This is a genomic window from Providencia rustigianii DSM 4541, assembly GCF_000156395.1.
Classification (GTDB): domain Bacteria; phylum Pseudomonadota; class Gammaproteobacteria; order Enterobacterales; family Enterobacteriaceae; genus Providencia; species Providencia rustigianii.
The window spans coordinates 661,108-718,778 of record NZ_GG703817.1; the positions used below are offsets into that span (position 1 = coordinate 661,108).

The 57,671-nt window shown below is 40.2% G+C and carries 55 protein-coding genes, 3 tRNA genes, 1 other RNA gene and 1 other annotated feature (2 of these 60 only partly in view); of the genes, 22 read left to right on the forward strand and 37 right to left on the reverse strand.

Translation table 11 applies throughout. The features are described 5' to 3' along the window. Both PROVRUST_RS03175 and PROVRUST_RS03180 read left to right on the forward strand, forming a co-directional pair. A protein-coding gene (locus tag PROVRUST_RS03175) for a helix-turn-helix domain-containing protein (RefSeq protein ID WP_006813253.1) crosses the window boundary here: on the forward strand, nt 1-345 show its final stretch. 411 nt of this gene lie to the left of the window's left edge; 345 of the gene's 756 nt are visible here — the last part of the coding sequence; its start codon lies off the left edge, out of view; its stop codon occupies nt 343-345. A gap of 24 nt (nt 346-369) precedes the next feature. After that, on the forward strand, nt 370-645 hold the full coding sequence (locus PROVRUST_RS03180) for a putative quinol monooxygenase (protein WP_006813254.1): 276 nt from the start codon (nt 370-372) through the stop codon (nt 643-645). Between the two features lie 85 nt (nt 646-730). On the opposite strand, the gene PROVRUST_RS03185 is transcribed toward PROVRUST_RS03180, so the two are convergent. Next, nucleotides 731-1,396, reverse strand: coding sequence for a riboflavin synthase (locus tag PROVRUST_RS03185; protein ID WP_006813256.1), 666 nt, complete (start codon nt 1,394-1,396; stop codon nt 731-733). Between the two features lie 277 nt (nt 1,397-1,673). Here PROVRUST_RS03185 and PROVRUST_RS03190 point away from each other — a divergent pair, with 277 nt between their 5' ends. The 6 genes from PROVRUST_RS03190 to PROVRUST_RS03215 all read left to right on the forward strand — a co-directional run bounded on the left by PROVRUST_RS03190 (nt 1,674) and on the right by PROVRUST_RS03215 (nt 6,021). After that, nucleotides 1,674-3,047 (forward strand): MATE family efflux transporter, encoded by a 1,374-nt coding sequence (locus PROVRUST_RS03190; protein WP_006813257.1) that lies wholly within the window; start codon nt 1,674-1,676, stop codon nt 3,045-3,047. Nucleotides 3,048-3,206: 159 nt separating this feature from the next. Further along, nucleotides 3,207-3,283: transfer RNA gene (locus PROVRUST_RS03195), tRNA-Val, on the forward strand. A gap of 42 nt (nt 3,284-3,325) precedes the next feature. Then, nucleotides 3,326-3,402: transfer RNA gene (locus PROVRUST_RS03200), tRNA-Val, on the forward strand. 42 nt (nt 3,403-3,444) lie between these two features. Further along, a tRNA-Val gene (locus PROVRUST_RS03205) sits at nt 3,445-3,521 on the forward strand. Between the two features lie 412 nt (nt 3,522-3,933). After that, on the forward strand, nt 3,934-5,346 hold the full coding sequence (pykF, locus tag PROVRUST_RS03210; RefSeq protein WP_006813258.1) for a pyruvate kinase PykF: 1,413 nt from the start codon (nt 3,934-3,936) through the stop codon (nt 5,344-5,346). Nucleotides 5,347-5,784: 438 nt separating this feature from the next. After that, nucleotides 5,785-6,021: a major outer membrane lipoprotein gene (locus PROVRUST_RS03215; RefSeq protein WP_004263789.1), complete on the forward strand. Its 237-nt coding sequence runs from the start codon at nt 5,785-5,787 to the stop codon at nt 6,019-6,021. Between the two features lie 113 nt (nt 6,022-6,134). Here PROVRUST_RS03215 and PROVRUST_RS03220 read toward each other — a convergent pair whose 3' ends face one another. The 9 genes from PROVRUST_RS03220 to ydiJ all read right to left on the reverse strand — a co-directional run bounded on the left by PROVRUST_RS03220 (nt 6,135) and on the right by ydiJ (nt 16,924). After that, a complete protein-coding gene (locus PROVRUST_RS03220; RefSeq protein ID WP_006813259.1) occupies nt 6,135-7,184 on the reverse strand; it encodes a L,D-transpeptidase family protein in 1,050 nt (349 codons plus the stop codon). 239 nt (nt 7,185-7,423) lie between these two features. After that, complete coding sequence (gene sufE / locus PROVRUST_RS03225) at nt 7,424-7,840, reverse strand: cysteine desulfuration protein SufE (RefSeq protein WP_006813260.1); 417 nt, start codon at nt 7,838-7,840, stop codon at nt 7,424-7,426. A gap of 33 nt (nt 7,841-7,873) precedes the next feature. Further along, on the reverse strand, nt 7,874-9,112 hold the full coding sequence (sufS, locus tag PROVRUST_RS03230; protein ID WP_006813261.1) for a cysteine desulfurase SufS: 1,239 nt from the start codon (nt 9,110-9,112) through the stop codon (nt 7,874-7,876). 4 nt (nt 9,113-9,116) lie between these two features. Beyond that, nucleotides 9,117-10,424: a Fe-S cluster assembly protein SufD gene (gene sufD, locus PROVRUST_RS03235; RefSeq protein WP_006813262.1), complete on the reverse strand. Its 1,308-nt coding sequence runs from the start codon at nt 10,422-10,424 to the stop codon at nt 9,117-9,119. Then, nucleotides 10,399-11,145, reverse strand: a complete 747-nt coding sequence (gene sufC, locus PROVRUST_RS03240) for a Fe-S cluster assembly ATPase SufC (protein ID WP_006813263.1) — start codon at nt 11,143-11,145, stop codon at nt 10,399-10,401. Before sufC ends, sufD begins: the two co-directional genes overlap by 26 nt. A gap of 44 nt (nt 11,146-11,189) precedes the next feature. Further along, nucleotides 11,190-12,689 (reverse strand): Fe-S cluster assembly protein SufB, encoded by a 1,500-nt coding sequence (gene sufB / locus PROVRUST_RS03245; RefSeq protein ID WP_006813264.1) that lies wholly within the window; start codon nt 12,687-12,689, stop codon nt 11,190-11,192. A 16-nt stretch (nt 12,690-12,705) separates the two neighbouring features. Further along, nucleotides 12,706-13,074 (reverse strand): Fe-S cluster assembly scaffold SufA, encoded by a 369-nt coding sequence (gene sufA / locus PROVRUST_RS03250; protein WP_039854407.1) that lies wholly within the window; start codon nt 13,072-13,074, stop codon nt 12,706-12,708. Between the two features lie 380 nt (nt 13,075-13,454). Continuing rightward, nucleotides 13,455-13,871, reverse strand: a complete 417-nt coding sequence (gene menI, locus PROVRUST_RS03255) for a 1,4-dihydroxy-2-naphthoyl-CoA hydrolase (protein ID WP_006813266.1) — start codon at nt 13,869-13,871, stop codon at nt 13,455-13,457. Continuing rightward, nucleotides 13,868-16,924: a D-2-hydroxyglutarate dehydrogenase YdiJ gene (gene ydiJ / locus PROVRUST_RS03260; protein ID WP_006813267.1), complete on the reverse strand. Its 3,057-nt coding sequence runs from the start codon at nt 16,922-16,924 to the stop codon at nt 13,868-13,870. Before ydiJ ends, menI begins: the two co-directional genes overlap by 4 nt. 254 nt (nt 16,925-17,178) lie before the next feature. Between ydiJ and ydiK the strand changes: the two genes are divergently transcribed. Next, nucleotides 17,179-18,294, forward strand: coding sequence for an AI-2E family transporter YdiK (ydiK, locus tag PROVRUST_RS03265; protein ID WP_006813268.1), 1,116 nt, complete (start codon nt 17,179-17,181; stop codon nt 18,292-18,294). Nucleotides 18,295-18,537: 243 nt separating this feature from the next. Beyond that, an RNA gene (gene rprA / locus PROVRUST_RS19115) (antisense sRNA RprA) lies at nt 18,538-18,638 on the forward strand. A 317-nt stretch (nt 18,639-18,955) separates the two neighbouring features. Here rprA and ppsA read toward each other — a convergent pair. Then, the gene (ppsA, locus tag PROVRUST_RS03270; RefSeq protein ID WP_006813269.1) at nt 18,956-21,334 is read right to left on the reverse strand and encodes a phosphoenolpyruvate synthase; all 2,379 of its coding nucleotides are present in this window, start codon (nt 21,332-21,334) and stop codon (nt 18,956-18,958) included. 281 nt (nt 21,335-21,615) lie between these two features. On the opposite strand from ppsA, the gene ppsR reads away from it, so the two are divergent. The 4 genes from ppsR to PROVRUST_RS03290 all read left to right on the forward strand — a co-directional run bounded on the left by ppsR (nt 21,616) and on the right by PROVRUST_RS03290 (nt 26,946). Further along, a complete protein-coding gene (gene ppsR / locus PROVRUST_RS03275; protein ID WP_172459986.1) occupies nt 21,616-22,458 on the forward strand; it encodes a posphoenolpyruvate synthetase regulatory kinase/phosphorylase PpsR in 843 nt (280 codons plus the stop codon). 121 nt (nt 22,459-22,579) lie between these two features. Next, the gene (locus PROVRUST_RS03280) at nt 22,580-23,629 is read left to right on the forward strand and encodes a 3-deoxy-7-phosphoheptulonate synthase (RefSeq protein ID WP_039854409.1); all 1,050 of its coding nucleotides are present in this window, start codon (nt 22,580-22,582) and stop codon (nt 23,627-23,629) included. Nucleotides 23,630-23,896: 267 nt separating this feature from the next. Further along, the gene (locus tag PROVRUST_RS03285; RefSeq protein ID WP_039854174.1) at nt 23,897-26,038 is read left to right on the forward strand and encodes a TonB-dependent receptor domain-containing protein; all 2,142 of its coding nucleotides are present in this window, start codon (nt 23,897-23,899) and stop codon (nt 26,036-26,038) included. A 536-nt stretch (nt 26,039-26,574) separates the two neighbouring features. After that, nucleotides 26,575-26,946, forward strand: a complete 372-nt coding sequence (locus PROVRUST_RS03290) for a helix-turn-helix domain-containing protein (RefSeq protein ID WP_006813273.1) — start codon at nt 26,575-26,577, stop codon at nt 26,944-26,946. An 83-nt stretch (nt 26,947-27,029) separates the two neighbouring features. Here the strand turns inward: PROVRUST_RS03290 and PROVRUST_RS03295 are convergent, their stop codons facing one another. The 11 genes from PROVRUST_RS03295 to btuC form a co-directional block, all read right to left on the reverse strand. Further along, nucleotides 27,030-28,046, reverse strand: coding sequence for a lipoate--protein ligase (locus PROVRUST_RS03295; RefSeq protein WP_006813274.1), 1,017 nt, complete (start codon nt 28,044-28,046; stop codon nt 27,030-27,032). Nucleotides 28,047-28,120: 74 nt separating this feature from the next. Further along, nucleotides 28,121-28,606, reverse strand: a complete 486-nt coding sequence (locus tag PROVRUST_RS03300) for a C40 family peptidase (RefSeq protein WP_039854176.1) — start codon at nt 28,604-28,606, stop codon at nt 28,121-28,123. A gap of 111 nt (nt 28,607-28,717) precedes the next feature. Beyond that, complete coding sequence (gene arnF, locus PROVRUST_RS03305; protein ID WP_006813276.1) at nt 28,718-29,125, reverse strand: 4-amino-4-deoxy-L-arabinose-phosphoundecaprenol flippase subunit ArnF; 408 nt, start codon at nt 29,123-29,125, stop codon at nt 28,718-28,720. Then, nucleotides 29,122-29,469, reverse strand: coding sequence for a 4-amino-4-deoxy-L-arabinose-phosphoundecaprenol flippase subunit ArnE (gene arnE / locus PROVRUST_RS03310; RefSeq protein ID WP_006813277.1), 348 nt, complete (start codon nt 29,467-29,469; stop codon nt 29,122-29,124). The genes arnF and arnE overlap by 4 nt, the downstream gene beginning before the upstream one ends. Beyond that, nucleotides 29,466-31,124, reverse strand: coding sequence for a lipid IV(A) 4-amino-4-deoxy-L-arabinosyltransferase (arnT, locus tag PROVRUST_RS03315; RefSeq protein ID WP_006813278.1), 1,659 nt, complete (start codon nt 31,122-31,124; stop codon nt 29,466-29,468). Before arnT ends, arnE begins: the two co-directional genes overlap by 4 nt. A 7-nt stretch (nt 31,125-31,131) precedes the next feature. After that, a complete protein-coding gene (gene arnD, locus PROVRUST_RS03320; protein WP_006813279.1) occupies nt 31,132-32,025 on the reverse strand; it encodes a 4-deoxy-4-formamido-L-arabinose-phosphoundecaprenol deformylase in 894 nt (297 codons plus the stop codon). Beyond that, nucleotides 32,025-34,010 (reverse strand): bifunctional UDP-4-amino-4-deoxy-L-arabinose formyltransferase/UDP-glucuronic acid oxidase ArnA, encoded by a 1,986-nt coding sequence (gene arnA / locus PROVRUST_RS03325; protein WP_006813280.1) that lies wholly within the window; start codon nt 34,008-34,010, stop codon nt 32,025-32,027. Before arnA ends, arnD begins: the two co-directional genes overlap by 1 nt. Further along, the gene (arnC, locus tag PROVRUST_RS03330) at nt 34,010-35,002 is read right to left on the reverse strand and encodes an undecaprenyl-phosphate 4-deoxy-4-formamido-L-arabinose transferase (protein WP_006813281.1); all 993 of its coding nucleotides are present in this window, start codon (nt 35,000-35,002) and stop codon (nt 34,010-34,012) included. The genes arnA and arnC overlap by 1 nt, the downstream gene beginning before the upstream one ends. Then, nucleotides 35,002-36,147 (reverse strand): UDP-4-amino-4-deoxy-L-arabinose aminotransferase, encoded by a 1,146-nt coding sequence (arnB, locus tag PROVRUST_RS03335; RefSeq protein ID WP_006813282.1) that lies wholly within the window; start codon nt 36,145-36,147, stop codon nt 35,002-35,004. Before arnB ends, arnC begins: the two co-directional genes overlap by 1 nt. Before the next feature lie 125 nt (nt 36,148-36,272). Beyond that, on the reverse strand, nt 36,273-37,040 hold the full coding sequence (locus PROVRUST_RS03340; RefSeq protein ID WP_006813283.1) for a vitamin B12 ABC transporter ATP-binding protein BtuD: 768 nt from the start codon (nt 37,038-37,040) through the stop codon (nt 36,273-36,275). Nucleotides 37,041-37,044: 4 nt separating this feature from the next. Beyond that, entirely contained in the window at nt 37,045-38,046 is a 1,002-nt protein-coding gene (btuC, locus tag PROVRUST_RS03345) for a vitamin B12 ABC transporter permease BtuC (protein WP_006813284.1), read from the reverse strand. Nucleotides 38,047-38,169: 123 nt separating this feature from the next. On the opposite strand from btuC, the gene PROVRUST_RS03350 reads away from it, so the two are divergent. Further along, nucleotides 38,170-39,051 carry a Rho GTPase-activating protein gene (locus tag PROVRUST_RS03350; RefSeq protein ID WP_006813285.1) on the forward strand — a complete coding sequence of 294 codons (882 nt, stop codon included), beginning with the start codon at nt 38,170-38,172 and terminating at the stop codon, nt 39,049-39,051. Nucleotides 39,052-39,128: 77 nt separating this feature from the next. Here the strand turns inward: PROVRUST_RS03350 and ihfA are convergent, their stop codons facing one another. From ihfA to PROVRUST_RS03410, 13 genes are all read right to left on the reverse strand, one after another. Continuing rightward, on the reverse strand, nt 39,129-39,425 hold the full coding sequence (gene ihfA / locus PROVRUST_RS03355) for an integration host factor subunit alpha (RefSeq protein ID WP_006813286.1): 297 nt from the start codon (nt 39,423-39,425) through the stop codon (nt 39,129-39,131). A 4-nt stretch (nt 39,426-39,429) separates the two neighbouring features. Continuing rightward, the gene (gene pheT, locus PROVRUST_RS03360) at nt 39,430-41,817 is read right to left on the reverse strand and encodes a phenylalanine--tRNA ligase subunit beta (RefSeq protein ID WP_006813287.1); all 2,388 of its coding nucleotides are present in this window, start codon (nt 41,815-41,817) and stop codon (nt 39,430-39,432) included. Nucleotides 41,818-41,831: 14 nt separating this feature from the next. Beyond that, a complete protein-coding gene (gene pheS, locus PROVRUST_RS03365) occupies nt 41,832-42,815 on the reverse strand; it encodes a phenylalanine--tRNA ligase subunit alpha (protein WP_006813288.1) in 984 nt (327 codons plus the stop codon). 123 nt (nt 42,816-42,938) lie between these two features. Then, nucleotides 42,939-43,069, reverse strand: a sequence feature (Phe leader region). Beyond that, entirely contained in the window at nt 43,019-43,063 is a 45-nt protein-coding gene (gene pheM / locus PROVRUST_RS20480) for a pheST operon leader peptide PheM (protein ID WP_126437459.1), read from the reverse strand. It overlaps the preceding feature by 45 nt. A 103-nt stretch (nt 43,070-43,172) precedes the next feature. Then, nucleotides 43,173-43,529, reverse strand: coding sequence for a 50S ribosomal protein L20 (gene rplT, locus PROVRUST_RS03370; RefSeq protein ID WP_006813290.1), 357 nt, complete (start codon nt 43,527-43,529; stop codon nt 43,173-43,175). 46 nt (nt 43,530-43,575) lie between these two features. After that, the gene (gene rpmI / locus PROVRUST_RS03375) at nt 43,576-43,773 is read right to left on the reverse strand and encodes a 50S ribosomal protein L35 (protein ID WP_005968897.1); all 198 of its coding nucleotides are present in this window, start codon (nt 43,771-43,773) and stop codon (nt 43,576-43,578) included. 93 nt (nt 43,774-43,866) lie between these two features. Beyond that, complete coding sequence (gene infC / locus PROVRUST_RS03380) at nt 43,867-44,406, reverse strand: translation initiation factor IF-3 (RefSeq protein ID WP_039854410.1); 540 nt, start codon at nt 44,404-44,406, stop codon at nt 43,867-43,869. A 364-nt stretch (nt 44,407-44,770) separates the two neighbouring features. Continuing rightward, nucleotides 44,771-45,313 (reverse strand): translation initiation factor IF-3, encoded by a 543-nt coding sequence (gene infC, locus PROVRUST_RS03385; protein ID WP_071599530.1) that lies wholly within the window; start codon nt 45,311-45,313, stop codon nt 44,771-44,773. Between the two features lie 3 nt (nt 45,314-45,316). Beyond that, a complete protein-coding gene (thrS, locus tag PROVRUST_RS03390; protein ID WP_039854184.1) occupies nt 45,317-47,245 on the reverse strand; it encodes a threonine--tRNA ligase in 1,929 nt (642 codons plus the stop codon). Nucleotides 47,246-47,553: 308 nt separating this feature from the next. Beyond that, entirely contained in the window at nt 47,554-47,907 is a 354-nt protein-coding gene (locus PROVRUST_RS03395) for a hypothetical protein (protein ID WP_039854186.1), read from the reverse strand. 191 nt (nt 47,908-48,098) lie between these two features. Further along, nucleotides 48,099-48,446: a vWA domain-containing protein gene (locus PROVRUST_RS03400; RefSeq protein WP_039854412.1), complete on the reverse strand. Its 348-nt coding sequence runs from the start codon at nt 48,444-48,446 to the stop codon at nt 48,099-48,101. Between the two features lie 184 nt (nt 48,447-48,630). Then, a complete protein-coding gene (locus PROVRUST_RS03405) occupies nt 48,631-49,080 on the reverse strand; it encodes a methyltransferase family protein (RefSeq protein ID WP_006813297.1) in 450 nt (149 codons plus the stop codon). Between the two features lie 91 nt (nt 49,081-49,171). Beyond that, the gene (locus tag PROVRUST_RS03410; protein ID WP_006813298.1) at nt 49,172-49,570 is read right to left on the reverse strand and encodes a hypothetical protein; all 399 of its coding nucleotides are present in this window, start codon (nt 49,568-49,570) and stop codon (nt 49,172-49,174) included. A gap of 544 nt (nt 49,571-50,114) precedes the next feature. On the opposite strand from PROVRUST_RS03410, the gene PROVRUST_RS03415 reads away from it, so the two are divergent. Further along, nucleotides 50,115-50,819, forward strand: a complete 705-nt coding sequence (locus tag PROVRUST_RS03415; RefSeq protein WP_006813299.1) for a MarC family NAAT transporter — start codon at nt 50,115-50,117, stop codon at nt 50,817-50,819. A 1-nt stretch (nt 50,820) separates the two neighbouring features. Here PROVRUST_RS03415 and PROVRUST_RS03420 read toward each other — a convergent pair whose 3' ends face one another. Beyond that, a complete protein-coding gene (locus PROVRUST_RS03420; RefSeq protein WP_006813300.1) occupies nt 50,821-51,471 on the reverse strand; it encodes a transglycosylase SLT domain-containing protein in 651 nt (216 codons plus the stop codon). Nucleotides 51,472-51,776: 305 nt separating this feature from the next. Here PROVRUST_RS03420 and PROVRUST_RS03425 point away from each other — a divergent pair, with 305 nt between their 5' ends. The 5 genes from PROVRUST_RS03425 (at nt 51,777) to PROVRUST_RS03445 (ending at nt 56,398) form a co-directional block, all read left to right on the forward strand. Continuing rightward, nucleotides 51,777-52,688 (forward strand): metal ABC transporter substrate-binding protein, encoded by a 912-nt coding sequence (locus tag PROVRUST_RS03425; RefSeq protein WP_006813302.1) that lies wholly within the window; start codon nt 51,777-51,779, stop codon nt 52,686-52,688. After that, entirely contained in the window at nt 52,689-53,576 is an 888-nt protein-coding gene (locus PROVRUST_RS03430; protein WP_006813303.1) for a manganese/iron ABC transporter ATP-binding protein, read from the forward strand. Then, the gene (locus PROVRUST_RS03435; RefSeq protein WP_006813304.1) at nt 53,576-54,466 is read left to right on the forward strand and encodes a metal ABC transporter permease; all 891 of its coding nucleotides are present in this window, start codon (nt 53,576-53,578) and stop codon (nt 54,464-54,466) included. Before PROVRUST_RS03430 ends, PROVRUST_RS03435 begins: the two co-directional genes overlap by 1 nt. Further along, complete coding sequence (locus PROVRUST_RS03440) at nt 54,459-55,325, forward strand: metal ABC transporter permease (RefSeq protein WP_006813305.1); 867 nt, start codon at nt 54,459-54,461, stop codon at nt 55,323-55,325. The genes PROVRUST_RS03435 and PROVRUST_RS03440 overlap by 8 nt, the downstream gene beginning before the upstream one ends. Before the next feature lie 203 nt (nt 55,326-55,528). After that, on the forward strand, nt 55,529-56,398 hold the full coding sequence (locus PROVRUST_RS03445) for a fructosamine kinase family protein (protein ID WP_039854188.1): 870 nt from the start codon (nt 55,529-55,531) through the stop codon (nt 56,396-56,398). 65 nt (nt 56,399-56,463) lie between these two features. On the opposite strand, the gene PROVRUST_RS03450 is transcribed toward PROVRUST_RS03445, so the two are convergent. Further along, complete coding sequence (locus PROVRUST_RS03450; protein ID WP_006813307.1) at nt 56,464-57,003, reverse strand: YniB family protein; 540 nt, start codon at nt 57,001-57,003, stop codon at nt 56,464-56,466. Between the two features lie 308 nt (nt 57,004-57,311). On the opposite strand from PROVRUST_RS03450, the gene hxpB reads away from it, so the two are divergent. Continuing rightward, a protein-coding gene (gene hxpB, locus PROVRUST_RS03455) for a hexitol phosphatase HxpB (protein ID WP_006813308.1) crosses the window boundary here: on the forward strand, nt 57,312-57,671 show its 5' portion. The gene runs 306 nt beyond the window's last position; the window shows 360 of its 666 coding nt (coding positions 1-360); its start codon is at nt 57,312-57,314; the stop codon falls past the right edge of the window.

Below are 57,671 nucleotides of genomic sequence, written 5' to 3' on the forward strand. Positions count from 1 at the left end.
ACTCACTTTATTGATCAGGTTCTCAATACGCTATACCGTAATCCAGAGAAAAAAATAACGGAAATAGCAAATGACACTGGCTATAGTGCTCGTTTGATACAAAAAGAGTTTCTAAAAGAATTTGGTATCACACCAAAACGTTACCAGATCAATTGCCGTCTTGAACATGTATTAAAAACCATGGTAAAAGAACAAGATACCTATCGCTGGTTTGAAACAGGCTATTATGATCAATCCCACTTTTATCGCGATTTTAAACGATACTTTACTATGACGCCGACGGCGTTTTTGAAATCAAACTATTCGCTTTTTTACAATACAAAAACAAAGTCTCCATTAAGATAGTTCTTAATACAAAAGGAGAACGGTATGAGTATTGTTGTATATGCCCAAATTACTACAGAAAAAACAGATGGGTATCTGACTAAAAAGATCGTTCGGGATATAGCGAAGCATAGCCGTCGGGAAAAAGGATGTTTGCAATATGACCTTATGGCAAAAGAAAATGGCTATATTGTTTTTGAAGAGTGGGAAAGCCGGCAAGACTTAGAAATGTACCAAAACAGCGTTCACTTTAAACGACTCGTCGATGCAATTGAACGCGACAACGCAATATTTTCGGTTAATTTCAGTGAGAAATTATAGCTCACAACTTTCAATAATTGATGATTTTATAGGCTATGGCTTAAACTTAAGCTATAGCCTCACCAATGACTTAAATCCTAAATCGCTATTCCTGTTGAGCCGATAGTTCCTGTGTTTGTTCTTGTTGCAACAATTTATCTTGTTCTTTTTGATGTAATACACGCTCTACCGTATCAACGATTGCCTGAGTTTGTGGGTCAATCTCAATATTGACTTTATCACCCAAACGCTTTTTACCTAATGTTGTTCTTGCTAATGTCTCAGGGATCAAATGAACACAAAAACGGTTATTAATCACGTCACCTACCGTTAAACTAATCCCATCGATTGCCACAAAGCCTTTGTGCAAAATATATTTCATGAGGGACTTATCATAGATAGATAGCCAAATTTGATGGTTATCTTCAGAGGTGAAAATCTTACTGATTTCTGCGGTGGTGACAATATGCCCAGAAACAACATGCCCACCTATTTCATCACCATATTTAGCAGCGCGCTCAATATTAACAACATCCCCTTCCTTTAACTCACCTAAATTGGTTAGGCGTAATGTTTCTTTGATTAAATCAAAGCTAACTTTTTCACCTTCAATTTTAGTGACAGTTAAACAACAACCGTTATGAGCCACCGAAGCGCCTGTTTCTAAACCGACTAATAATTCAGGCGTGAGTTTCATAACATGAGTGCGAAAGTTTGCTCTTTCTGTGACTTCAATAATTGGGGCGGTACCCTGAACAATGCCTGTAAACATAATAACTCTCAGTGCAGTGGATTTATGGACTCAGTTTACCTAAGAATTTTCAGAGATCTATCTTATTTGAGTGGTACTATTTATGCTGTATATACAAAACAATTAAACAATCTGTACACGAATGTGCTGTTTTATTCTTATTGGCAAGAACTTTATTGGATTGATTACCTAAAAGAGATAGAATAAGAGGTTAGCATTAACTATCTGATTTTTAGTCAAACATAAGTTTTATTCCTCCTTTTTGTTTCATCATTCATTTTATTGTAAAGGTGTATGCGTGCAGAAATACATTACAGAAGCGCGTAGCTTATTAGCTCTCGGAATTCCTATCTTTTTTGCCCAATTTTCACAAACCGCAATGGGTTTTGTGGACACAATTATGGCAGGAAGTGTTAGTGAAATAGAGATGTCTGCTGTAGCGGTTGGTTTTTCTATTTGGTTGCCTGCAATATTGCTTGGGCAAGGGATTTTAATGGCCTTAACCCCAATCATTGCTCAAATGAATGGTTCTGGTCGCAGAAATTTAATTGGAGACCAAGTTCAACAAGGTCTTTGGCTCGCATTTATTTTAAGCATCGGAATCATGCTATTACTTTATAATAGCAAGCTGATCATCGGTAATATGCAGCATATTGATGCAGAATTAGCAGAAAAATCAGTACGCTTTCTTCACGCGATTATGTGGGGCGCTCCCGGTTATCTTTTCTATCAGGTTTATCGTAGCCAATGTGAAGGATTGTCTAAAACTAAACCGGGAATGGTCATTGGTTTCTTGGGGTTGATGGTCAATATTCCTGTTAACTATATCTTTATCTATGGCCATTTTGGTGCCCCTGCATTGGGTGGCGTAGGCTGTGGTGTTGCTACAGCTACCGTCTATTGGGCAATGTGCATAATGATGAGATGGTATGTGAAAAGAGCGCATAATCAACGTGATATCCGCCCAACACAGACATTTTCATCACCAAATCCAAATATTTTAAAGCGGATTATTGTCCTCGGAACCCCAATTGGTTTAGCACTCTTTTTTGAAGTTACCCTATTTGCCGTGGTTGCGCTATTAGTCGCCCCACTAGGTGTGGTTGCTGTTGCAGGGCATCAGGTTGCATTAAACTTTAGCTCTGTGATGTTTATGTTCCCACTTTCTTTAGGGATCGCAGCGACTATACGTGTGGGTTATAACTTAGGTCGCCAATCAACGGAAGCCGCTAAAGTCTCATCTTATACCGCGCTGGCAGTAGGTCTAACATTAGCGTGTTTAACCGCCATTGTGACAACCATTTTCCGCGAACCCATCGCGATGATGTATAACAAGAACCCAGAAGTCGTTGTCTTGGCATCAAGCTTAATGCTCTATGCGGCGATTTATCAACTATCAGATTCTGTGCAAGTTATTGGTACTGGTGTATTACGTGGATATAAAGATACCCGTTCGATCTTCTTTATTACCTTTACGGCTTATTGGATTTTAGGCCTACCATCTGGCTATATCTTGGCTTTAACAGACTTAATTACTGAGCCTATGGGACCGAAAGGCTTTTGGATTGGCTTTATTATTGGGTTAACGGCATCAGCTATTGGTATGGCAACTCGAATATTGTGGATCCATCGTCAACAAGATAGCGTTATATTGCTCAAGTCAACTCGCTAATTGGCGTAAATTTAATCATTTATTGGCAAGGTGAGATGTGTTTTGGCTCAGATAGTTTTAAATACGAGCAAACTATCGCAAAATTACATTTTCCCCTTGCCAGATTGATGGCAGAACGTTAATATTCGTCCCCGTTGTTAGAGCAGTATTTACTGATATGCGTCCGTAGCTCAGTTGGTTAGAGCACCACCTTGACATGGTGGGGGTCGGTAGTTCGAGTCTACTCGGACGCACCATTTAAATCAGTAATTAACTGTAAACACGTAATCATTTTCAGTGCGTCCGTAGCTCAGTTGGTTAGAGCACCACCTTGACATGGTGGGGGTCGGTAGTTCGAGTCTACTCGGACGCACCATTCAAATCGATAATTAGCTGTAAACGCGTCATTATCGCCAGTGCGTCCGTAGCTCAGTTGGTTAGAGCACCACCTTGACATGGTGGGGGTCGGTAGTTCGAGTCTACTCGGACGCACCATTTAACTTCATCTTAATCTTGTTTCTTCAATTATCATATTTGACTTGATTGTCCTTTAAAATTGCCTTATTTTGTTGCGCAACAATCTTTCATTTATAAAATCTCACGGTTATTTGATCTTAATTACTTCTGCATTAAATTTTGAAAAATTTGATTTGTCTCACAGTTTGATGTTGTCTATAATACTCGTAAAGGCTGAAAGGTTTCACCAGCCGTAAATCAGTAAGTTAGCTTTATCATAAAATGTCATCTACACTATAATCAGAGTCAAAAAGAGACGTTTTAAGTGTAATTGGATTTTTAACACTAGACTGTCGCCTATTCTTATAAATGAGTTGCGCAACATACTAATTTTGCGCATTAAGCATCGGCGGCAATACCGATTTCCTTTATAACCATTAGATAGACTGCCATGAAAAAAACCAAAATTGTTTGTACCATCGGCCCAAAAACCGAATCCGAAGAGAAATTAACTCAATTACTGGATGCTGGCATGAACGTCATGCGTCTGAACTTCTCCCACGGTGATTATGAAGAACATGGTCAACGTATCAAAAACCTTCGTTCTGTATGTGCAAAAACAGGTAAACAAGCAGCTATCCTGCTGGATACAAAAGGTCCTGAAATCCGTACGATGAAACTGGAAGGCGGTAATGACGTTTCTCTAGTCGCAGGACAAACCTTTGCCTTTACAACAGATACTTCAGTCATTGGTAACAAAGATAGAGTCGCAGTAACCTACCCTGGTTTAACCAAAGATTTGAAAGTAGGCGACACCGTATTAGTTGATGACGGTTTAATTGGTATGAAAGTAACCAATGTCACCGCGACAGAAGTGATCTGTGAAGTCCTCAACAATGGTGACCTCGGTGAGAAAAAAGGTGTTAACTTACCAGGTGTTTCTATTGGCTTACCCGCTCTTGCAGAAAAAGATAAAGAAGACTTAGTATTCGGTTGTCAGCAAGGTGTTGACTTTGTTGCAGCATCTTTCATCCGTAAACGTTCTGATGTTGAAGAAATTCGCGCTCATCTGAAAAAACATGGTGGCGAAAACATCCAAATCATCTCTAAAATTGAAAACCAAGAAGGTTTAAATAACTTCGACGAAATCCTTGAAGCCTCTGACGGTATCATGGTTGCTCGTGGTGACTTAGGTGTAGAAATTCCAGTCGAAGAAGTTATCTTCGCGCAAAAAATGATGATTGAGAAATGTGTTCAAGCACGTAAAGTTGTTATTACTGCAACCCAAATGCTGGATTCTATGATCAAAAACCCACGCCCTACTCGCGCTGAAGCAGGTGACGTTGCTAACGCCATTTTAGATGGTACTGATGCGGTTATGCTGTCTGGTGAAAGTGCCAAAGGTAAATACCCTATCGAAGCAGTTACTATTATGGCCACTATCTGCGAACGTACTGATCGCGTTATGCCTACTCGCATCGAAACTCAAAAGCCGACTCAACGCTTACGTGTTACTGAAGCTGTTTGCCGTGGTGCTGTTGAGATGTCAGAAAAACTGGATGTACCATTAATTGTAGTGGCAACCTATGGTGGTAAATCAGCAAAATCTGTACGTAAATACTTTCCAACTGCACCGATTTTAGCCTTAACAACTAATGAAGAAACTGCGCGTCAGTTACTATTAGTAAAAGGTGTTATTCCAATGATTGTCGGACCATTTGAATCAACGGATGATTTCTATCGCGAAGGTAAACGTGCAGCACTTGAAAGTGGTTTAGCTGCTGCTGGTGATGCCGTTGTCATGGTCTCTGGTGCATTAGTACAAAGTGGAACCACTAATACCTCTTCTGTACACGTCCTGTAAGCGCTTAACTTAATAACGTTATTCTATTAGCCCTATTGCTAAATTAGCAGTAGGGCTTTTTTATTTCCTTAATTTTGTTATCCCTACAAATTTAACATTTTATGCTATTGTAAAATAATTTTTATTTTATTAAAAAAGCCTTAACGACTATTTTTAGATTATTTAAAAAGACAATCACAAAAGGATAATTCAATGCTCAAATATCAACCCAAACAATCCCTAATTTAAATTTTTTTGCCTTTTATCACAGCTAAATACAAAGTATTTCTAGCAAATTTCTGAATTAAGTACTAGCATAAGACTTAGTGAGTACCATACCCTAATTTACATTAGGTTGTTTTAAAGGGATAGAGGTAGCTTTAAGATAATACTCTTAAGTCTATTTTTTGGTTGCTTGCTTTTATATTTTCAAGATAAATCAATCTAGAGGGTAAAATAATGATTCGTACTAAAATTGTACTGGGCTCTATCGTATTAGCTTCAGCATTACTGGCGGGTTGTTCTAACAGCACTGAAGTGCAGAAACTCTCTTCAGACGTGCAAACTCTGAACGGTAAAGTTGATCAACTGAGCAACGATGTTCAGTCTCTGCGTTCTGACGTACAGACTGCACAAGAAGAAGCAGCTCGTGCGAACCAACGTCTGGACAACCAAGTCCGTACTTACAAAAAATAAGTTCGATTTGATTGTTATCTAGAAAAGCTTTTTAAGCTGAATTAGTATTTTATGAGGGCCTATTTTTATAGGCCCTCATTTATTTAGTAGCTATCTATGTTTATTGTTCGTTACTAGCCTTGAGATGACTGATATTTTGCAGGGATTGATGATTTTACCGCCCCTTCAAATACTGGCTGTGGCTGGGTAATTTTAAATGGTTCAATTGGTTTTAACTTCGGATATTGACGATTTGAGTCAATATTCTGGTCACGGTTAACCCGTACAGGTATCCCTGAACGTCTCGCTAGCTCTTGCTCCACCAGCGCTTTATCAATGCCTTCATTTGCTAGGAATGCTTTTAAATCATCCGGTAGCTTAATAGGCATCGTTTGAGGGTCATCCGTTTCTTTACGTGATAATGGCTGATGGACTTCAATATAGTAACTACCATCGGCTTCTTTTGAGTATTTAACCGGCTGGTCAATTACCTGCACTCGTGTTCCTTTCGGTACTGATTTAAATAATGCTTCGATATCATGTGGACGTAAACGAATGCAACCCGAACTAACTCGCATGCCAATCCCGAAATCTGCGTTAGTTCCATGGATCAAATACTCCCCTTTACCATAGGAAAGGCGTAAAGCATACAGCCCCATTGGGTTTTCAGGGCCAGCTGGAACTACCGCCGGTAAAGTGATCCCTTGTTTAGCATAATGTTTACGTATATTTGTGGTTGGTGTCCATGTTGGATCTTTAATCAGCTGGCTAATTGACGTGACCATTTCTGGAGTATCACGACCTAACTGACCAATCCCTATAGGATAAACAATGACTTTCTTACTGTTTGCTGGGAAATAATACAAACGCAATTCGGCTAAATTAATAACAACCCCAGTTCTTGGTGTAGATGGTAATAACATTTGTGAAGGGATAATCAGTTCTTTGCCCGCCTCAGGCAAATAAGGGTCAGTACCTGGATTCGCTTCTAGCATCGCAAGTAAACCAATTTCATGCTCACTCGCTATTGCTTCTAAAGGGCGACCATCATTAGGCACTACGTATGTGGCATTCTCCCCAATTAAGCGCGTATTATTATCTGGCAATAAATATTCTTTGGACTGTGCAGGTGTCAGCACTGCGCTCATGACAAACAAACTCACCGCCGTCAAAACTTTTTTCATACCTACTCCAAGGAAAATAAGGTTATTACAAATATTCAAACAATATCGCTCATAATAGCAACTATCTTGATAGTCTTTAATACTTAATAAATATTTAAATAAATTAATAGCTCATTATTTAATAATCACATAAAGATTTAAATTTAATTTATCTAATAAATACAGTGCGTTAGTTTTTAAAAATCAAGAATGGAAATATATGAAAAGTGTGGGAAATTCATATAATTTCCCACATTTAATTAGAGAAGTTCGTTGGCTCTAGCTAAAATTGACTTGATCATCCCGTTGAGACCTTGGGTACGAGATGGAGTAAGATGTTGCTCCAATTCTAATTTTTGGAAAAAGCCTTTTACATCAATTGCAAGAATTTGCTCAGGCGTCTTTCCTTGAAATAAAATGATAACGATCGCTACTAGCCCCTTAACAATTGCAGCATCGCTGTCACCCGCTAGCAAAATTTGGCCATCGTCCTGTTTTTGCATATCAATCCAGACTTGACTCTGGCAACCTGCAATTAAGTTAGCATCAACTCTTTGGTCGAGTGATAACTCCGGTAATCGACCACCTAGTTCAATCATATATAAGTAGCGTTCTTCCCAATCCTGACAGCGTTCAAAATTGCGTAAAAGTTTCGCTTCATCGGGTAATGCTGACATACATCTTCCTTTGAAATACCGTAAATTAAATCGTTAACCTAATAATTTTTTTATACGTAATAGCGCATTATACAATGCTTCGATATCATGCTTTTGTGTATAAACCCCCACCGATGCACGACACATAGCAGGGACATTATAGCGTTCCATAAGCGGCATAGCACAATGATGTCCGGTACGAATAGCGATGCCATATCTGTCTAAAAATGCGCCAATATCATAAGCATGATGTTCACCCAAATTGAACGCTATCACGCCCTCACGCTGATTATTTCCATATAAACGTAGTGAAGGAACCTGTTGAAGCAATTCGGATGCATACTCAATAATCTGTTTTTCATGGGCAAATGCATTGGCAAGGCCAAGCTGATTAAGGTAATCGAACGCAGCACCTAACCCAATAATACCACTAATATTCGGTGTTCCAGCCTCGAATCTCCATGGGATATCCGCAAACGTAATACCGGTAGTGAAACTGACCTGCCGGATCATTGCTCCGCCCCCTTCCCACGGTGGCATTTTTTCTAGTCGTGATTTTTTACCATATAAGATACCAATTCCCGTCGGGCCATACAGTTTGTGCCCCGAAAACACATAAAAATCACAGTCCAAAGCTTGTACATCGACTATTTGGTGCATAGCACCTTGAGCGCCATCCACTAAAATAGCTAAATCACCCTCTTTCTCTATGGCAATACTGCGTGCTTGTTGGATGATTTTTTTTACTGGATTTACCGTTCCTAGCACATTAGAAATGTGGGTAAAACTGAGTAATTTAGTGCGCTGGTCAATCAATGTATCTAATTGAGAAAGATCTAAGCTCCCATCATCCAAGATAGGTAACACTCGGATTTCACAACCAATCTCTTCTGCCAACATGAACCATGGAACAATATTGGCATGGTGCTCCATTTCGGTAATAACAATGTTATCACCGTCATTAATAAACTGTCGTCCAAAGCTATTAGCAACTAAGTTGATGCCTTCCGTAGTCCCTTTGACGAAAATAATTTCATCTTGAGACTTTGCATGAAGAAAATCCGCTGCTTTTTGGCGAACCTCTTCCATCAAGGTCGTCGCATTCGCACTAAGAGTATGAACGCCACGATGCACGGCAGCATAGTGATGGAGTGTAAATTGGCTTTCACATTCAACCACTAGTTGTGGCTTCTGAACACTTGCAGCACTATCCAAATATACTAATGGATGCCCGTTCACCGATTGTGCTAAGGCAGGAAAATCCTGCCTTACTGTTTCAACATCAAAAGCCATCGATTTACCCCCCCGCTAAACGTTGGTGAATGTTCGCCATTACGGCCGATTTTAGCCCTGCAATATCAATAGACTCGGTTAGTTCTGCAGCGAAGGCATTGATGATCATTTGCTTTGCTGCTTGGTGACTAATTCCCCTCGAACGCAAATAGAATAACTGCTCATCATCCATTCGTCCGACCGTTGCACCATGTCCACATTTCACGTCATCCGCGTAAATTTCCAATTGTGGCTTGGTATCTATCTCCGCTTTTTCACCCAATAACAATGTATTGTTTGTCATCTGCCCATCAGTTTTTAGTGCATTCGGTGCGACTTTAATCATCCCATTAAATACTGTTTTACTGCTGTCCATCCCGATGACTTTATGTAATTGGCGGCTAGAACAATAGCAAGCATTATGCTCAAGATAACTGCGGGTATCCGCTATCTCTGTTCCTTGTGGTAATACCAAACTATTGAGCTCAAACTGCGTATTCTCACCCTCAAGACGTGAACTGGTATGGTGACGTAATAAGCCTGCACCCAATAGAAAACTACTGCTTTTCACTTGGCTATCACGCCCAACAATCATGTCGTTATGCGCAAAATGCTGAGCAGATGGATTCTCTGTAACAAGTTTGAAATGAGATAATTGAGCGTTATCTCCAATTTCTACCGTTAAACGCCCTCCCGTCAAATGAGGCTGATTATCCAAACTCACAAAATGTTCAATGACTTCGCTCTGACTGTTATTTCCAAGGGTGAGATGATAACGATATTGGCTCATATTCGTCCCTTGAGAATTCACACTACCACTCGAAATATTGAGTAAATAGAGAGGTTTAGAAGCCACTTTATTCGCCGCTAAATTAATTAATAACGGTTGTGGTGCCAAACATTCCGTTAGATGAAGAAAAATTTCGCTGTTGACGGCATCTGGCAATACATCTTGGCTATCCAGCAATGTAACCTGAAATTCCCCCATATCAATGGAGCTTAATTCTGCATTATAGCGCCCATCAACAAGAGTAATCCGGTAAGCATCTATTTCTAATGCTATATCGGCATTAGGTTTAAGTACCGACTCTGGATCACTGAAATGATACTGAGTACGTAGAACCGTTTCTAGCGGAGTATAGTGCCAATCTTCATGACGAAATTTAGGCAATCCAACATATTTTGCAATCTCCCAATGCGTTTGCGCATGTTGAGACTTTTCGCCTGAACGATGTTCAAATAGTTGAGCAAAGTTTGCCATTGCTTGCTGATTAAGCTCAGAGACTTGAGCACTTTTTACTGCTCTATCACTGTTGGTCAATAAGCCAGCCATAGCCTTGCTCCTCCAGTTTTTTCGCTAAACTGAAATCACCGGATTTGATGATTCGCCCTTGATACAGAACATGAACAAAATCTGGTTTTACATAGTCTAAAATTCGCTGATAGTGCGTCACAATAATAAATGAACGCTCTGGTGTACGTAGGGAATTCACACCATTAGAAACAATTTTTAATGCATCAATATCTAAACCTGAATCTGTTTCATCTAAAATGCATAACTTCGGCTCCAATGCAGCCATTTGTAAGATATCGTTACGTTTTTTCTCACCGCCCGAGAAGCCTACGTTGACTGAGCGTGTTAGCAAATCTTGTGGCATATCTAACAACGCAATTTTATCTTCGATAAAATCTTGAAAATCAAAACGGTCTAAAGATTCTTGCTGACGATACTCACGCACCGCATTAACCGAGGTTTGTAAGAAAAATTGGTTACTCACACCCGGAATCTCTACTGGGTATTGAAACGCCAGAAAAATCCCCTCTCCTGCGCGATCTTCAGGATCTAGCGCGAGTAAATCCTTACCATTAAATATGACTTCGCCGCTGTCAATTTCATAATCTTCACGACCTGCCAGCGTTGCTGATAATGTACTTTTTCCTGAACCGTTAGGTCCCATAATCGCGTGAACTTCACCAGGTTTAATTTCCAGCGATAACCCTTTTAATATTTCATTACCTTCTACACTGACGTGTAAATCTTTAATGCTTAACATATCAACATGCCTTTAGCGCTAGTGCGCAACTAAACTTGTTAGGATCAGCCCACACTGTGTTCTAAGCTGATAGCCAATAATTTTTGTGCCTCAACGGCAAACTCTAATGGTAGTTCTGAGAAAACATCTTTACAGAATCCATTAACGATCATAGAGATAGCATCATCTTCACTGATACCACGCTGCAAGCAGTAAAACAGCTGATCTTCACCAATACGTGAAGTCGTCGCTTCATGCTCTAAGTGCGCCGTATTATTTTTAACTTCCACATATGGGAAAGTATGTGCACCACACTGTGTGCCAATTAGCATTGAGTCACATTGCGTGAAGTTACGAGCGTTATGTGCACTTGGCAGAATTTTGACTAACCCGCGATAGCTATTCTGGCTTTTACCCGCAGATATTCCTTTCGAAATAATGGTTGAGCGCGTATTTTTGCCAATGTGGATCATTTTAGTTCCAGTATCCGCTTGCTGATTACCGTTTGTCAGTGCTACAGAGAAAAATTCTCCCACAGAGTTATCCCCTTTGAGGATCACGCTTGGGTATTTCCATGTAATTGCTGAGCCAGTCTCTGATTGTGTCCACGACATTTTCGAGTTTTCACCTTCACAGAGCGCACGCTTAGTCACAAAGTTTAAAATTCCACCAGCTTCACTGTCTCCACCTGAGAACCAGTTTTGTACCGTGGAATACTTAACTTCTGCATCTTTATGAATAATGACTTCGACTACCGCAGCATGTAGCTGATAGCTATCTCGAACTGGTGCTGAACAACCTTCGATATAACTGACATAACTGCCTTCATCCGCAATTAAGATCGTACGCTCGAATTGTCCGGTTTTCGCCGCATTTATACGAAAATAGGTCGATAACTCCATTGGGCAACGAACCCCTTTGGGGATATAGACAAAGGTGCCATCAGAAGCCACAGCCGCATTTAATGCAGCAAAGAAATTGTCATGGCTGGAGACTACACTACCCAAGTATTTTTGAACTAATTCTGGATATTCATGGATAGCTTCACCAAATGAGCAGAAAATAATCCCATGTTTTGCTAAATCACCACGATAAGTCGTCGAAACAGAAACGGAGTCAAAAATAGCATCCACAGCAACAGCACTACCTTCACGAACAGGCACACCTAGCTGCTTAAATGCATCTTCCACTTCCGCAGTTAAATAATTATTTTCTTCAACTGCACCGGTAGTTTGTGTTGCACCTGACTGTGAGCCACAAGTATCATCACACGCACCACAAGACGGAGCTGAATAATAGCTATAATCTTGATAATCAAGGTTTGGATAATTTGCTTTTAGCCAATGAGGCTCTTCCATACCCTTCCAGTGATTAAAGGCATCAAGGCGAAATTGAAGCATCCATTCTGGTTCATTACGTTTTGCGGAAATAGCGCGAACCACATCTTCATTTAAACCTTTCGCCATTTCATCGGTTGCGACTTGGGTAAAAAAGCCTTCTTTATAGCGCTTTTCATCAAGCCAGCTTTGAACTTCTTCGCCAACTTCTACATTGCTCTGAGACATAATCTAGCTTCACAAGTTAAACGCCAAAGCTTTCACCACACCCACAGGCATGTTGAGCTTTCGGGTTATTGAATTTAAAAATGTGATTCAGCCCTTCTTGGACATAATCCACCACTGTGCCATCAATAAATGGCATTGCTTGTTTCGGTACATACAGATGTGCGCCATCCAACTCAAATAATAAGTGGTCATCCGTAGGGTTTTCTATCATTTCGAACACATAGCCAAATCCCGCACATCCTGACTGTTTTACGCCAAGGGATAGTCCTTTACTGTTTGGAGTTTGTACCATTAATTTTTTAATTTGTTTTGCCGCACTAGGCGTCAGGCTAACTCCCTGCCAATGATTTTCATCGAGTGAAAACGTCTCTACACCGCCAGTCATTTTGACCTCACTTTTTTCATGGTTTTTCAGCCTGTTATCGGAGATTTCTTCTATATATGACATGGTAATGATAACCCATATGACTTCAACCATTTGTTTTAAGAGGTTATAGCGATTGATCGTAATTTTTCATCCAACTTTCCGCCGAATAGATATCTAACCAATTAATAATTAAGGAATAGATTTAAAATATCACAATATTTTTTATGTATTAAATAGTACATAAAAATAACACAAATTAATAATCGGTCATGCTGTATGACACTGAATTGATTTAAAACGAATTAATTAAATAGATAGGTTCTAATGAATTGATATAAAAGATGAATATTGTCAATAGAATTTGCCCTCAACATCACGATGCTAAGGGCAAAAAATCATTACTCAAATAACACGGCAGTGGTTAAACGAGAGGTGCAACAGAGTTGTCCTTTCTCATTAAATATATCGATATTCCATACCTGTTGGCGACGACCAAGGTGGATAGGTTTACAAACCCCTTTTACAACTCCATCTCGTGCTGCACGGACATGGTTTGCATTAATTTCCAACCCGACAACACGTTGATCGCCTTCAGTACATAAATATCCCGCAATCGAGCCTAGAGACTCCGCAAGAACGACCGAAGCACCACCATGCAGTAAACCGAATGGCTGCTTGGTGCGCTGGTCAACGGGCATTGTGCCTTCCAGATAATCATCACCAAACCCAGTAATCTCAATACCTAAATGCCCTAACATGCAGTCTTTAGCCATTGCTGACATTTGTTGCAAATTAAATTGACGCTTCCAAATCATGAAACAATCTCCAGTAGTGCTTGAATTGGATGTTTTATTGTCGTTTTTTCCATACGTTTTACTTGGCTACGACAAGAGTATCCAGAACTTAAGCAACGTTCTAGGGGTAATTTTTCTATTGCCGGCTTCCACGATAGATTATAGATACCTTTTGAGTTTTCGAGATTAACCACTTCATGCCCATAAGTGCCTGCCATTCCACAGCAACCTACACTCACGTTAGTCAATTTTTGTCCGAACCGAGCGAATAATGCAGTCCATTGATTTGCACTATTTGGTAACGCGGTAGATTCTGTACAATGGCCAAACAGATACCAAGGTTGCTCATTGTCAAATTTGCTATCACGATGTTCTGGCAGGCTTATTAGCCATTCATGAGCTAACATCACCGTAAACTGGCACTGTTCTGCGCCTAAAATTTCATGATATTCGTCGCGGTAACACAATACGAGTGCGGGATCGACACCGACCATCGGCAATTGCAGTTTTGCAACTCGATTCAGAAAATCCGTCGTTTTGCGGGCTGTTTTTGCGAAGCGGTTTAAAAAACCTTTAATATGTTGCGCTTTACCATTCGGAGAAAATGGGAGTAATACCGGTTTAAAACCCAATTTTTCGATCAACCGAACAAAATCTACCACAACTTTTGCATCGTAATAGCTCGTAAATGGATCCTGAACCACAAGCACATATTGTTCGCGAGCAGATGCAGGCATTCCTTCTAGCTGCTCAAGCGTGACGGTGGTTGCAGCATGACCGGATAATTCCTGTTTCAACGTGGGTTGAGAAAACAGTGGCAAATCCACCATTCCAATCGTGTGTTCACTTAATTTTTGCACGAGAGGCTGACGAAGGAAAAAGTTAAATATCCCCGGTGCTCTAGACATAAACGGTGCGCTCATTTCAACATTTGCCACAACGTGGTCACGCATTGGACGCAAATAACGGCTGTGATATAACGCTAAAAATTTTGCTCTAAATGATGGCACATCAATTTTAATTGGGCACTGGGTTGAGCAAGCTTTACACGCTAAGCAGCCTGACATTGACTCTTTCACTTCGTGAGAAAAATCGTAGTCACCCTTTTTTGCTCGCCAAGAGTTACGGGTTTTTTCGATCAATCCTCGCAGTGAAGGCGAATCATCTTTTACTCCCCGTTCAATCTGGTCAGGCGTTACCCCCTGCTCAGCTAATAAACGCAACCATTCGCGAACTAACGTTGCTCGTCCTTTAGGGGAATGGATGCGCTGACGAGTTATTTTCATCGATGGGCACATCTGACTTTTCACATCGAAGTTAAAGCATAAGCCATTCCCATTACAGTCCATAGCGCCACGGAACTCTTGGCGTATTTGAAGCGGAATTTGTCGATCAAATGTCCCACGCTTAACGGCATCAACCTGTTTCATTGGCGCATCAAGCCCTTCAGGCGGGCATATTTTCCCAGGATTTAATCGGTTATCAGGATCGAATGCTGCTTTAATTTTACGCAACTCTCCATACAACACATCGCCAAAAAATTCAGGGCTGTACTGTGCTCGGAAGCCTTTACCGTGCTCCCCCCATAATAACCCACCATATTTCGCCGTAAGCACAACAATTTCATCAGAAATTTGCTTCATCAATATTTCTTGTTGTGGGTCACACATATCTAATGCTGGACGAACGTGTAACACCCCCGCATCAACGTGACCAAACATACCGTAGCTCAGTTTATGGTGATCAAGAAGCGCTCTAAATTCTGCAATATAGTCCGCTAAATGTTCAGGTGGAACGCAGGTATCTTCAACAAATGGAATTGGTTTTGCAGCGCCTTTACTATTTCCTAATAATCCCACCGCTTTTTTACGCATATTATAGATACGCGTAATATCTTCGAGGTCATGGCAAATTTGATAGCCAATGATGCCGGCTTGGTTACTGGACATCAATTCATCGATACGTAAGCATAAATGATCCGTGAGCTGATTAATTTCAGCTTCATCATCACCACTAAATTCGACAATATTAAGCCCTAGCATCTCTTTATCAGGGACGTCAGTGATAAGTGATTTGACTGAATGCCAAACAATATCTTCTTTCGCTAGATTAAGAACCTTTGAATCCACCGTTTCTACTGATAGCGCTTTCGCTTGTACCATGAATGGGGCATTACGTAAGGCAGATTCAAAAGAGTCATATTTTACATTCACTAAACGACGTACTTTTGGTATTGGTGTAATATCCAATGTCGCTTCAGTGATAAAAGCTAAGGAGCCCTCAGAGCCTGTTAATATCCGTGTTAGATCAAACTGACTTAGGTCATCATTGAAAACGTGGCGTAAATCATAACCCGTTAAAAATCGATTGAGTTTTGGAAATTTTTCTTCGATTAAAGGGCGTTGCTCTAAACAACGTTCTAAAACAGTTTTATAAATCCGTCCTTCAACAGAATCCTCTGACGCAATCGTTTGGGCGAGTTCGATCGGCATAGCCCGAGTCTCAAGGCAAGCCCCCCCTAAAACCATGGCTTTAACACCCAGCACATGGTCTGAAGTCTTACCATAAACTAATGAGCCTTGCCCCGATGCATCCGTATTGATCATTCCACCTAGCGTCGCACGGTTACTCGTCGACAATTCTGGGGAGAAAAAATAACCATACGGTTTGAGGTATTGGTTTAACTGGTCTTTTATCACACCCGCTTCGACTTTAACCCACCCTTGCTCCAGATTAATGTCTAAAATTCGATTCATATAGCGGGACATATCCACCACAATCCCTTCTGTTAGAGATTGCCCATTCGTGCCCGTACCGCCACCGCGAGGTGTAAAACTCAACTCACGATATTTTTCCTGCCCGGCTACACGCGTGATGATTTGTACATCAGCACTCGAACGCGGAAAAATAACGGCTTGTGGTAATAATTGGTAGATACTGTTATCGGTAGCCATGGACAAGCGTTCGGCATAACTGGTTCCGTTATCACCGGTGAAACCTTGCTCTTGCAATTCATGCAAAAATTGTATGGCTAATTGACTGAGATGTGGTGCTTCAGATATACGCGGGATCATTATTAATCATGACTCTTGTTGTTTAGTATCGCATTTGTCGTTATGTACTATCTTTATTTTAAGTAGCACAATAGGCACAAGGTTTGCTGAACGATGACCTAGCGCCACTGTACTGATAGTACATTTGCGGATGACATTGTCCTTAAAACCATATCACACTATTGTTTTTTTTAACCATGAAAAATAATTACGTTATTTTCACCTGTAAAAGCAGTAAAACCACAGAATTTTCATTTGTTAAGGATTAATCATTAATGGAAAAATCGCAAAAACGCATGGATCTCCCCAAGCTTGTCCTTGGACTGCTCTCCATTATCTTTATGATAGCCACCTGTTTTTGGGTATTAAGTCCATTTATTTTAGGATTTGTATGGGCTGGGATGATGGTTATTGCCACTTGGCCAATTATGTTAAAACTACAAGTTCGACTATGGAATAAGCGTTGGCTCTCATCTGTCGTAATGGTGTTGCTGATTTTCTTACTGTTTGTTATTCCATCAAGTATCCTGATTGGCAGTATCATTCAAAATAGTGCTCCATTAATTGAACTTGCTAAGTCCCCAGCCAATATTACTTTACCCGATTTAGAGTGGCTGAATCAGATCCCTATGGTTGGTGAAAAACTGTATTACGCATGGCATAGCCTAGTTGCTAGTGGTGGTAATGCACTGTTAGCTAAGGTTCAACCTTACATTGGTCAAGCCGCAGGTTGGTTTGCTACCCAAGCCATTAGTGCTAGCCGTTTTCTCTTCCATTTGATGCTGATGCTACTGTTCAGCGGTCTGCTTTATTATAAAGGTGAACTCGTCACTTTAGGCATTCGCCATTTTGCAGTTCGTTTAGCAGGGATCCGTGGTGATGCTGCGGTCGTGCTTGCAGCGCAATCCATCCGAGCAGTGGCACTCGGAGTTGTAGTGACTGCATTAGTACAAGCCATTGTTGGTGGTATTGGCTTAGCGCTTTCGGGGATTAGCTATGCCGCCATCCTAACGGTACTCATCTTTATCTGCTGCGTGGCACAGATTGGACCATTACTCGTCATGATACCGTCTGTTCTGTGGCTATTTTGGACGGGAGATACCACATGGGCCATTATCCTTGGTGTGTGGGCAGCAATCGTAGCGACCATGGATGGCGTACTGCGCCCTTGGTTGATTAAGATGGGTGCAGATCTTCCAATGGTACTGATTTTAATTGGGGTTATTGGTGGTATCCTATCATTCGGAATGATTGGCTTATTTATTGGTCCGGTTGTACTCGCCGTTTCTTACAGTTTGTTGAAGGCATGGATGAATGAAGTTGCACCACCGAGTGAAAGTTTAGATGAGACTGAAAAGTTTCTTGAAGAAGAGTTTTTAATGAAAAAGTAAATTTCACTTAATTACAAAAAAGCATGCTCTATTTTGAGCATGCTTTTCTATTCTTTCATTCTCATTAATATTTAGAAACAATATTTAACACTCTTACGTTAGTTTTTATTCTTAATTATGTTAATATTCTTTTCGTCGAATGAATTATCATTTAGGAACAATAAGTAATATTTTATTAAGAGAGTTCTTAATGATTAACGTATAATAACAGTTTATTATAATCTTGTTACTATATCTTCGATAATGAATATCTAGCTATGTTTTTTATATTACTAAACGTAGTTTACTCAATGAATTGCTGTGTGTAGTCTTTGCCTGTCAGCCCATGATAGGCTTTTTTTTTATCTAAACCCCAGCGCCCCTCCGTGACTTATATTATATTCTCAAATTACACTTTATACGTGATTACACATAATTAGGGTATTATCTGATTAATAAAGTTGTCATTATATTTTTAATATTAATTCCGACACTAATAATGAGACGATAGTTTTATTTTGATGAAATAATAGTTAGCTTTTATGAATTATTACTTAATTCAAACCTATTACGTGTTTATTCCAATTTATGTAATAGGCTAAATCTATATATAAAAAAGGCCGGTAAATTATAATTATTTACCGGCCTTCCATGATAAGTTAATTAAAATATAATTATTAACTTATTGATTTTCAGCGATTGTTAGCCATGTTTGAACAACAGTATCCGGGTTCAATGATAAGCTATCAATCCCTTCATCCACCAACCATTGTGCAAAATCTTGATGGTCTGAAGGACCTTGACCACAAATGCCTACATATTTGTTCTGACGTTTAGCGGCTTTGATTGCCATCGACAACATTGCCTTAACGGCATCATTACGCTCATCAAACAGCTCAGATACCACGCCCGAGTCTCTATCGAGACCAAGAGTTAACTGAGTCATATCATTCGAACCAATAGAGAAGCCATCAAAGTGCTCAAGGAACTGGTCTGCAAGTAACGCATTCGATGGGATTTCACACATCATAATGAGTTTGAGACCATTTTCGCCACGTTTCAAATCATGCTTAGCTAATTCAGCAACCACAGACTCGGCTTGTGCAACGGTACGTACGAATGGGATCATCACTTCAACGTTAGTTAGACCCATAGTATTACGAACACGTTTAACTGCTTCACACTCTAATGCAAAGCATGCACGGAAACTATCTGACACATAGCGTCCTGCGCCGCGGAAGCCCAACATAGGGTTTTCTTCTTTGGGCTCATACACATCCCCCCCAACGAGATTCGCATACTCGTTAGATTTAAAGTCAGATAAACGGACAATCACGCGTTTTGGCCAGAATGCAGCCGCTAACGTCGAAATACCTTCAGTCAGTTTACTAATATAGAACTCAACAGGGTCATCATACCCCGCCATCATGCTACGAATTTCGCTCTGTAATTCAGGTGATTGTGCATCAAACTCTAATAATGCTCTTGGATGAACACCGATCATACGGTTGATAATGAATTCTAATCGGGCTAAGCCAACACCTTCATTTGGTAAACAAGCAAAGTCGAATGCACGGTCAGGGTTGCCCACGTTCATCATGATTTTTACATTCAGGTCCGGCATATTGTCGACTTCAGAGCTATGGATTTCAAACTCTAATTTACCGTCGTACACAAACCCTGTATCCCCTTCAGAACATGAAATGGTTACTTCCTGACCTTCTTTCAGGCGTTCAGTCGCATCACCACAACCAACCACAGCAGGAATCCCCAACTCACGAGCAATAATTGCCGCGTGGCAAGTACGTCCACCACGGTTAGTCACGATTGCAGCGGCTTTTTTCATGATCGGTTCCCAATCAGGATCCGTCATGTCCGTCACTAATACATCACCAGGTTGAATTCTATCCATCTCACTTAAGTTATGGATAACTTTCACACTTCCTGCACCAATACGATGACCAATAGCACGTCCTTCAACTAAAACCTGCCCTTGATTTTTCAGTTGATAGCGTTCCATAACCTGCTGATTTGAACGAACGGTTTCCGGTCGAGCTTGAACAATATATAGACGACCATTATGTCCATCTTTTGCCCACTCGATGTCCATTGGACGACCATAGTGTTTTTCAATTTGCAGAGCCTGACGAGATAACTCTTCTACTTCATGATCAGTCAAAGAGAAACGATTGCGTAGTGCTTCTGGTACATCTTCAATCTTAACTTGTTTACCGTGCTCTTTACTGTCGGCATACACCATTTGTAATTTTTTAGAGCCTAAAGTACGACGAACAATTGCAGGCTTATTATTTTGTAATGTTGGCTTATGTACGTAGAACTCGTCAGGATTGACAGCGCCTTGTACAACCATCTCACCAAGACCATAAGCAGAGGTAATAAAGACAACTTGATCGAAACCAGATTCAGTATCGATAGTAAACATAACGCCCGAGGACGCCAGATCAGAACGTACCATTCTTTGCACACCAGCAGAGAGGGCTACCCCACGATGGTCATAACCTTGGTGTACACGATAAGATATAGCACGATCATTAAACAGCGACGCAAATACGTGTTTAATTGCAACCAGTACAGCATCAATCCCTTGCACGTTGAGGAATGTCTCTTGTTGCCCTGCAAATGAAGCGTCAGGCATATCCTCAGCAGTGGCAGATGAGCGAACAGCGAATGAAGCGTCAGCTTCACCTTCAGACAACGTAAGAAAGGCCTCACGGATATCCTGTTCTAGCTCTTTCGTCAGTGGGGTCTCAATCACCCATTGACGGATCTGAGCACCGGCAATCGCCAGTTGATTCACATCATCAATATCCGTTTCATCTAGCAGGTTATAAATACGTTGGTTTACACCACTCTGCTCCAGAAAATTATTAAACGCCTGTGCGGTTGTCGCAAAACCGTTTGGTACGGATACACCAAGATCGGATAAGTTGGTAATCATTTCACCGAGAGAGGCATTTTTACCGCCTACACGGTCAACATCATTCATCCCTAATTGGTTATACCAAAGTACATTACACGGAGTAAGGCCATTTGTGGACATTGAAAGCGATCCTTCTATAGCAATTTAGTGACAGACAACAAATCGTAAAAAATCTCGTTGGCGAAAATTCGCCTCGCGAATAGACTAGCACAGACGTTATGGGAAGATGGACTGGTGAATCGTTCCATCATTGAATAAAAAATTTTTGTTCTAAAAATTGTTCAAATTATGTCTATACTTCCCCGCATAAACTATTTTTTAAACTTTAATCGATTACAATATTTCAACAATCTGGCAATAAATACGATAAAAAGAAATCATTTATGAGCGAGCTAAATCCAATGAATAAGAGTGTCAACCAAGCCCAGCGAACTGTTTTTTTTATTTCTGATGGCACGGCAATAACCGCTGAAACGTTAGGGCATGCCGTATTGTCTCAATTTCCTTTATCTTTTATTTCTTATACTTTACCGTTTGTAACCACTGAGGCTCGCGCATTAGAAATCAAACAAAAAATTGACGTAATTTATACCGAAACTCAGATGCGTCCGCTGGTGTTCTATTCAATTATATCCCCACAAGTTAGAGAGATAATTACCCAAAGCTCAGGATTCTGTCAGGATATTGTGCAAAGTTTAGTCGCACCAATCCAACGTGAAGTCGGTTTAGAGCCTGAACCAAAGTTGAATCGTACCCATGGCTTATCTATGCAGAATATGAATCAGTATGATGCCCGTATTGCAGCGATTGAATACACCTTAGCTCATGATGATGGTATTTCATTGCGTAACCTAGAGCAGGCTCAAGTGATTTTAATCGGTGTCTCTCGCTGTGGAAAAACACCCACAAGCTTATATTTAGCCATGCAATTTGGCATTCAAGCCGCAAATTATCCATTCACAGCCGATGATATGGATAATTTACAGTTACCCATAGCTCTACGTCCTTATACCCATAAGTTATTTGGATTGACAATCAGCCCTGAGCGATTAGCTGCAATCCGTGAAGAACGTCGAGAAAATAGCCGATATGCCTCTTTACGCCAGTGTCGTATCGAGATTTCAGAAGTTGAAGCTTTGTTTAGACAGAATAAAATCAATTACTTAAATACCACAAACTACTCTGTTGAAGAAATTTCGGCAAAAGTGATTGATACGATGGGGCTACAACGTCGTATTTTTTAGCAGAATAAAATATAAAAAATTATTCATTCAACCCTGATTGAAGGTTGAATTTGAGCCACTTTCGTTTATTGTGACTTTAGTCACTAATATGGCTCAGCCTATTAAAGTTTTGAGAAACGAAATGCATAAAACAGATGAGTTACGCACTCAGCGAGTGGACAGCCTAATTACGCCACAAACGCTCGCAGAGGAATTCCCTATTTCACAAGAGATTGCTGAAAACGTGACAGCGTCACGTAAGAGAATTGAAAATATTTTATCGGGTCAAGACCCTCGCTTGTTAGTTATCGTGGGCCCATGCTCAATTCATGATATCGACGCTGCAATTGAGTATGCAAATAAACTCAACCAGTTACGTCAAAAATATCAAGACCGACTAGAAATCGTCATGCGGACTTATTTTGAGAAGCCGCGAACGGTTGTCGGCTGGAAAGGACTCATCTCCGATCCCCATCTTGATAACTCGTGCCAAGTCAATACAGGGATACGACTCGCTCGTAAGTTACTAATTGAGGTTAACCAATTAGGACTGGCAACGGCTACCGAATTTCTCGATATGGTAACAGGGCAATATATTGCTGACCTTATCAGTTGGGGAGCTATCGGCGCGCGCACGACAGAAAGCCAAATTCATCGCGAAATGGCATCAGCCCTATCCTGCCCTGTTGGGTTCAAGAATGGTACTGATGGTAATATCAATATTGCGATTGATGCAATCCGTGCAGCAAAAGCCCAACATATGTTTTTATCACCAGATAAAACTGGGCAAATGACGATTTATCAAACTAGCGGGAACCCACATGGTCATGTGATCATGCGTGGAGGCAAAAAGCCAAACTATACAGCAGAATATATTCAAGAAGCCTGCGATAAATTGCATAAATTTGGATTAGCTGAACATTTAGTGGTCGATTTTAGTCATGGAAATTGTCAAAAAATACACCGCCGTCAGTTAGATGTAGCCAAAGATATTGCAAAGCAAATTGAACAGGGTTCAACGGTTATTAGCGGTGTGATGGCAGAAAGTTTCCTACTGGAAGGGAACCAACAAATTAAAGAAAACCAGCCTTTGGTTTACGGTCAATCAATTACTGATCCTTGTCTTGGATGGGAAGATACTGAACAATTGATTGAAATCCTTGCTAACGCTGTCAATTCACGTTTTAAATAAACTCGTTCATAGGGTCACTTTAGCTTAATTTTAAAGCTAAAGTGACTTCAAGCAGTTACCCCGCGAATATATCACCAACAATCAATTCACCATTAAAAATAATTAGCTATTAATTCTTTTATATTATTTATTTTTAGCTAGAAATTACTTGATCTCCCTTAGTTTCAATTGATAATGATTCTCGTTTTTAACCGCAAGCCACCCAGCGATACATTTAACTATCTAGGCAGCCAGCATCATACATATCAATCAGGAAAGGATTTCCTAATGGCGTTTACACCGACATCTGCATCAAGAGCAGATTATTCATACAATAAAAAATTCTCTTTATCGACTTTAACCCTCGCAATTTCTATCACCGGATTTAGCGCGAATATTCATGCAACACAAGATGTCATGCATGTCACATCTCCCCCACTCAATAACGAAAAATTGGCTGTCGCTGAGCAAATTGAAATAATTGATGCAACTGCACCAGAACATCAAACTGCAAGCTCTGCGCTGAGTTTACTCAAGGGGCAATCCGGTGTTTTTGTGACTGGAATGGGCAGTACTTACGGTGAAGGGGTTCAAATGCGCGGTTATGATTCGCGCGGTGTTAAAGTGACCATCGACAATATCACACAGGATTTTAACTCTGGTTTGTTTGATGCAACGTTCATAGACCCCTCATTAGTCAGTAAAGTCTATGTTCATAAAGGTGCATCTTCCGTCCAACATGGTAGCGGTGCCCTTGCTGGCGTTGTTTCATTAAAAACATTGAATGCGGCTGATGTGCTAGCTTCTGGGAAAAATTTAGGTGGGCGAGTATTTAGCGGCATTAATCGTAATGACCATAGTTATTACGCAGGCGCAACATTACTGGGGAGAACAGATACCTTTGATAGTCTATTCAGTTACAGCCAGCGTAAAAAATTTTTCACCGCCTCTCCTGATTCCGTAAATTTCGATAACCATGAAAAAATTCACAATTGGATGTTAAAAACTTCTTGGCTGGCTAACCCAGCTTATCAAGTTGGATTACAACTACGCGAGTATCGCAATGATGGTACTAGCCTAAAACAACCTACAACCATTGATACCAAGAAAGTGATGTACGCGAATACACCTCATCAGCGTCAGAGTCATCAACGTGATGTGCTAATAAACCAACGTTTTACACCACAGAATAAATTTAACTGGCAAGCAGAATGGGATCTGTATTATACCGATTTATATTTGAGCCAATTAGATTTAGTTAAAGCCATCAAAAAACCTAACGAGTATGGTGAGGAGTCTCGTAACCAATACACTTATGGAACAAAATTTTCCAACAGTTTTACTGTTCCAGTATCCAGTTGGGCATATAATTATATGCAAAGTGGTTTTGAACACTATCAACAGAAACAAACGCCTAATCAATATGCGATTAGCTATCCTCCAACTGAACTGTCCAATACGTCAGGCTGGCTAATCAGTGACCTGACCCTACAGCATTTACCTATCACCTTATCTGCGGGAACACGCTTTACCCAATATCAAGTGAATCGAGAAGGTTTCGATAAAAGTCAGCATACTAACTGGTCCTCTCGCTTTGCTGTGAACGCAACACCAACTTCATGGTTAAGTCTCCACTCATCTTATGCGGAGGGCTTCCGTGCACCACGAATGGCTGAGCTATATAATGATTCTCAACATTTTAAAATACCCATCTACGGAATATCAGTTTTCAGACCATCCCCTGATCTAAAACCAGAAACCAATCAGACCATAGAAGCCGGATTTAAGCTGAGTTTTGATGATTTTGTTGTAGCAAATGATTTCATTCAAATTGGCAGTACCTACTTTACGACCAAAGCTGATAACTATATTGCTACCCATGCGGTATATAAAAAGGCCGTGGGACGAGATTTTATGTGGACATGGCTCCCAAAAGAGGTTTATTACATCAATGTTCCATCAGCCACCATCACTGGGTTTGATAGCTTTATTAAATATCAATCCCAATGGTTTGAACTCAGCCTCAATCATAACGTCACAGTCGCTAAAGAAGATGTTGAAAATTACTCACTCTCTTCGATCCGACCAGAAACTTTAACGACACATTTCAAAACTCCTATCGCAAGTACAGGCGTCAATATCGGATGGATTGGTGAGTTTTCAGCAAAAACTCAATTTACGGGAGATAGTACATACAAGCTAAAAGACCATAAATTTGATGAAAACCTAGATCGCCATCGTAGAGAGATTATTCAATACGCTGGTTATGGAGTTCATGATTTCTATGTGAATTATCATGCCGATCAATTCGTTAAGGGATTGAATACCACCCTTACGATGAAAAATGCTTTCGACCGCCAATATGTTTCTTCACTCGGTGTCCCACAAGAGGGTCGTAATTTTTATTGGCATGTTAACTATAACTGGTAACCAATTAGCAAATAATAATTAGAATGGTAGGCTCCTTTTTTACACAATTACCTGTAATCAATGAGCCTGCCATCACAATTTAAACAGTAATAAGCCCGCGAACTCTCTACCATTATGCGATTTCTAAAGCTGATAAGCCTATGATTCAATTCAACTCGGAATTTCCTGTTAATTGTTATTGCTTGGTGACAAATAAACTACTAATTAGCACAAATAAAATATCAATAGTTTACTTGGTTAATAAAATCGAACAGATCGAACAATAATTTTGAATAAATAAAAAATCATCGAATACTCTAGCCAGGAAAAACAAAATAAATCAATTAACCTATTGAATATATACAACAATAAACATGCATCTATGTATGTTTAACTCTACAAGGTTTGACAAAACCTATCGTAACAATAGTTATTCTCATTCAAAAAAAGCACGATTAGCCTATCGATATATCGGAAAAAAAGGAAGAATAGACCATAATTTCATGAGTTATTATTAGTTATTAATGAACAATAGCCTACGGTTGTAGGAGGTAAATATGTCAGAAAGCGTAGTCAACGAAATTATTAGATGGCTAGAAAGCCAATTGCAACGTAATGAAGGCATCAAAATCGATACCATTGCGGATAAAAGTGGATATTCAAAATGGCATTTACAGCGAGTCTTCAAAGAACTTAAAGGCTGTACTCTTGGTGAATATGTTCGTAAACGCCGCTTGCTAGAAGCCGCAAAATCGTTACGTGAAGGTAACTTACCGATCCTCGACATTGCCTTGCAATATGGTTTTAGCTCTCAGGCGACATTTACTCGCATATTTAAAAAGCATTTTGACACTACACCAGCGAAATTTCGCCAAGCAGGTGAATTACCTGAGTGTAAAACGTTCATGACCTGTAATTGCCATCACTAAGTAAAAATTAGATTTTCGTTGCACCCTCAAACAACCATTCAAACGAAATCTATCTTTGAGCCGATAAATAATCGGCTCTTTTTTTAGCTCAATTCAGAAATCAACCAATTTTCTAAATCAGCAAATTGTGCGGATAAATGAGGCCATTGTTCGTTCATTTTTATCACTAAATGGCGAATTGTTTCGGTCTGGTAATGCAGCCCCACTAACTGATTACTCAGCCATTCTAATGGTGAAGGATCAAGACTATCCGTGAAAAACTGACAACGTGTAATGGTGCCTTTCTCAATATCAAAGTGAAACTCAATACCGCCCCAAGGAAAACGGGTATCAGCTAAATGACTAAATGCTGGAGCTTGTCCAAAGTTCCATTCCCAGCTACTTTGTTTAGCAAATGTTGCTTCAAAATTCGGTAAATCGGGGAGTTTTTCTGGAGAAATGTATTCAGGCTCAACCGTTTCACCATAGTAACTGAAGAAGCTATCTATTATCCCAGCACAGACGGTATTATGATTAATATCGGGTACTAATTCATTCAGATTAGCGACTCGCGAACGAACTGATGTAATCCCTTTTGCTTGAAGTTTTTTCGGATCTGGATTGAGATAATTAGCAAGGCGACTCAAATCTGTACTGATCAGTAATGTACCATGATGGAAACCGCGATCTTTCGTTTCACGATATGCTGAACCAGATATTTTTCTTGGCCCATTGGGTGTATTCAGCACCAAGTCATTACGCCCAGAAACCTCTGCAGAAATTCCCACTTTGGCTAGCCCATCGACAATTATTTGGGTTGATATGGTTTTATCATATTCCGGTTTGCCCGCCATAAAGGTAAAGCAGGTATTGCCTAAATCTTGGAAAACCGCACCCCCACCGCTGCTACGACGCGCTAATCGAACATTGTCTTGCTCCATTTTTCGAGTATTACACTCTTTCCACGGATTTTGAGCCCGTCCAATGACCACCGTATCTGCATTGCGCCATAAAAACATAACACGTTGATCCGCTGACATTTGACGAAAAATAGTCTCTTCTACCGCTAAATTAAACCACGGGTCGAAGGATTCTGAGATAAATAAACGTAATGTAGACATTGGACTATCCTAAAAACAAAACTTGCCCCTAAGATAGCATAATCATTGAGAAATTCATGGGGTAAGGTTCTAAATTAGATACGCCGAGCCTGCCAAAACACTTTTCGCCAATAAACGTTATCCATCGAAGAACGGATAACGCCTTTACTAGTAGATGCATGAATAAAAGTATTATCGGTATCATAAATACCAACATGCAAGCCATTCTCTCCAGAGCCTGTTTTGAAAAAGACTAAATCGCCGGGCATTAAATCTGATTTATCGATACGAGTCCCAAGACGAGTCTGATCAACCGTTGTCCGAGGAACTTCAATTGCAAAACGATCACTGAAAGTACGATAGACAAAGCCGGAACAATCCACCCCATTTTGACTCATACCACCATAATGATACGGCGTGCCATACCATTGACTTAACTGGTCTTTGAGCTGGGCAATCGTCATGATGGGATCTGACAATTGAGTTTTCATCGGCGGCGCTGAGGTTTGCTTAACTGATGATGAGCACCCGATTAACACCAAACAAAATAGCAATGGTAAGTATTTTAGATTCATTATCATAACGTGCCCTACAAGCTATCCACGAACTATCACCTAAAGCGATATAATAATATGTAATGAATATAATTTACAACGCATGAAAAATAAACAGCGAACACTAATTGATTGATGCTATTTCGCTTTTTTCGTTAATGGCTTAGTTGGGCGGCTAATCATCCACACACCAAATAGAATGAAAGCAATTCCCGCCGCTTTTATCCACGTCGCAGGTTCATTAAACCATGGAAGTAAAACGGCAAGTACGTAAACAAAAACATAGCTCAAACTAATTAACGGATATGCTTTATTTAATGGGATGTATTTTAATGCGAATAGCCAGCACAACATAGATAAGGCGTAGCACACTAAACCAATGAAAATAATACCTAGGCTTAGAACATTGTCAGTTAACCATTCTAGCTGTAACCAGTGCCATCCTAGGGAAAATGAGGGCAATTCAACTACCCCCATTTTTAAACTTAATTGCGCAACAGTCACTAACAGTGCGCTACCCAATACCCATAAGTAGCCTTTATTCATATACTTATACTCATCAACAAAATACCAAACATGATTGCCGCAACCCCAAGCCAATGATTTAAGCCTGTTTTCTCATGATAAACAAACTGACCAATCAGAGTAACGAGCACAAAATTGATACTTAACATTGGGTAAGCAATGCTAAGAGGCATGCTTTCTAGCAATTTTAACCAGAATAACATTCCTAAGCCTAGCATGAAGAGTGCCAGCATCAGCCAACGAATGGCAGATGCTGTTTTGTTGATTTTTTCTCCCTGCCAAGTCACTACGGCCTGTTTCTGAGCAATTTGCCCCAAACAAGTCAGCAAGCTAACAAGAAGTAATAATAATAATTGCGCTATCATTGTTTATGGTAAACCACTATCGCCATACGCGAGTTTTGGATCACTTCATCAGGTTTTGGAATATCAGGTAACCCTTCTTTACGGCCTAACAAGAATACAACTGTAACCTGCCCTTCTTTACGTGCTTTTTCTAGCCATGTTGCAAACTGATCTGGTTTGACTAAACGATGGGAGCTATCTGGATATTCCAACCCGTAAGTTAGCTCACCACTACTGTTATAGAGGTAAATATCAGAGTTTTTAGTTTCCCAAGCGAGTCCCGCAGCAACACCGACATTACTTGCCATGAGATAGTGACTATTCATCAATAAATCGTGGTTTTGGTGAATAAAGTTCTGTGGTAGTTTTGAATCAATCGTATTATTTGGTAATGCGCTTCCAATACATAAGCTCACCGCCAATGAACAAGATGCTGCCCATAGCCAATATTTAGCATTTAATACAGTACAGAGATAACCAATAATCGCCCAGATAGAAAAAGCGACAACACCGAGTACCATTTTCGACCATTCATCTGGCTCATACAGAGGTTTTTTGATCACGCTACTGATGATAATCACTGCAATAACAGCAGCAATACCGAACACTATATTAATAATTCCATTAGCTTTTAGCGCTTTCATGGTGCCATTTCGCACACAGTCCACACCATATTTCGCCATCAATAATGCAAGTGGTGCCATAAATGGCAACATATAGGTTGGTAATTTACCGCGAGAAATACTGAAAAAAATCACTGGAACGATAAACCAACATAATAAGAAAAACATATCTGGGCTTGATTTTCGCTCCTTCCATCCTTTAATCAATGCCCCAGGAAGTAAACCTGTCCATGGAATAGCACCCAATAAAATAATCGGAATATAGTACCAAAACGGCTCAAGATGCTGCGCGTCATCGGCAGTAAACCGTTTAATATGCTCAACCCAAAAGAAGTAATTCCAATAATCAGGCTCTTGTTTAGCAATGGCTAAAGCCCACGGTAAGCTAATAATCACCGCAGTGAGTATGGCCAAAGGGCCATATTTGAGCATTTCAAGAAAGCGTTTTTGGTAAATCGTAATTGGTAACATGACAATAACAGGGATGGCTAATGCTAAGAACCCTTTCGTCATAAAGGCCATTCCGCAGGCTAAGCCAAGCGCCCCCCATGCGGCGAGTTTCGTCTTGACCTCTCGGGCTTTCATTGCCCATAAACAACAGAACATACTTGCCGCTATCCATAGTGATAGCATGGGGTCAAGAACACTATAGGTTCCTACCGCAAAAACTAAAAACATGGAGATATAAATAAAGCTTGCCACATAAGCAACATGACTATTACGCCACATCATTTTTGCCATGCGGTAAACCAGCAGTGTGCTTAATAAAATACAAAAAACGGAACCAAAACGAACAGCAAAGTTTGTATCACCAAAAATCATTTGGCTAATATTATTGATCCAATAACCTGCTACTGGCTTTTCAAAATAGCGTGTATCCAACATGTAAGGAACAATCCAATCCCCACGCTGTAACATTTCACGGCTAATTTCTGCGTAACGTGTTTCATCCGGTTGCCAAAGTAAACGGCTATTCAACGGCAACAAATACGTTAGGATAAAAAAAAGAGCCAGCAGAGAGGCTCCTACTTTGCTCGCTCGATTATTCAACATGGGATGTTTATTCCTCTTCTTGGCAGCCCAGCCAACCTTCTCTTCCTGGGAATGGTGCTCGAACCACTCTCCCCTTAGGAAGTGTATTGATGTCTTCAGGCAACAATTCACTTAATGTACAGAATTGGATTTCTTCTTGCTTAATTCGTTCCAATAATTGTGAAAATTGTTGTGACTTTGACATTCCTTCAACTTCCGTATGGATAGTATACACAGGAACACCGCGGTCGCTCTTAATTGCTTGAAGAATAAAATCATTAAACTGTTCATCAGTCACGACAGTACCCACTACTTCATCATAAGTAGGTAATGTGACTGGAATTTGAACCGTTCCTAAAGAACCATCACGTAAAACAGGTCTGAATGGATATTTGCCACGACAGTCACTGTTATAATCGAAATTAAATCTTTGCTTAACGTCTAATACGCGTTCATCACCCCGCCAACCGGCTACCGCAGAGCACGTCACGCGCTGACCGGTCGCTTGTTGCAATGCATCGACACCCAATTTCACTTGTTCGGTGAGTTGAGCCTCGCTCCATTTAGCGACTTTTGCTTGCCATCCCTGATGATCCCATGCATGCAGCCCAACCTCGTGTCCTGCATCCAAAGTTTGTTTCATCAAGTAGCCTAAATCTTTGGCTATTTTTTTACCTGGCCATGCTGTCCCCGCCAGTAAAATATCTAACCCATATAATGATGCTGCATTCGACCGTAGCATTTTCCACAGAAATTTAGGACGCAAAAGGCGCCATAAATGGCGCCCCATATTATCGGGTCCTACACTGAAGAAAAAGCTGGCTCGAATATCATGCTCCTTGAGCACTTTAAGTAACTGAGGAACACCTTTCAGGGTACCCTGATAAGTGTCCACATCGATTCTCAAGCCAACTTTTTTCATTATTCTTCGCTTTCCAGCTCTTCCACAGCACCCTGTAAGAAGAAGTCTAATGTCTCATCAATGGTATCTTTCATATCGATAGTCGGCACCCAGTTAAGTAAACGACGCGCGTTCTCAACACTTGGTTTACGATGTTCAACGTCTTGATAACCTTGACCATAGTAACTTGCACTTTCGATTTCACGGAAACCAGCAAATGGAGGGAACTTCCCACGAGCTGGATGTTTTTCAAAGCTTTCCAGTAACATTTCCGCTAATTGACGAATACTCGCTTCGTTAGTTGGGTTACCAATGTTGATGATTTGGCCATCACATTTACCATCTTTGTTTTCGATGATACGGAACAGTGCTTCAATACCATCTTTGATATCAGTGAAACAACGTTTCTGAGCGCCACCATCAACTAACTTGATTGGTGAACCTTCAACTAAGTTCAGAATCAGCTGAGTGATTGCACGAGAACTACCAATACGTGCAGAATTCAAGCTGTCTAAACGTGGTCCCATCCAGTTAAATGGACGGAATAAGGTAAATTTCAGACCTTCTTTCGCGCCGTATGCCCAGATAACTCGGTCAAGTAACTGTTTAGAAACAGAGTAGATCCAACGCTGCTTGCTGATTGGACCAACAATCAGGCGAGATTCATCTTCATCAAACTCTTTATCATCACACATACCATAAACTTCTGAAGTAGAAGGGAAAATGATACGCTTGTTGTATTTCACACAGTAGCGAACAATTTTCAAGTTTTCTTCAAAGTCTAATTCAAATACACGCAGTGGGTTACGGGTATATTCGATTGGTGTCGCAATAGCGACTAATGGCAGGATGACATCACATTTTTTAATGTGATATTCAATCCACTCAGTGTGGATACTGACGTCACCTTCAATAAAGTGGAAACGTGGGTTACCAATGAAACGCTCAATTGCAGATGAACCGATATCCATACCATAGATATCATAGTTATCATCTTGTAATAAGCGCTCAGTTAAGTGGTTACCGATAAAACCATTTACACCTAAAATCAGAACACGCTTACGGCGTTTGACTTGTGTTGTTGGTTTAATACCAACATGCATGTCAGCCATAATGCCCATTTCATTAGCCAGACGATTACCTTGCATGTAAAGACCAGTTTCGCTCTGACCACTCACAATCTCAAGTGCGCCTTTTCCACAAGCAATACGCAGAGGATCACTAGATAATACGGTTCCTGCTGCTTTACCGTTGTTGTCATCTAATACGCGAGCTCGCCAAATCACCATCTTACGCGCGCCCAAGTATGTAAACGCACCTGGATATGGTTCTGTCACTGCACGAATTAAGCAATTGATTTCTGTCGCACTACGGCTCCAGTCAATTTGGCCATCATCCGCATTACGGCGACCAAAGTAGCTTGCTTGACTCTCATCTTGAGCAACGGCTTTATAAGTACCCGCTTCAATTAACGGTAGAGTTTTATCCAACAGAACTTCAGCGGCCTCACGCACTTTAGCGTGCAGGGTTAATGCTGTATCCGTGTCTGAGATAGCAACTTTCTCTTGTGCAACAATGTCACCAGCATCAGCTTTAGCAACCATTTTATGCAGTGTCACACCCGTTTCACTCTCACCATTCAGTAACGCCCAATTGATTGGTGCACGACCACGGTATTTAGGTAGTAAAGAACCATGTAGGTTAAAAGCACCTTTTGGTGCTAATGCCAGCAGCTCTTCACTTAACATATCACGATAATAGAAAGAGAAAATCACGTCAGGTTTCATCTCACGAATACGTTCAATCCACAGTGGGTGGTTAACGTTTTCTGGAGCGAAAACAGGAAGTTCCATGTCTGCACTTACACGAGCTACAGAAGAGTAAAAGTGGTTTTCATTTGGATCGTCAGTGTGAGTAAATACTGCCTGAATATCAAAACCCGCTTTTTCCAGCGCTTTTATCCCTACACAGCCAATATCATGATAGGCAAAAACAATAGCTTTCATTAGTTTTCTTCCTGATTTTTGTCGGTTTTAAGATCTGCTCCGACGACTTTTTGAATAAAATAACGAGGTCTCGCGCGCACATCATTGTAGATCCTACCAATGTATTCGCCCAACAAACCCATAGCAACAAACTGTGCGCCGATAAAGATAAAGAGTATCGCAAACAGTGTGAATACGCCGTCAGCTGCCCAGTCAGAGCCGAACAGTAAACGTAAAACAATTAATAACACGGCGAGAACAAAACCACCCGCAGCGATAACACTACCCACGACACTTAACAATCGCAGAGGTGCGGTTGTTAAGCATGTTAATAGGTCATACATTAAATTAATCAGCTTCATAAAGCTGTATTTAGAATCACCAAACTCGCGTTCAGCGTGCGCTACATCAATTTCAATGGTTCGACGCGCAAAAGTATTTGCTAAAATTGGAATAAACGTACTTCTTTCGTGGCACTGAAGCATCGCTTCAATAATATGTCGACGATAAGCACGTAACATACATCCATAATCACCCATAGAACGCCCAGTGGCTTTAGTGATCATTGCATTAATCATTTTAGATGCAGTTTTTCGGAACCAAGAGTCTTGACGATTTGCACGACGAGTCCCAACAACATCATAGCCTTGGGAAGCCGTTTGTACCAAACGAGGAATTTCTTCCGGTGGATTTTGTAAATCCGCATCTAACGTAATGATTAAGTCGCCATCAGCTTGATTGAAGCCTGCCATAATCGCCGAGTGTTGACCATAATTACGGTTTAAAATAATAGCAATAACATGGTTTTCAGGATTTTCGGCCGCTTCCACCAACATTTTTGCAGAACGGTCACTACTCCCATCATCAACTAAAATCAATTCATAAGATTGAGTCAGTTGTTTACAGGATTTAATCGTACGCTCTAACAGTTGAGGTAAACTTTGCTCTTCGTTATAAACAGGGATTACGATAGAGACTTTTTTAATCTCTTCAAATTCATCAGCTAATGACACTATTTTGACTCCAAAAGGACTGTATTAATCGCAGCAACTACCCGGTCAACATCAGCATCAATCATATCTGGGAATAAAGGCAGCGAACACAGTGTCGCACTATTCCATGTTGATTCTGGTAATGACAACTCAGGGTATTTTTCACGGTAATATTTTTGCGTATGAGCTGCACGGAAATGCAACCCCGTACCAATATTATGCTCTTTTAGTCTCTCCATAAACTCATCGCGAGTAATTCCACATACAGATTCATCAACACGTACCATAAACAGGTGATTCGCATGTAAATGAGAATATTTTGGCACCGACAACATTTGTAATGGAGAGTCTTTCAGTAATTCACGGTAACGTGCCGTCAACTCGGCTCGACGTTGATTTAACGCCTCAACACGAGATAATTGTACAACTGCAATAGCCGCATGAATATCTGATAGGTTGTATTTAAAACCGGGTTCAACTACCTCAGCCTGAGGTTTACGACCTTGCATTTGACGGTCAAACGCATCCACACCTAAACCATGGAATTTCAATGTACGAACACGTTGTGCCAGTGCGTCGTCATTCGTTGCAACAAGACCGCCTTCAGCACAGGTGACGTTTTTAATCGCATGGAATGAAAAAATGGCAGTACCATTCTCACCAATCCATTCATTTTTATAGCGTGTACCTACCGCATGAGCAGCGTCTTCAATGAGAGCAACATTCGCCTTTTGAGCAATTGCACGTAGGGCATCTAAATCACAAGGTGCGCCTGCATAATGCACAGGAATGATCGCTTTAGTTTTTGATGTTAGTGCTTGTTCTACAGTTTCAGGTTGGATCATCAATGTATCGCGATCAACATCAATCATCACTGGTGTTGCGCCAAGCAACTCAATCATATTGATGGTTGATACCCATGTTTGAGATGGGGTAATAACTTCATCACCAGGCCCAATTCCCAAAGCCATCAGTACCACATGCATACCCGCTGTCGCTGATGAAAGCGCAATAGCATGTTTACAACCATAGCGCTTGCAAAAATCTTCTTCTAGTTGATGATTCTGTGGGCCTGTCGTTATCCAGCCTGAACGCAAAACATTTTCTACTGCCTTAACCTCTTCATCACCGATTGCAGGTTTTGAAAATGGAAGGAAATTGCTCATATTGTTTGTAGCCTAGTTTCATTATGAATAGAATATTCTAGCTAAAATTACTTTAACCGAACCTCAACACCAGTCATCATTACAACGATAAATCAATTAAAAACGGGCAATTGGAACACATTTTGTTAATTATCGAAATCAATAATTTGCCACACTCTATGCGAGGAGTTATGGATGAGTTGAATATCAGCCATAAAAATATCGGATAGATTTATATCAGTCATGATCTCATCAGGTTTGCCTGTATAAATTAACGTTCCTTTTTTAATCATCCATATTTGACTTGCATTTTTATATGAGTGACTAAGATTATGTCCACTCATTATAACTGTTCCTGAGCAATCACAAAAATATTTCACCCATTTATCTAGTATTCCTTGATGAATAATATCTAAATTGTTTATTGGCTCATCAAAAAAGATTATTTTTCCACTTAGTACATAGCTATCCCATACTTGTAAAAACATAGCAACGATACGAACACGTTGCCATTCACCACCCGATAATTGGTTTATAGACTTAGCTAAAAGGGGAAGCAACTGAAAATCTCGACATAGCACATCAAATATAGACCGATTCACGTCGCAATTAGATGTGAATAGCCCTAAGTATTGAAATACTTTCAAACTTGGTAATATTCCCATTTGCTGGGTCAAATAGGCTCTTTGCTTGCCAAGCTCTTGGGCTGAATAATTTTTTAGATTGATATGATTAAGGTATATGTTTCCTGTATAAGATTCACAGCCACTTAATGCCGCTAATAACGTACTTTTCCCTGCACCATTCGCACCTAATAAATGAATTTGTTCACCAGCAGAAACTTGCTGCGTGACCTGATGAAGTCGGCCAGAGACGGATAAATTAGTTATATCAAGAATAATCTTTTTATTCATAAAATTAGCGCCATTGCTGGTGACGAACGAGTAAGAGAATAAAAATTGGCGCCCCGAGTGTTGCTGTAATTACCCCTATAGGAACCTCTGCATTTGCTATCAATAAGCGAGCCAACAAATCTGCAATTAATAAGCAGAGTGCACCTGCAATAGCACAGCCAGGTAATAACAATCGATTATCAGTTAAGCCACTTAATCGTAATATATGCGGAATAACTAACCCAATAAAACTAATTGCTCCCGCTATAGCTACACTCAGGCCAATTAATATTCCGCTAATAATGATTAATATTATTCGCCATTTATGAGTAGAAACGCCTAATTGGAATGCTTGGATATTTCCAAGAGATAAATAATTTAATACTTTACCTTGCGTGATAGCCCAGAATAAAAATGGGACACAGGTAATAATTAGCCCTATTTGCTGCCAGTCAACACCACTAAAACTTCCCATCATCCAGTACAGTAATTGCCGTAGGTCTAAATTACTGCTCATATAAACCATCCAGGTCATACAAGCACCACTGATCACTCCAAGCGCAACACCAACTAATAGTAAACTTGGATTACTGAGATTCTTGCGGCGGGCAAAATAAAGCAAAACAGTGGTTAAAATCAAAGCTCCGCTAATAGCACTTAAACTCAATAGCCAATAGTGGGTAATACCCGATGATATGAGTACGGTAAAAACAACCGCAACACCTGCACCATTGCTGATCCCCAATAATCCTGGCTCAGCGAGGGGGTTTTCAAATAGAGCTTGCATGATAGCCCCCGTTACAGCTAATGCAGCGCCAATTGTAATAACAGCAAGTAGCCTAGGTAAGCGAATTTGCCCTACAAACATCCGCCCTGCTTCATTAAACCATTGTGTAGGCCACAGCCATACCTCACCAGCACAAAGTGAAAGCAACGCAACGATAATTAGCCCTAAAGACAATATTCTCATTAGGCGCAAATCGGCTTGATGCTGTTTAGTTTGCAAACGGTGAAGTAATTGGCTCATTGGAGATTATCTTAATTTCTATTAGGTTGAAAAATTATCGCTTTTTATGCAAGCAAATCCACAGTAACGATTTTATGCTCCCATTCAATTTTAATCACATCATTAAAAAGGAACTGTATAAATATGAAATTATCAACTATACAACCTACTCTGCCGATATTACCTATCGAGTCAGTTATGCGTTCTGAGAATAAAGGCTTCCTTGCTTCAGTGCAAAAAATCATCAATAGCTGTAAAAGCTTCTTAGGATGTCCCGCTCATCATAAATTTGATACTGTTACCACGACAAATCATTCTGTTAAAAACATGAGTTTAAAGCCATTACAAGATAGCCAGCCTACATCAAAATATCTCAATACCGAACAATTAAGTTCAATGGCTCAACGTATTGAACAACAAAATAATGCGGGGAAAATTGAGAAAAAGAATACCCAAGCTATTAATGATTACAAAGGGATGGCTTATAGCGAAAAATTACAATATCAACAACTCAATGAAATTGGTACCGCCATTTTATCTCATCCAGAATTTGCCAATGAAGTGGGACCTTTTCGAACAAGTGGAACCCCTATTCGGGCTCAATTAATACTGGACCATTTAGCAAGCAATAATTCACTCAACATTGACTTTATTACTAAAAATAATATTGGTATTAAAGAGTTAACCAGTGCTTATAAAAAATTAGTTATCACTTTACTACCAAAAAGCAGTAGTGAGACAGTTACATTGTCTGCGCGATTTCATCAATTGGATAATGGAATACCGCCAATGAAAAATCAGCCTTTATCTTTACAAATAGCAATTCCTTTACTTGTTGAGATTGCAAAAAATAACAATATCAATCAGATGGGGGCTAAAAATCTAGCCATTGCCTTTGCTCCAAGTTTAGATAGAACAGATTTTTCACAAGTGAAAATTAATAATGCTGCGGATATGAAAGCACTGACTGAAGCCCCCATTAACTATGTAACCACCCTCATTGAACGAGAGTTAGGAAGCCAGTAGTAAGCCTTTTCATTTGATAAAAAAACAAAAGACCGCCTAGGCGGTCTTTTTACTATCCAAACTATAAATGGATATGATTAATCTTTTGGTGTTGCTTTTTCCACACGGTTTTTTAATTTTTGACCTGGGCGGAAAGTAACAACACGACGAGCAGTAATTGGAATATCTTCCCCAGTTTTTGGGTTACGACCAGGACGTTGATTTTTATCACGTAAATCAAAGTTCCCAAATCCAGATAATTTAACTTGCTCACCGTTTTCTAAGGAAAGGCGAACCTCTTCAAAGAAAGTTTCAACAAGGTCTTTAGCATCACGTTTGCTAACACCCAGTTTTTCAAACAACTTTTCTGACATTTCAGCTTTAGTAAGCGCCATAAGTTTAGTCCCTCAAGGAGGCTTGGAATCGCTGTTTTAACGCAGCAACACACAGATCAACGGTCGCGGTAATCTCTTCTTCTTCCATCGTACGCTGGGTATCTTGGAAGACGAGACTGATAGCCAAGCTCTTATAACCTTCAGCTATCCCCTCACCACAATACACATCAAATAAGTTTATGCCAACTATATGATTTATGCCAACTTTTTTACATTCTGCTAAGACTTCCGCAGCTGCTACATTTTCTGGCACGACCACAGCAATGTCACGACGGTTCGACGGATAACGTGAAATCGCCTTAGCTTCAGGGATCTCACGCTCTGTAATAGCATCAGTACGTACCTCAAACACCACTGTACGACCATTTAAATCGAGTTTACGTTCTAATTCTGGGTGAACAACACCGATAAAGCCAATATGTTCATTTTCCAGATAAATCCCAGCACTTTGCCCAGGATGTAATGCTGGATGTGCTTCTGATTTAAATGTAATTTGATTTAGTTTTCCAGTCAATTCAAAAACAGCTTCAAGATCACCTTTTAAATCAAAGAAGTCAACAACTTGTTTATCTATTGACCAATGTTCATCAAATTTATTGCCCGTGATCACACCTGCTAGCATGTTTTCCTGACGAATTCCATATTCTGCTTGATTATCAGGAGTAAAGCGCAGACCTGTCTCAAATAAACGGATTCTATTTTGTTGACGATTTTGATTATAGACCACGGTGCCTAATAAACCAGTCAACAGAGATAGGCGCATTGCAGACATATCTGCAGAGATTGGATTCGGCAGGATCAAAGCTTCTTGCTGAGGATGCAACAATGCTTGAACTTTAGGGTCAACGAAACTGTAGGTAATCGCCTCTTGGAAACCACGGTCTACTAACATCGCTTTAATACGCTTTAGAGGCAAGTTAGCTTCTTTATGGTCAGTCATGACTAAATCGGCGCGCAGAGGAACATCTGGAATATTGTTATATCCGTAGACTCGAGCGACTTCCTCAACTAAATCTTCTTCGATTTGCATATCGAAACGCCAGCTTGGCGCAACAACATCCCAACAACCCACAGAAACTTGCACTTGGCAGCCTAAACGTTTCAGGATATCCGTCACAATGTCGTCAGCAATCACATGGCCAATTAGACGATCTAATTTTTTGCGTGTCAGTTTAATTGTTGCAGCTTTAGGTAAATGTTCTTCGCTAGTAACATCAATGATGTCACCAACTTCGCCACCGCAAATCTCAACAATCAGTGCTGTTGCACGTTCAATCGCTTTAAATTGTAACTGGGGATCAACACCACGTTCAAAACGATGAGAAGCATCTGTATGCAAACCGTAATTACGTGCACGGCCTGTAATTGCTAAAGGTTCAAAGAACGCACATTCCAATAAAACATTTTTAGTTTCACTGTTTACACCTGAGTGCTCACCACCAAAAATACCAGCAATACCCAGCGCTTTAGACTCATCAGCAATCACTAAAGTATCTGATTTCAACGTCGCTTCTGTGCCATCTAGCAATACAAGCTTTTCTTCATCTTTAGCCATACGAACAATAATAGAGCCATCAAGACGGTCTAAGTCGTATGCGTGTTGTGGTTGACCCAGTTCCAATAGAACGAAGTTAGTGATATCGACTACTGCGTCAATTGAACGAACACCGCCACGGCGCAATTTTTCTTTCATCCATAACGGTGTTGGTGCAGTCACATCGATATTTTTGATTACGCGGCCAAGAAAACGCGGGCATGCTGCTGGCGCTTCAACACGAATTGGGAATATATCTTTAATCGTACTAGCAACCGGAGTAATCGTAGGCTCTGTTAAATCTAATTTGTTAACAACGGCAACATCACGAGCGACACCTAAGATACTCAGGCAATCAGCACGGTTTGGCGTAATGCTGATTTCAATCGCATTATCGTCCAGTTTTAAATATTCACGAATATCTGTACCAATCTGAGCATCTAATGGTAACTCAATGATCCCACTGTGATCATCAGAAATACCTAATTCAGAATAGGAACACAGCATGCCTTCAGATGGCTCACCGCGCAATTTCGCTGCTTTGATTTTGAAGTCACCTGGTAGTATTGCGCCGACTGTCGCGACAGCAACACGTAAACCTTGACGGCAATTTGGTGCACCACAGACGATATCTAATAAGCGATCACCACCCACATTGACTTTTGTGACTCGCAATTTATCTGCATTTGGATGTTGTCCACACTCAACAACTTCACCAACAACAACACCGTGGAATTGCCCTGCAACTGCATCTACACCATCAACTTCAAGACCTGCCATGGTGATTTGATCAGATAATTCTTCACTACTTACCGCCGGGTTCACCCATTCGCGTAACCATAGTTCACTGAATTTCATGAGATAGACCCGCCTTATTTAAACTGTTTGAGGAAACGAAGATCGTTTTCGAAAAATGCACGAAGGTCAGAAACGCCGTAGCGCAGCATAGTTAAGCGTTCCATTCCCATACCAAATGCAAATCCAGAATAGACTTCAGGGTCAATACCGACGTTGCGTAATACATTTGGATGTACCATACCGCAACCTAATACTTCCAACCATTTTCCGTTTTTACCCATAACGTCAACTTCTGCTGAAGGCTCAGTGAATGGGAAATAAGATGGGCGGAAGCGTACCTGAACTTCTTCTTCAAAGAAGTTATTCAGGAAGTCATGCAGAGTGCCTTTTAGGTTGGTAAAGCTAATGTCTTTATCAACAATCAGACCTTCAGTTTGGTGGAACATCGGGGTATGTGTTTGGTCATAGTCGTTTCGATATACACGACCAGGGGCAATAATTCGAATTGGTGGCTGTTGACCATTCATAGTGCGAATTTGCACACCTGAAGTTTGAGTCCGTAATAAACGTTTAGCATCAAACCAAAACGTATCATGATCAGCTCGCGCAGGATGATGAGCCGGAATATTCAGTGCATCAAAGTTATGATAATCATCTTCAATTTCAGGTCCGGTTTCAACCGAGAATCCTAACTCACCAAAAAATTCTTCAATTCGCTGAATTGTGCGGGTTACTGGGTGTAATCCGCCATTTTCCATACGACGTCCCGGTAATGAAACATCGATTGTTTCTGATGCTAAGCGTGCATTGAGAATATCAGCTTGCATTGCATCTTTACGGGCGTTCAGTGCATCTTGGACTTGAACTTTAGCTTCATTAATCACAGCCCCTGCTGCTGGACGTTCATCCGCAGGCAAATCACGCAACGTTTTCATCTGGAGTGTGAAGTGGCCGCTTTTGCCTAAAAATTCAACACGCACTGACTCTAACGTCGCAACATCTTGGGCCTGTTCAATGGCTGCTTTTGCCTGTGCAACCAATTCAGCGAGATGTGGCATTGTTTCCCCTTTATGACCACTTGGTCTTTTGCTAGTTATTCACTAAATTTATCAAGCTTCACAATTCATATTAATGCGATGTGAATACCTGACTGATTTTACTGTATTTTTTGGTAAACCAAAAACAAAAAAGCCCCCTAACGGAGGCTTTAGCGTAATTTTTTGTTTCTATTCTACTCGCTATACGCAAAAGCCCCCGAAATTCAGGTGCTAAAGTAAAAAAAGAAACGAAAAATAACGTTGTTCATGTAAATTAGTCTCAATAAAACACAGTATTAATGTATTAACACAGCCTAATTTTTAATACAAATATTAAAAATGAAGAGAGGAAGTTTCCTTCCTCTCTTCAAGCAAACATTAAGCTAAAGCGCCTTTTGCTTTTTCAACTAAAGCAGAGAATGCTGCTTTATCGAAAACTGCGATGTCTGCTAGGATCTTACGGTCGATTTCAATTGAAGCTTTTTTCAAGCCATTGATGAAACGGCTGTAAGACAGACCGTTCTGACGAGCCGCAGCGTTGATACGCGCGATCCACAGTTGACGGAACTGACGTTTACGTTGACGGCGGTCACGGTAAGCGTATTGACCAGCTTTGATTACCGCTTGAAACGCTACGCGGTAAACACGTGAACGTGCTCCGTAGTAGCCTTTCGCCTGTTTCATGATTTTTTTGTGTCTTGCACGGGCGATTACACCACGTTTTACGCGAGCCATAGCTTTCTCCTAATCGTCTATATTCTTAATTAACTAAAATGTTTACTTATGCGTAAGGCAGGCAAGCAATTACCAGACCCAGATCGCCCTTAGATACCATTCCTTTCGGACGTAAATGGCGTTTACGCTTAGTTGATTTTTTAGTCAGAATGTGACGAAGGTTTGCATGCTTACGCTTAAAGCCACCGCCTGCAGTTTTTTTAAAGCGCTTTGCTGCGCCACGTACAGTTTTAATCTTAGGCATTTCTTTTATTTCCGACTTCGCATTGTGATTAACTACGAATTAACTAGGCGAATAACAGCCACATCGCTGTGAAGTTACTACTTGATGGCCTAATTACTTCTTCTTCGGTGACAGCACCATAATCATCTGGCGCCCTTCAATTCTTGAAGGGAATGATTCAACAACCGCCAGTTCTTCCAAATCAGCTTTGATACGGTTAAGTACTTCCAAACCAATTTGTTGATGAGCCATTTCACGACCACGAAAACGTAGTGTTACTTTAGCCTTGTCACCATCTTCTAGAAAGCGTATCAGGTTGCGCAGTTTGACCTGATAATCACCTTCATCTGTACCAGGGCGGAATTTAATTTCCTTCACCTGAACAACTTTTTGTTTCTTTTTCTGTTCTTTTTGAGACTTGCTCTTCTCATAAAGGAATTTGCCGTAATCCATGATACGACAAACTGGCGGTTCAGCATTTGGGCTGATTTCAACAAGGTCAACACCTGCTTCTTCAGCTTTCTCAAGCGCTTCACGTGCGCTCATAATGCCTAGCTGTTCGCCGTCTAAACCGGTTAAACGGACTTCAGGAACACGAATTTCGTCATTAATACGATTTGGACGTGTTGTTGGGATTCTTTTTCCGCCTTTAATACTACATTCCTCCAACTGGATAAAGAGATTTGCTACATTCTCTAAAGCAAGCGCCTCGACAATACTTTCAGTTTTTACTAATTAAAAACCGTTAATTATCAAAACGCGATATTCTTTTTTGCTTTTCATTTGCCAACGCAAACTTAACAAAGCGATTCGACCGCGGATTTTACTGCTTATTGTGAGATTACTCAAGCAGATATTCAAATTATTCCCTAAGCGTCATCTGAATGATAAAACTTCTGGGCCATTCTTTTCGCTAGAATTCCCACATTTCACCAAATCTTTCGACTATTCATAGAGATTTTATGCAAAAAAAACATCAGCGAGGATACATTTCCCCGCTGATGTTAGTGTGTATTACTTATTTATTTTTCTTTGGCGCCATAATCATAATCATTTGGCGCCCTTCAATTCTTGAAGGGAATGATTCAACAACCGCCAGTTCTTCCAAATCGGCTTTAATACGGTTAAGTATTTCCATACCGATTTGCTGATGAGCCATTTCACGACCACGGAACCGCAGAGTTACTTTAGCTTTATCACCATCTTCTAAGAAACGAATGAGGCTACGAAGTTTAACTTGGTAATCCCCTTCATCTGTTCCAGGTCGGAATTTAATTTCCTTCACTTGAACAATTTTTTGTTTCTTTTTCTGCTCTTTCTGAGATTTGCTTTTCTCATAAAGATGTTTACCGTAATCCATGATACGACAAACTGGTGGTTCAGCATTCGGGCTAATTTCTACTAAATCAACACCCGCTTCTTCAGCTTTAAAGAGTGCTTCTCGTACACTCATTACGCCAAGAGGTTCACCATCAATGCCAGTGACACGAATTTCAGTCGCACGGATCTCTTCGTTAATACGATTCGGACGTGCTGTTGGGAGTTTTTTTCCGCCTTTAATACCTTATTCCTCCATCTGATTAAGCTGACGACTGCGAATTTCTTTCAGAAGTTTAGTCATGAATTCGTCAACATCAAGGCTACCTAAATCTTTACCACGACGGGTACGGACAGATACTTTTCCTGATTCAACTTCTTTATCACCACAAACTAACATGTAAGGAACACGACGCAGTGTGTGTTCACGGATCTTAAAGCCGATTTTCTCGTTGCGTAAGTCCGCTTTCGCACGAATGCCAACACTTTGTAATTTGTTTACTAATTCTTGCACATACTCTGCTTGAGTATCAGTAATATTCATGACCACAACTTGTTGTGGTGCTAACCATGTTGGGAAGAAGCCTGCATACTCCTCAGTTAAGATCCCGATGAAACGCTCTAAAGAACCTAAGACCGCACGGTGGATCATCACTGGTGTGATGCGCTCATTATTTTCACCAACATATGAAGCATTTAAACGACCCGGTAAGAAGAAGTCTAATTGTACAGTACCGCATTGCCATGCACGGTCAAGGCAGTCATACAAAGTAAACTCAATTTTAGGGCCGTAGAATGCACCTTCGCCCGGCTGATATTCGAATTCGATACCTTTCGATTTCAGTGCGTTCGCTAAGTCTGCTTCCGCGGTATCCCACATATCGTCAGTACCGATACGTTTTTCAGGGCGAGTTGATAGTTTTACTACGATTTTTTCAAAACCGAAAGTGCTGTAAACATCGTAAATCATCTCAATACAGCTAGTGACTTCACTCAGGATTTGATCTTCTGTACAGAAGATGTGCGCATCATCTTGGGTAAAGCCACGAACACGCATTAAGCCATGTAACGCGCCCGATGGTTCGTTACGGTGGCAGCTACCAAATTCAGCCATACGCAATGGCAAGTCACGGTAAGATTTTAACCCTTGGTTAAAAATCTGGACGTGACCTGGACAGTTCATTGGTTTTACACAATATTCACGGTTTTCTGATGACGTAGTGAACATTGCGTCTTTGTAGTTTTCCCAGTGACCGGTTCTTTCCCATAGTACGCGATCCATCATAAATGGACCTTTAACTTCTTGGTAGTTGTAAGATTTTAATTTAGTGCGTACGAAAGTTTCCAGCTCACGGAAAATAGTCCAACCATCATTATGCCAGAATGCCATACCCGGCGCTTCTTCTTGCATATGATACAAATCTAATTGCTTACCAATTTTACGGTGGTCACGTTTTGCAGCTTCTTCTAAACGCAACAAATATGCCGCTAACTGTTTCTTGTCTGCCCATGCAGTACCGTAGATACGTTGCAGCATTTTGTTATCGCTGTTTCCACGCCAATATGCTCCTGCCACTTTTTGTAATTTAAAGTGATGACAGAAACGCATATTTGGTACGTGTGGACCACGACACATATCAATATATTCTTGATGATGGTATAAACCTGGACGGTCATCTTGGCTAATATTTTGATCCAAAATTTCGACTTTATAGTCTTCACCACGCCCAACAAATGTTTCACGAGCCTCAGCCCAAGAAACACGCTTTTTAACCACATCATAATCTGTTTTGGCAAGCTCTAGCATACGCTTTTCTAGCTTATCCAAATCTTCCTGGGTCAGCGTATAGTCAAGATCAACATCATAGTAAAAACCGTTATCGATCACTGGACCGATTGCCATTTTGGTATTTGGCCACAATTGTTTAATTGCATGACCTAATAAGTGAGCACAAGAGTGACGAATGATCTCTAGACCTTCATCATCTTTACTCGTAATAATGGATAGTTTTGCATCATGTTCAATCAGTTCGCAAGCATCAACTAGCTCACCATCAACACGTCCAGCAATACATGCTTTTGCTAAACCTGTGCCAATATCACGAGCTACATCCATCACAGAAACTGCATGGTCGAATTGACGCTGACTTCCGTCAGGAAGAGTAATAACAGGCATTAAAAAATCCTTATCAACAGTGGTGACCCACACGAAAGATCACTTGTTTGATTATCCCAAAGTTTATAAATCAATACGTTACTAACGATTTCTCACTTCACTATGCGAGATAGGTACACCGCCATGAACACAAATTGTTTATGATGATATACATCGATAGGAACTCAACTATTAATCATAACACAGACACATTTTATGGCGATAGGGCGTTGTCGATTATTAAAGCCCGATGATTGGATATAAATCACTTTTTTGTGATCGTTCAAATGGCGGCTCTCTCCCCTACGCCATATTGCTAAACATCATAATTACGGATCTTTATCTGAAGCTGATTCAATATAATCCGCCGTCATAATCAGCACATTTTTGCCATAACCATTACAGTCTGTTCTGACGGCATATTCTGGTAGCCATACAATTCGGGATTTAGAGTGGGATAAGCCTAAATTAAGCGTAGTTGGATAGTGCGATGATATTACGAGATAAACTAAATCGGTAGTTGCAGAGCATAACTCAAAATTGATCCTATCCCCATGAATGGCATGCCATCCTTCATGATAAGGAATACGTCCTTGCTCTGTGATTGTTTCAAGCTCATTCACCGTGTAGGTGACTTGTGGATAGGCTCTGAACGCTGAAAAGATAATTATTGCAGCCATCATTCTTTTTTTCATATTTAACCACACTTAATTTATTGTTAAATAACAGTTTTATTAAGCTACGATTACTGTATGTAATGAACAATAACTGCCCTTCAATATTGTGAATCTTTAGGGCAAAAATACATCTGAGCCTAGAAAAGCTTAAATTTATTATAAAGGCTACCTTCTATACTGAGATAGCCTTGCATCACTTACCAACAACCACGATATTGGCTATGGTTACCACCCCGTCCACGATAAGGGCGATTATATTGCTTATCTTCCTCGGTCCTAATTTTGAGTGATAGTTCATCAAGTTCTTTAACTAATGCTTTCACTTTCGCATCATCATCACTCGCACCTGCATCATAGAGTTTATTTAACTCAAAACGCTTATCATCGAATTCTTTCACTAGTTTAGTGATTTCATTATTTTCGCGGTAATTGCTGCTATTGTATCGATGGTCATAATTTCCATTACAGTAAGGACAAGCCGCTGCAGATGTAGAATAAAGCAGTATCGAAGAAACGATGGCACCTAGAAGGAATTTTCTATTCACGATATTAACCTCACTAAATTCTTGGTTATTATAGTGTACTATTTCAACAGAAAAATTGCCTTGACCCCATGATTTTGACAGCACTAAAAGCTAAATTAATGAATTTAAAATTCAATTTAGTTAAAGTTTATAGGTAAACTTACCTACCTTAGTTAATAATTTCAATATATTCAACTAAGGGATTTCACAACCAGCGACGTGTCTGTTGAATATATTTTCGCCACTCTTGTTTGAATTTTTCTGATAAGAATTTTTCTTCTTGTGGGATCGTATACAAATCCGTTATTAACCAAAAAATCAGTCCCGAAACTAGAAAATAAGGAGAATGAGTAAATAACGCGAGGCTTAAGCAGAGTGAAGTAAAAGCAAGATAAAGCGGATTACGTGATAATCGATAAGGACCATGGGTAATTAAAGACGTTGCTTGATGAGTTGGGTTCGGTGAGGTTTTTTGCTGAACAAAATAATATAGGCTCGTACCAATCCACCCTATTGCTTCTAATACAACTAAGATCCCTAATATTCCCATCCAGCCAGAAAAAGCCCAATAAAGCCCCTCTTTTAGATGCAAATAATAGGCAGCAAGTCCATTAAGAACCAACCAATTTAATAGTGGGAGACGAAAAATATGCATTACATATCCTAATCAATATTGATGTAATCAGCATATCATAGTTGAAATAGTCGAATGGGATGTTGACTAACTACAATGTTTTATAGCAACTCTAAGGCACGTAGCTCAAAGAAAAGACACTTTTTAATCCCTCAAGATTTGCATATTCTTGTTGGCATACCGCATTACGTACATCACTTGGTAAACTATTTAGTCGAGATTGAATATTGCTTAACTGCTCCTCTATGCCATTCATTCCTTTTACCTCAACAACCTCTGAATTGCTTTTCAGATAATCAGCAAAACTTTGTAGATTCTGTTCTAAGCTATCACATACCCCATTATTCAATTCACCTTGGAAAATGAGTGAACTCACAGTATCAGGAAGCCACTGAGAAACATTAGGATAAATGGACTGCTTCCATGTTTGAGGAAAAATAATTAATAATGCAGCAATAGCCACAATGAGTAGCATGGATGATGTCATTAATGGGGCTAGTAGTTTTTTCATTGGCTATCCTAAAATCACATTTAACACTCTAGATAGCATAACGAATAAACCGTAAATCAATTTTTAAAATAAAAATAGTTTGTAAAGAAAATAAGAGTAATCTCCACTAAAAACTAGCATTAAATCCTGTCATTAATCTTTTAATGAATTTACATAACCTGTCAGTAAAACACATTCCCCCCTGTATACTCTTTAACAAATGAAGACAATCCCCTCTAGCAATAATGCCCTTAACCTTTTTATTTACCATAAAAAGGTTTTTTTTTGCCTAATATATTGCGTGTTTTTAATCCACCAACGTATTACATTGTTATTAATGGAATAATTTAACTTATTCACATCTGAACAGGGCTGTTATCCACAGTTAATGTGCACAACTTTAAGTATTGGATTAAATAATACTGGTCCAGTATCTACCTTTTATTCTCCCCATATCGCCATTATTAAAGAAGATCGCTCCCATAACCAACACATCCAGGCTAATGTTTGTTATAGTCCCAAGCAACAAAGTTTTTCAAATTAAGTAAGGGAGCAATTTAATACTATGCAAAATATCTTAGCGCTTTTTCAAGCAGTTAGTATTGGATTAGTATTATTATTACCCCTTGCGAATCCATTAACTGCAATCGCAGTCATGTTAAGTCTCTCCGCAAACATGACCAAAGAACAACGGGATCATCAATCCCTGCTCGCCTCTATTTATGTGTTTATCATAATGATGGTTGCCTTTTATGCCGGCCAGCTAGTGATGAGTACTTTTGGAATTTCTATTCCCGGCTTGCGCATTGCAGGTGGACTTATTGTCGCCTTTATTGGCTTTGGGATGTTATTTCCCAATACTGAAACTACGGATGATAGTACAAATAATCAATTAGATGACCCCAGCGTACCGAAAAAACGTCAAGGCACTCAAAATATCGCTTTCGTACCTCTTGCGATGCCAAGTACCGCGGGTCCCGGCACTATAGCTATGATCATTAGCTCCACCGCTTCACTTCAAGGGGATGTGGGATTTGCGCCTTGGATACTGAATACGGCTCCCGTAATTATATTCTTTTTAGCCAGTTTGTTTGTCTGGATAGGATTAAGAGGAGCCACATCCATTATGAGATGGTTGGGTAATAGCGGTATTGATGCCATAGGGCGAGTTATGGGTTTTTTATTAATTTGTATGGGAGTGCAATTTGTTATCAACGGGATCGTTGAAATTGTCGCGCAACTCCCACACTTAATGTCAGAATATCAATAAATTACTGCAATGCATTATACGCATTTTTTACTTTCCACAGATAACGAGGTGCTTGTGGTGCAGGATGCTTAGATTGTACATGTTGATAAAATTCTTCAGGTGACAAGTTATTAATCATCGCTATCGCTCTGCTTTTGTCATTATCAAACGTACGTAACAGAGCACCGGCGCCATTAACATAAGCAACCACCGTTGCATAATATAAGGTTTGTGGATGGCTTATCCCCGCTAAATGCTGCTCTTTCAGAATGCGGATATAGGTAGTACCAATATCGATATTTTTGCGTGGATCTTTTAAATCACGAGAACTAGGTTCACCAGACTTACCTTGATAACGGTATGCATCACGTCCTGCCGTTGATGCTTTAATTTGCATTAAGCCAATTGCATTAGATTTACTCACAACTTCCGGCCTGAAGTTTGATTCAACTTCAATAATTGCTCTAATAAGTGTTTCATCCACACTGTAGCGTGCTGCAGACTCACGAATAAACTCATCGTAAGGTGTACGTGGGTAGCTAGTATTCGAGGCTGAATTGGATACTTGATTTCCATTATCTAGCATTCTTTGCTTATTTGCTGATTTATTCGGTTCACTCGAACAACCTGCTAACAGCAGAAGTACAAGCGCACTGCCGACCAATTTTTTCACTGTAGTATCCTCTGCTGATAAAAATCTCTGGAAGAATAGCTAATGTTTAGAAAAATAGTATATTTTTTACTTAACTTTTACTTCAGGACATGTTTTAGTCATATTCATCAATAATAACAACAAGAAACTCATCATCGATACAAATATTGTTTTTGACTTTTAGGGTCATTTTTTTCAATTGATATTGATAATCATTATCAATTGGGATATAAATTGTATTAGACTTAAAAACCACACTAACAATACCGTTAAAATAACGCTAATCCAATACAAACAATAGCAAGCTAAACGTTAGGGTCAATTTCATGAATAAACTGTTATCCCGATTTTCACTTCCTTTACTGGCCACTTTAGTTGCTTTAACTGCCATCCTATTTGGAAGCCAACCCGCTTTTGCAAAAAAATTTAAAGTGGTGACAACATTTACAATCATTCAAGACATAGCTCAAAATGTAGCCGGAGATGCCGCTATTGTCGAATCCATTACCAAACCCGGTGCAGAGATCCACGGTTATCAACCTACCCCAAAAGATATTATGAAAGCCTATGATGCTGACCTCATCTTATGGAATGGCATGAATTTGGAAGTATGGTTTCAACGTTTCTTTGAAAATCTCAAAAATGTACCTGCGGTCATCGTGACCGAAGGCATAGAACCGATGCCAATCCGTGAAGGGGAATATAAAGATAATCCGAATCCCCATGCTTGGATGTCCCCCGCTAATGCCCAAATTTATATCGAAAATATCCGTAAAGCATTCGTAAAACACGACCCTGCAAATGCTGAAACTTACAATGCTAATGCCAAAAAATACTCACAGCAGATTGCTGCATTAGATGCACCATTACGTGCGCGTTTAAATCGTATTCCAGAAAATCAACGTTGGTTAGTGACTAGCGAAGGTGCTTTCAGTTATCTAACAAAAGATTACGGTTTTAAAGAAGTGTATCTTTGGCCTATCAATGCCGAAGAGCAAGGTTCACCACTGCAAGTAAAAAAAGTGATTGATACGGTTCGTCAGCATAATATTCCCGTTGTCTTTAGTGAAAGTACCATTTCCGATAAACCAGCCTTACAAGTTAGCAAAGAAACGGGGGCTAAATATGGTGGTGTTTTATACGTTGACTCCCTATCAACCCCAGAAGGGCCAGTACCGACTTATATTGACCTGTTAAACACAACCGTTGATACCATCGCAAAAGGATTTTCACAGTAAATGAGCCTCACAAATCAGTTTGAACACCCACATCTTGTTGTCGATGATGCGACCGTAACCTATAACAACGGCCACACTGCAATTTATGATGCGAGCTTTAATATCCAAGGTGGTTCCATTTGCGCACTTGTTGGTGTGAATGGTAGCGGTAAATCCACATTATTTAAAACAATAATGGGGCTAGTTCCCCCTTCATCTGGTAGCGTAAAGTTGAATAATCAGTCAATTAAAACCGCGCTAAAAGAGAATGTTATCGCTTACGTCCCGCAAACAGAGGAAGTTGATTGGAATTTTCCTGTCTTAGTCTCTGATGTCGTTATGATGGGAAGATACGGTAAAATGGGTTTTTTTCGCATTCCCAAGAAAGAAGATAAAGATGCGGTTAAAATGGCATTAGAACGTGTGGACTTAACAGGATTGGAACATCGTCAGATTGGTGAGCTTTCGGGTGGTCAGAAAAAACGCGTCTTTTTAGCGCGAGCACTCGCTCAACAAGGAAAAGTTCTATTACTCGATGAACCCTTTACGGGTGTCGATGTTAAAACTGAAAATGCCATTATTGATCTATTACGCAGCTTACGTGATGAAGGACATCTAATTTTGGTTTCGACGCATAACCTAGGTAGCGTGCCAGAATTTTGTGACCATGTGATCCTAATAAATCGTACCGTACTGGCTAGTGGTCCAACGGAAACAACCTTTACCCAACGAAATCTACAACAAGCTTTTGGTGGCGTTCTTCGTCATATTAACTTATCCGGTCAAGAACTCCATGACGATGATGACCCTCGCTCAGTCACGGTCATCACCGATGACGAACGAGCCGCAGTATTCTATGGGCACGACCACGATGCTCCGGTCAGAAAAAACCAAACTAAGGAATCATAATGATTGAGTTGTTACTGCAACCATTTGAGTACAACTTTATGGTGAAAGCCATTTGGGTCAGCGCTATCGTCGGTGCGGTATGCGCTTTCCTTTCGGCTTACCTGATGCTCAAAGGCTGGTCATTAATGGGAGATGCGCTCTCCCACTCGGTTGTCCCGGGAGTTGCGGGGGCTTATGCATTAGGTTTACCTTATGCCGCTGGCGCATTTTTTACTGGGATCCTTGCCGCTCTCGCCATGACTCTCGTTAAGCACCTAACTCGTTTACGTGAAGACGCCGTTATTGGTTTTATTTTTTCGACCTTTTTTGCTGCTGGGTTACTGATCGTTTCTTTAAATCCCACTTCAGTGAATGTGCAAAGTATTATCTTTGGTAATATTTTAGGGATTGCCGACGCTGATGTACTCCAAGTGGAAATTATTATCGCGGTCTCTTTCATTGTATTGATGTGCTTGTGGAAAGATCTGCTCGCCGTATTTTTTGATGAAAGTCATGCCCGATCCATTGGTTTGAATCCGCTACGCTTAAAAATTATTTTCTTTACTTTATTAAGCGCGTGTACCGTTGCAGCATTACAAACTGTTGGCGCTATATTAGTCATTGCCATGGTCGTCACCCCAGGTGCTACTGCTTATCTATTGACGGACAAATTTAAAACCCTTCTGATCATTTCAGTTTCCATTGGAACAGCCACCAGCGCTATTGGTGCTTACCTCAGTTACTTTTTAAATGGTGCTACCGGTGGGTTAATCGTGACCTTCCAAACAGCGATTTTCTTATTAGCGTTCTTCTTTGCTCCGAAGCATGGCGTTTTTGCCTCTCGCCGTAAAGCACGAAAAGAAGTCGCAAAACTGCACCAAACTAAGCAGCAAGGAGTGTCCCATGAGTGATTTTATCGACTTATTGATGGCTCCCTTTGCATTCCCATTTATGCAAAAAGCACTCCTTACTGCAATTGTGACAGGTACTGTGTGTGCGATTTTATCCTGTTTTTTAGTACTCAAAGGCTGGTCATTAATGGGTGACGCTATCTCCCATGCAGTATTACCGGGGATCATTATTGCCTCACTCATTGGTATTCCACTAGCTATCGGCGCATTTGCTTCTGGATTATTTTGTGCTGTTGCAACGGGGTATCTAAAAGAAAACAGCCGTATCAAAGAAGATACAGTGATGGGAATTGTCTTTTCCGGCATGTTTGCCATTGGTTTGGTCATGTTCGCTAAAATTGATACTGAGCAGCACCTGACGCATATTCTATTCGGTGATATTTTGGGGATCACTAACGAAGAATTTAAACAAATTCTCGTATTCGCCGGGATTACTGTCGCTGTGATTTTATTAAAACGTAAAGATTTTATGCTGTATTGTTTCGACCCCAACCAAGCACGAGTAATTGGCCTTCCCGTTAAACTATTGCATTACGGTCTACTGTCTCTATTAGCGCTAACGATTGTGGCATCATTGCAAGCCGTGGGTATTATTCTCGTTATCGCCATGCTCATCTCACCTGGCATTATTGCTTTTGTTCTATGCCGTAGTTTTGGTTGGATGCTCGTGGTCGCAATTATTGCCTCCGTCACATCCAGTGTTATCGGGACCGTATTGAGCTTCCATATCAACGCCACTACAGGACCAACCATTGTGGTGATCCAAGCAGGTTATTTTGTGATTGCATTGCTGTACAGCAAATTAGTTTTAGCGCGTAAAAAATCCCATGTTATCCCTCAGGATCTGCATACCGCATAATACAATTCCAAGGAGCTAAATATGATATCCCCATATTCAGCTCCATTTTCCCACTCTCCCTCAATCTCCACGCTATTCTCACTATAAATCATCTAAAACCATTTCATGCTATCGCCTTATTTTTAAACAAGGATCACTGTTAATTCCTAAATTGTCGCTATAGTATGGTATTAGTGAATGTCAAAATCACAGCGAGGTGGATCATGTGGCAAGCAATGTGTCGTTTATTAAGTGAACACTTTGGTGAAGCAGAGCTGAGTAATAAAGTTATTCTCTCTGGGGGTGATATCCATAATACGTTAAAAATAGACTATGGCGATCACACCGTATTTATTAAACAAAACCGGCGTGAATTTCTACCATTATTCAAGCAAGAAGCCGAACAATTGGAAATGCTGGCAAAAAGCCAAACCATCACAGTCCCCAAAGTGTATGGCCTTGGTAGCAATAAGCACCATAGTTTCCTTTTGCTTGAGTATTTTCCCTTAAAATCCTTTGATAACACGAATGCATGGCATTTTGGTCAGCAGCTAGCACGTCTGCACCAATGGGAGGAGCAACCTAGTTACGGCTTTGATTTTGACACAATGCTGAGTACGACAGTGCAACCTAACGCATGGGAAAAACGTTGGAATACTTTCTTTGCAGAAAAACGTATAGGTCTGCAATTACAAATAGCGTCAGAAAAAGGCATGATATTTGGGGATATCCAAAATCTTGTGGATATTGTCAAAGATAGGCTTGCTGGGCATCAGCCACAACCATCCTTATTACATGGGGATTTATGGCCAGCGAACTGTGCAATGACCAATCAACTCGATGGTGTTCTATATGATCCTGCTTGCTATTGGGGGGATAGAGAGTGTGATATTGCCATGCTACCATTGTATAAGGATATTCCGATTCAAATTATCGATGGCTACCAAAGTGTTTGGCCTCTCCCTGCTGGTTTTTTAGATAGGCAACCTTTATATCAACTCTATTTTTTACTTAACCAAGCAAACATTTTCGGTAATGAGCAAAGTTATTTACAGGCACGTAGCATCGTTGATCGTTTATTAGAAGAGCATTAATCTTACGAAGTCAATATCGAGCTATAGGAAATCCTAGCCCTATGGCTCAATATTATTTTAGTCTATTACCAATTCAGTAATTTAAGACCAAAGTAAATGACAAGACCAAGTACAATTGGCCAGAAGTACATCAGGAAAAACTGCTTAAAGATAGTATGTCGAGGAATTGTCACCTTCGACTCTAGCTCTTCCTTAGTCACTTCACTTCCTTTCGCATTCTCTAAGATCACATGGTCTTCAATACTTTCACGAATAAATTTAATTTGTCGATACATACGTAATCCTGATGCGCTCAGGGCTAAGCCAACAAAAATGAAAATGAAAATAATAAAAAAACCAATCGTACTGCCTGAGAAACCACTACTCACTTCAGGTACGGGGGAGTTATTCCAAAATGTGTTTAAAAATGGTGTGCTTTGACGTGTCATTTCTGCCATTAATTTAACAAAATCATTCGCCACCGCATTGATCCCCTCACCTTGGATCCCTTTAAGGGCAGCTAGCTTAATTAATGATGCCAGAGTAGAAATTAACGCTACTAAAAATACAATCCAGCCTAAAATACGTTTGCCGATCGCAATAGAATTTGCCTTGTGGTAATTCATTACAACTATTCCTCAGAGTTTTTTTCTACGCTAATCATAGCCGATATTAATTATCGCCTCCAAATTTATGGAAAAAAATGATAGTTAAAAAACGAGTTTCGGATTATTCAAATCCTTCATCCTGATGAGAAGAGCAGCCAAACTCAAATTTTGAGTAAAAACAGTACATAGCACAGATATGGGTATAACCGAAAGCCATGAATTGTTAGAATAGATTTAAATCACAACGGTGACTGTTTTTTAAATAACCACGACAACACTCTCATACCCTCATTCCGCATGGGTATCTCAATGAATGGAGTTTTGATATGTACCATAAATTACCTATCCAATCAGTGATCTTTGATATGGATGGTTTGCTCATTGACTCAGAACCTTTTTGGGAACAAGGGGAGAATGAGATATTTTCAGAGTTAGGTGTCGATTTATCCCTGAAAGATACGCTTCCGGATACCCTTGGATTACGTATTGACCATGTTGTTGAGCTTTGGTACAACGCTTCTCCTTGGCAAAACTGTAGTTTAGAAGAAACTAAACAGCGCATTATTGACAGAGTAATCGGTTTGGTCGAGGAAAAACGCCCTCTACTGCCCGGTGTTGAGCATGCACTGGAACTGTGCCGCTCCATGGACTTAAACATTGCTTTAGCGTCAGCATCCCCCGATTAC

Bases quoted from the DNA above. Each gene is read 5' to 3' on its own strand.
- rplT (WP_006813290.1), bottom strand. From the start codon at position 43,529: ATGGCTCGCGTAAAACGTGGTGTAATCGCCCGTGCAAGACACAAAAAA.
- PROVRUST_RS03350 (WP_006813285.1), top strand. From the start codon at position 38,170: ATGAAATTATCAACTATACAACCTACTCTGCCGATATTACCTATCGAG.
- ydiK (WP_006813268.1), top strand. From the start codon at position 17,179: ATGGAAAAATCGCAAAAACGCATGGATCTCCCCAAGCTTGTCCTTGGA.
- PROVRUST_RS03415 (WP_006813299.1), top strand. From the start codon at position 50,115: ATGCAAAATATCTTAGCGCTTTTTCAAGCAGTTAGTATTGGATTAGTA.
- ihfA (WP_006813286.1), bottom strand. From the start codon at position 39,425: ATGGCGCTTACTAAAGCTGAAATGTCAGAAAAGTTGTTTGAAAAACTG.
- rpmI (WP_005968897.1), bottom strand. From the start codon at position 43,773: ATGCCTAAGATTAAAACTGTACGTGGCGCAGCAAAGCGCTTTAAAAAA.
- PROVRUST_RS03280 (WP_039854409.1), top strand. From the start codon at position 22,580: ATGCATAAAACAGATGAGTTACGCACTCAGCGAGTGGACAGCCTAATT.
- PROVRUST_RS03220 (WP_006813259.1), bottom strand. From the start codon at position 7,184: ATGAAAAAAGTTTTGACGGCGGTGAGTTTGTTTGTCATGAGCGCAGTG.
- PROVRUST_RS03215 (WP_004263789.1), top strand. From the start codon at position 5,785: ATGATTCGTACTAAAATTGTACTGGGCTCTATCGTATTAGCTTCAGCA.
- PROVRUST_RS03425 (WP_006813302.1), top strand. From the start codon at position 51,777: ATGAATAAACTGTTATCCCGATTTTCACTTCCTTTACTGGCCACTTTA.
- arnE (WP_006813277.1), bottom strand. From the start codon at position 29,469: ATGATAGCGCAATTATTATTATTACTTCTTGTTAGCTTGCTGACTTGT.
- arnB (WP_006813282.1), bottom strand. From the start codon at position 36,147: ATGAGCAATTTCCTTCCATTTTCAAAACCTGCAATCGGTGATGAAGAG.
- pheT (WP_006813287.1), bottom strand. From the start codon at position 41,817: ATGAAATTCAGTGAACTATGGTTACGCGAATGGGTGAACCCGGCGGTA.
- btuC (WP_006813284.1), bottom strand. From the start codon at position 38,046: ATGAGCCAATTACTTCACCGTTTGCAAACTAAACAGCATCAAGCCGAT.
- arnF (WP_006813276.1), bottom strand. From the start codon at position 29,125: ATGAATAAAGGCTACTTATGGGTATTGGGTAGCGCACTGTTAGTGACT.
- pheS (WP_006813288.1), bottom strand. From the start codon at position 42,815: ATGCCACATCTCGCTGAATTGGTTGCACAGGCAAAAGCAGCCATTGAA.
- PROVRUST_RS03290 (WP_006813273.1), top strand. From the start codon at position 26,575: ATGTCAGAAAGCGTAGTCAACGAAATTATTAGATGGCTAGAAAGCCAA.
- PROVRUST_RS03450 (WP_006813307.1), bottom strand. From the start codon at position 57,003: ATGAATTACCACAAGGCAAATTCTATTGCGATCGGCAAACGTATTTTA.
- ppsR (WP_172459986.1), top strand. From the start codon at position 21,616: ATGAATAAGAGTGTCAACCAAGCCCAGCGAACTGTTTTTTTTATTTCT.
- PROVRUST_RS03295 (WP_006813274.1), bottom strand. From the start codon at position 28,046: ATGTCTACATTACGTTTATTTATCTCAGAATCCTTCGACCCGTGGTTT.
- PROVRUST_RS03395 (WP_039854186.1), bottom strand. From the start codon at position 47,907: ATGATGGCTGCAATAATTATCTTTTCAGCGTTCAGAGCCTATCCACAA.
- sufA (WP_039854407.1), bottom strand. From the start codon at position 13,074: ATGACTGGCGGTGTAGAGACGTTTTCACTCGATGAAAATCATTGGCAG.
- arnD (WP_006813279.1), bottom strand. From the start codon at position 32,025: ATGAAAAAAGTTGGCTTGAGAATCGATGTGGACACTTATCAGGGTACC.
- PROVRUST_RS03180 (WP_006813254.1), top strand. From the start codon at position 370: ATGAGTATTGTTGTATATGCCCAAATTACTACAGAAAAAACAGATGGG.
- PROVRUST_RS03430 (WP_006813303.1), top strand. From the start codon at position 52,689: ATGAGCCTCACAAATCAGTTTGAACACCCACATCTTGTTGTCGATGAT.
- arnA (WP_006813280.1), bottom strand. From the start codon at position 34,010: ATGAAAGCTATTGTTTTTGCCTATCATGATATTGGCTGTGTAGGGATA.
- ppsA (WP_006813269.1), bottom strand. From the start codon at position 21,334: ATGTCCACAAATGGCCTTACTCCGTGTAATGTACTTTGGTATAACCAA.
- PROVRUST_RS03340 (WP_006813283.1), bottom strand. From the start codon at position 37,040: ATGAATAAAAAGATTATTCTTGATATAACTAATTTATCCGTCTCTGGC.
- PROVRUST_RS03440 (WP_006813305.1), top strand. From the start codon at position 54,459: ATGAGTGATTTTATCGACTTATTGATGGCTCCCTTTGCATTCCCATTT.
- PROVRUST_RS03410 (WP_006813298.1), bottom strand. From the start codon at position 49,570: ATGAAAAAACTACTAGCCCCATTAATGACATCATCCATGCTACTCATT.
- sufC (WP_006813263.1), bottom strand. From the start codon at position 11,145: ATGTTAAGCATTAAAGATTTACACGTCAGTGTAGAAGGTAATGAAATA.
- sufS (WP_006813261.1), bottom strand. From the start codon at position 9,112: ATGGCTTTTGATGTTGAAACAGTAAGGCAGGATTTTCCTGCCTTAGCA.
- ydiJ (WP_006813267.1), bottom strand. From the start codon at position 16,924: ATGATCCCGCGTATATCTGAAGCACCACATCTCAGTCAATTAGCCATA.
- arnT (WP_006813278.1), bottom strand. From the start codon at position 31,124: ATGTTGAATAATCGAGCGAGCAAAGTAGGAGCCTCTCTGCTGGCTCTT.
- PROVRUST_RS03185 (WP_006813256.1), bottom strand. From the start codon at position 1,396: ATGTTTACAGGCATTGTTCAGGGTACCGCCCCAATTATTGAAGTCACA.
- PROVRUST_RS03435 (WP_006813304.1), top strand. From the start codon at position 53,576: ATGATTGAGTTGTTACTGCAACCATTTGAGTACAACTTTATGGTGAAA.
- PROVRUST_RS03285 (WP_039854174.1), top strand. From the start codon at position 23,897: ATGGCGTTTACACCGACATCTGCATCAAGAGCAGATTATTCATACAAT.
- menI (WP_006813266.1), bottom strand. From the start codon at position 13,871: ATGATTTGGAAGCGTCAATTTAATTTGCAACAAATGTCAGCAATGGCT.
- sufE (WP_006813260.1), bottom strand. From the start codon at position 7,840: ATGTCAGCATTACCCGATGAAGCGAAACTTTTACGCAATTTTGAACGC.
- PROVRUST_RS03445 (WP_039854188.1), top strand. From the start codon at position 55,529: ATGTGGCAAGCAATGTGTCGTTTATTAAGTGAACACTTTGGTGAAGCA.
- PROVRUST_RS03300 (WP_039854176.1), bottom strand. From the start codon at position 28,606: ATGATAATGAATCTAAAATACTTACCATTGCTATTTTGTTTGGTGTTA.
- pykF (WP_006813258.1), top strand. From the start codon at position 3,934: ATGAAAAAAACCAAAATTGTTTGTACCATCGGCCCAAAAACCGAATCC.
- thrS (WP_039854184.1), bottom strand. From the start codon at position 47,245: ATGCCTGTTATTACTCTTCCTGACGGAAGTCAGCGTCAATTCGACCAT.
- PROVRUST_RS03405 (WP_006813297.1), bottom strand. From the start codon at position 49,080: ATGCATATTTTTCGTCTCCCACTATTAAATTGGTTGGTTCTTAATGGA.
- sufB (WP_006813264.1), bottom strand. From the start codon at position 12,689: ATGTCTCAGAGCAATGTAGAAGTTGGCGAAGAAGTTCAAAGCTGGCTT.
- sufD (WP_006813262.1), bottom strand. From the start codon at position 10,424: ATGGCTGGCTTATTGACCAACAGTGATAGAGCAGTAAAAAGTGCTCAA.